The sequence below is a fragment of the Actinocorallia sp. B10E7 genome, from assembly GCF_039871655.1.
Lineage (GTDB): Bacteria > Actinomycetota > Actinomycetes > Streptosporangiales > Streptosporangiaceae > Actinocorallia.
The window spans coordinates 55994-109395 of the sequence record NZ_JBDPLZ010000007.1 but is presented as its reverse complement, the minus strand read 5'-3'; the positions used below and the strand labels follow the sequence as shown (position 1 = coordinate 109395).

At 70.7% G+C, this 53402-nt stretch carries 64 protein-coding genes, 1 tRNA gene and 1 riboswitch (2 of these 66 running past the window's edge); of the genes, 36 read left to right on the top strand and 29 right to left on the bottom strand.

All coding sequences use genetic code 11. From position 1 onward, the window contains the following. Positions 1 to 18 carry the end of a cob(I)yrinic acid a,c-diamide adenosyltransferase gene (locus tag ABGB12_RS24345; protein WP_347681722.1) on the top strand. 564 nt of this gene lie to the left of the window's left edge, so 18 of the gene's 582 nt are visible here — the last part of the coding sequence; its start codon lies off the left edge, out of view; it ends in the stop codon at positions 16 to 18. Between the two features lie 27 nt (positions 19 to 45). Here the strand turns inward: ABGB12_RS24345 and ABGB12_RS24340 are convergent, their stop codons facing one another. Both ABGB12_RS24340 and ABGB12_RS24335 read right to left on the bottom strand, forming a co-directional pair. Then, positions 46 to 531 (bottom strand): GNAT family N-acetyltransferase, encoded by a 486-nt coding sequence (locus tag ABGB12_RS24340; RefSeq protein ID WP_347681720.1) that lies wholly within the window; start codon positions 529 to 531, stop codon positions 46 to 48. Continuing rightward, complete coding sequence (locus ABGB12_RS24335) at positions 524 to 1471, bottom strand: sulfotransferase (RefSeq protein ID WP_347681719.1); 948 nt, start codon at positions 1469 to 1471, stop codon at positions 524 to 526. The genes ABGB12_RS24340 and ABGB12_RS24335 overlap by 8 nt, the downstream gene beginning before the upstream one ends. Before the next feature lie 204 nt (positions 1472 to 1675). On the opposite strand from ABGB12_RS24335, the gene nucS reads away from it, so the two are divergent. Continuing rightward, positions 1676 to 2356 carry an endonuclease NucS gene (nucS, locus tag ABGB12_RS24330; protein WP_347681717.1) on the top strand — a complete coding sequence of 227 codons (681 nt, stop codon included), beginning with the start codon at positions 1676 to 1678 and terminating at the stop codon, positions 2354 to 2356. A gap of 91 nt (positions 2357 to 2447) precedes the next feature. Here nucS and ABGB12_RS24325 read toward each other — a convergent pair whose 3' ends face one another. From ABGB12_RS24325 to ABGB12_RS24305, 5 genes are all read right to left on the bottom strand, one after another. Continuing rightward, positions 2448 to 2786, bottom strand: a complete 339-nt coding sequence (locus tag ABGB12_RS24325) for a hypothetical protein (protein ID WP_347681715.1) — start codon at positions 2784 to 2786, stop codon at positions 2448 to 2450. 257 nt (positions 2787 to 3043) lie between these two features. Beyond that, positions 3044 to 3325: a hypothetical protein gene (locus ABGB12_RS24320; protein ID WP_347681713.1), complete on the bottom strand. Its 282-nt coding sequence runs from the start codon at positions 3323 to 3325 to the stop codon at positions 3044 to 3046. Between the two features lie 232 nt (positions 3326 to 3557). Beyond that, complete coding sequence (locus ABGB12_RS24315) at positions 3558 to 4112, bottom strand: hypothetical protein (protein WP_347681711.1); 555 nt, start codon at positions 4110 to 4112, stop codon at positions 3558 to 3560. A gap of 213 nt (positions 4113 to 4325) precedes the next feature. Beyond that, the gene (locus ABGB12_RS24310) at positions 4326 to 4775 is read right to left on the bottom strand and encodes a hypothetical protein (RefSeq protein WP_347681709.1); all 450 of its coding nucleotides are present in this window, start codon (positions 4773 to 4775) and stop codon (positions 4326 to 4328) included. Positions 4776 to 4978: 203 nt separating this feature from the next. After that, on the bottom strand, positions 4979 to 5869 hold the full coding sequence (locus ABGB12_RS24305) for an oxygenase MpaB family protein (RefSeq protein WP_347681708.1): 891 nt from the start codon (positions 5867 to 5869) through the stop codon (positions 4979 to 4981). Positions 5870 to 5933: 64 nt separating this feature from the next. Between ABGB12_RS24305 and ABGB12_RS24300 the strand changes: the two genes are divergently transcribed. The 4 genes from ABGB12_RS24300 (at position 5934) to ABGB12_RS24285 (ending at position 9432) form a co-directional block, all read left to right on the top strand. Then, positions 5934 to 6530: a TetR/AcrR family transcriptional regulator gene (locus ABGB12_RS24300; RefSeq protein ID WP_347681706.1), complete on the top strand. Its 597-nt coding sequence runs from the start codon at positions 5934 to 5936 to the stop codon at positions 6528 to 6530. A 36-nt stretch (positions 6531 to 6566) separates the two neighbouring features. Continuing rightward, positions 6567 to 7349 (top strand): site-2 protease family protein, encoded by a 783-nt coding sequence (locus ABGB12_RS24295; protein WP_347681704.1) that lies wholly within the window; start codon positions 6567 to 6569, stop codon positions 7347 to 7349. A 73-nt stretch (positions 7350 to 7422) separates the two neighbouring features. Continuing rightward, on the top strand, positions 7423 to 8922 hold the full coding sequence (locus tag ABGB12_RS24290; protein WP_347681702.1) for an aldehyde dehydrogenase family protein: 1500 nt from the start codon (positions 7423 to 7425) through the stop codon (positions 8920 to 8922). Positions 8923 to 9039: 117 nt separating this feature from the next. Continuing rightward, positions 9040 to 9432: an SCO5389 family protein gene (locus ABGB12_RS24285; protein ID WP_347681700.1), complete on the top strand. Its 393-nt coding sequence runs from the start codon at positions 9040 to 9042 to the stop codon at positions 9430 to 9432. Here the strand turns inward: ABGB12_RS24285 and ABGB12_RS24280 are convergent. Then, positions 9401 to 10432, bottom strand: a complete 1032-nt coding sequence (locus ABGB12_RS24280; protein ID WP_347681698.1) for an LLM class flavin-dependent oxidoreductase — start codon at positions 10430 to 10432, stop codon at positions 9401 to 9403. The two genes, ABGB12_RS24285 and ABGB12_RS24280, sit on opposite strands and share 32 nt — an antisense overlap. A gap of 65 nt (positions 10433 to 10497) precedes the next feature. Between ABGB12_RS24280 and ABGB12_RS24275 the strand changes: the two genes are divergently transcribed. The 4 genes from ABGB12_RS24275 to ABGB12_RS24260 all read left to right on the top strand — a co-directional run bounded on the left by ABGB12_RS24275 (position 10498) and on the right by ABGB12_RS24260 (position 13481). Further along, entirely contained in the window at positions 10498 to 11568 is a 1071-nt protein-coding gene (locus tag ABGB12_RS24275; protein WP_347681696.1) for a 3-hydroxyacyl-CoA dehydrogenase family protein, read from the top strand. 79 nt (positions 11569 to 11647) lie between these two features. Next, entirely contained in the window at positions 11648 to 11869 is a 222-nt protein-coding gene (locus ABGB12_RS24270) for a hypothetical protein (protein ID WP_347681961.1), read from the top strand. Further along, on the top strand, positions 11866 to 12579 hold the full coding sequence (locus ABGB12_RS24265; RefSeq protein WP_347681695.1) for an alpha/beta fold hydrolase: 714 nt from the start codon (positions 11866 to 11868) through the stop codon (positions 12577 to 12579). The genes ABGB12_RS24270 and ABGB12_RS24265 overlap by 4 nt, the downstream gene beginning before the upstream one ends. A 116-nt stretch (positions 12580 to 12695) precedes the next feature. Further along, positions 12696 to 13481 (top strand): alpha/beta hydrolase, encoded by a 786-nt coding sequence (locus ABGB12_RS24260; RefSeq protein WP_347681693.1) that lies wholly within the window; start codon positions 12696 to 12698, stop codon positions 13479 to 13481. A gap of 10 nt (positions 13482 to 13491) precedes the next feature. On the opposite strand, the gene ABGB12_RS24255 is transcribed toward ABGB12_RS24260, so the two are convergent. The 3 genes from ABGB12_RS24255 to mce all read right to left on the bottom strand — a co-directional run bounded on the left by ABGB12_RS24255 (position 13492) and on the right by mce (position 16895). Beyond that, positions 13492 to 14730, bottom strand: a complete 1239-nt coding sequence (locus ABGB12_RS24255) for an AI-2E family transporter (protein WP_347681691.1) — start codon at positions 14728 to 14730, stop codon at positions 13492 to 13494. A 103-nt stretch (positions 14731 to 14833) separates the two neighbouring features. Further along, on the bottom strand, positions 14834 to 16144 hold the full coding sequence (locus ABGB12_RS24250) for a DivIVA domain-containing protein (RefSeq protein WP_347681689.1): 1311 nt from the start codon (positions 16142 to 16144) through the stop codon (positions 14834 to 14836). Between the two features lie 316 nt (positions 16145 to 16460). After that, positions 16461 to 16895, bottom strand: a complete 435-nt coding sequence (gene mce / locus ABGB12_RS24245) for a methylmalonyl-CoA epimerase (RefSeq protein WP_347681687.1) — start codon at positions 16893 to 16895, stop codon at positions 16461 to 16463. An 85-nt stretch (positions 16896 to 16980) separates the two neighbouring features. Between mce and ABGB12_RS24240 the strand changes: the two genes are divergently transcribed. Continuing rightward, complete coding sequence (locus tag ABGB12_RS24240; protein WP_347681685.1) at positions 16981 to 18156, top strand: acetyl-CoA C-acetyltransferase; 1176 nt, start codon at positions 16981 to 16983, stop codon at positions 18154 to 18156. Between the two features lie 44 nt (positions 18157 to 18200). On the opposite strand, the gene ABGB12_RS24235 is transcribed toward ABGB12_RS24240, so the two are convergent. The 3 genes from ABGB12_RS24235 to ABGB12_RS24225 form a co-directional block, all read right to left on the bottom strand. Further along, a complete protein-coding gene (locus ABGB12_RS24235; protein WP_347681684.1) occupies positions 18201 to 18854 on the bottom strand; it encodes a DUF4230 domain-containing protein in 654 nt (217 codons plus the stop codon). Positions 18855 to 18922: 68 nt separating this feature from the next. Then, positions 18923 to 20179, bottom strand: coding sequence for a hypothetical protein (locus tag ABGB12_RS24230; RefSeq protein ID WP_347681682.1), 1257 nt, complete (start codon positions 20177 to 20179; stop codon positions 18923 to 18925). Between the two features lie 70 nt (positions 20180 to 20249). Beyond that, positions 20250 to 21002: an ATP-binding cassette domain-containing protein gene (locus tag ABGB12_RS24225; RefSeq protein WP_347681680.1), complete on the bottom strand. Its 753-nt coding sequence runs from the start codon at positions 21000 to 21002 to the stop codon at positions 20250 to 20252. Positions 21003 to 21293: 291 nt separating this feature from the next. Between ABGB12_RS24225 and ABGB12_RS24220 the strand changes: the two genes are divergently transcribed. Further along, positions 21294 to 22190, top strand: a complete 897-nt coding sequence (locus tag ABGB12_RS24220) for a tetratricopeptide repeat protein (protein WP_347681678.1) — start codon at positions 21294 to 21296, stop codon at positions 22188 to 22190. 184 nt (positions 22191 to 22374) lie between these two features. Continuing rightward, complete coding sequence (locus tag ABGB12_RS24215; RefSeq protein WP_347681676.1) at positions 22375 to 23781, top strand: NAD-dependent malic enzyme; 1407 nt, start codon at positions 22375 to 22377, stop codon at positions 23779 to 23781. Between the two features lie 7 nt (positions 23782 to 23788). Here ABGB12_RS24215 and ABGB12_RS24210 read toward each other — a convergent pair whose 3' ends face one another. The 4 genes from ABGB12_RS24210 to ABGB12_RS24195 form a co-directional block, all read right to left on the bottom strand. Beyond that, complete coding sequence (locus ABGB12_RS24210; RefSeq protein ID WP_347681674.1) at positions 23789 to 24730, bottom strand: zinc metalloprotease; 942 nt, start codon at positions 24728 to 24730, stop codon at positions 23789 to 23791. Positions 24731 to 24834: 104 nt separating this feature from the next. Next, positions 24835 to 25116, bottom strand: coding sequence for a DUF3039 domain-containing protein (locus tag ABGB12_RS24205; RefSeq protein WP_347681672.1), 282 nt, complete (start codon positions 25114 to 25116; stop codon positions 24835 to 24837). 4 nt (positions 25117 to 25120) lie between these two features. Next, the gene (locus ABGB12_RS24200; RefSeq protein WP_347681670.1) at positions 25121 to 25705 is read right to left on the bottom strand and encodes a YqgE/AlgH family protein; all 585 of its coding nucleotides are present in this window, start codon (positions 25703 to 25705) and stop codon (positions 25121 to 25123) included. Positions 25706 to 25818: 113 nt separating this feature from the next. Next, on the bottom strand, positions 25819 to 26220 hold the full coding sequence (locus ABGB12_RS24195) for a hypothetical protein (RefSeq protein WP_347681669.1): 402 nt from the start codon (positions 26218 to 26220) through the stop codon (positions 25819 to 25821). On the opposite strand from ABGB12_RS24195, the gene ABGB12_RS24190 reads away from it, so the two are divergent. From ABGB12_RS24190 to ABGB12_RS24180, 3 genes are all read left to right on the top strand, one after another. Then, positions 26210 to 26614 (top strand): hypothetical protein, encoded by a 405-nt coding sequence (locus ABGB12_RS24190; RefSeq protein ID WP_347681667.1) that lies wholly within the window; start codon positions 26210 to 26212, stop codon positions 26612 to 26614. The two genes, ABGB12_RS24195 and ABGB12_RS24190, sit on opposite strands and share 11 nt — an antisense overlap. Before the next feature lie 44 nt (positions 26615 to 26658). Beyond that, complete coding sequence (locus ABGB12_RS24185) at positions 26659 to 27378, top strand: hypothetical protein (RefSeq protein ID WP_347681665.1); 720 nt, start codon at positions 26659 to 26661, stop codon at positions 27376 to 27378. Between the two features lie 83 nt (positions 27379 to 27461). Continuing rightward, entirely contained in the window at positions 27462 to 29192 is a 1731-nt protein-coding gene (locus tag ABGB12_RS24180; RefSeq protein ID WP_347681960.1) for a DEAD/DEAH box helicase, read from the top strand. 65 nt (positions 29193 to 29257) lie between these two features. Here the strand turns inward: ABGB12_RS24180 and ABGB12_RS24175 are convergent, their stop codons facing one another. Both ABGB12_RS24175 and ABGB12_RS24170 read right to left on the bottom strand, forming a co-directional pair. After that, positions 29258 to 29836, bottom strand: coding sequence for an isochorismatase family protein (locus tag ABGB12_RS24175; RefSeq protein ID WP_347681663.1), 579 nt, complete (start codon positions 29834 to 29836; stop codon positions 29258 to 29260). A gap of 100 nt (positions 29837 to 29936) precedes the next feature. Further along, positions 29937 to 31250: a nicotinate phosphoribosyltransferase gene (locus ABGB12_RS24170; protein WP_347681959.1), complete on the bottom strand. Its 1314-nt coding sequence runs from the start codon at positions 31248 to 31250 to the stop codon at positions 29937 to 29939. 87 nt (positions 31251 to 31337) lie between these two features. On the opposite strand from ABGB12_RS24170, the gene clpS reads away from it, so the two are divergent. From clpS to ABGB12_RS24145, 5 genes are all read left to right on the top strand, one after another. Continuing rightward, entirely contained in the window at positions 31338 to 31628 is a 291-nt protein-coding gene (gene clpS, locus ABGB12_RS24165; protein WP_347681661.1) for an ATP-dependent Clp protease adapter ClpS, read from the top strand. Next, entirely contained in the window at positions 31629 to 32162 is a 534-nt protein-coding gene (locus tag ABGB12_RS24160; RefSeq protein ID WP_347681659.1) for a DUF2017 domain-containing protein, read from the top strand. 44 nt (positions 32163 to 32206) lie between these two features. Next, positions 32207 to 32629 (top strand): M67 family metallopeptidase, encoded by a 423-nt coding sequence (locus tag ABGB12_RS24155; RefSeq protein ID WP_347681657.1) that lies wholly within the window; start codon positions 32207 to 32209, stop codon positions 32627 to 32629. A 131-nt stretch (positions 32630 to 32760) separates the two neighbouring features. After that, positions 32761 to 33033, top strand: coding sequence for a MoaD/ThiS family protein (locus ABGB12_RS24150; RefSeq protein WP_347681958.1), 273 nt, complete (start codon positions 32761 to 32763; stop codon positions 33031 to 33033). 3 nt (positions 33034 to 33036) lie between these two features. Then, entirely contained in the window at positions 33037 to 33984 is a 948-nt protein-coding gene (locus tag ABGB12_RS24145) for a cysteine synthase (RefSeq protein WP_347681655.1), read from the top strand. Positions 33985 to 34058: 74 nt separating this feature from the next. Here the strand turns inward: ABGB12_RS24145 and ABGB12_RS24140 are convergent, their stop codons facing one another. After that, complete coding sequence (locus ABGB12_RS24140; RefSeq protein WP_347681653.1) at positions 34059 to 34394, bottom strand: ribosomal protein L7/L12; 336 nt, start codon at positions 34392 to 34394, stop codon at positions 34059 to 34061. 132 nt (positions 34395 to 34526) lie between these two features. Here ABGB12_RS24140 and ABGB12_RS24135 point away from each other — a divergent pair, with 132 nt between their 5' ends. From ABGB12_RS24135 to rdgB, 5 genes are read left to right on the top strand one after another with little or no spacing between them, the layout of a single operon-like run. After that, positions 34527 to 35339, top strand: coding sequence for a thioesterase family protein (locus tag ABGB12_RS24135; protein ID WP_347681651.1), 813 nt, complete (start codon positions 34527 to 34529; stop codon positions 35337 to 35339). A gap of 60 nt (positions 35340 to 35399) precedes the next feature. Beyond that, the gene (gene murI / locus ABGB12_RS24130; protein ID WP_347681649.1) at positions 35400 to 36221 is read left to right on the top strand and encodes a glutamate racemase; all 822 of its coding nucleotides are present in this window, start codon (positions 35400 to 35402) and stop codon (positions 36219 to 36221) included. A gap of 25 nt (positions 36222 to 36246) precedes the next feature. After that, positions 36247 to 36993: an MBL fold metallo-hydrolase gene (locus ABGB12_RS24125; protein ID WP_347681647.1), complete on the top strand. Its 747-nt coding sequence runs from the start codon at positions 36247 to 36249 to the stop codon at positions 36991 to 36993. A 21-nt stretch (positions 36994 to 37014) separates the two neighbouring features. Beyond that, positions 37015 to 37734, top strand: a complete 720-nt coding sequence (rph, locus tag ABGB12_RS24120; protein WP_347681645.1) for a ribonuclease PH — start codon at positions 37015 to 37017, stop codon at positions 37732 to 37734. Next, the gene (gene rdgB, locus ABGB12_RS24115) at positions 37731 to 38342 is read left to right on the top strand and encodes an RdgB/HAM1 family non-canonical purine NTP pyrophosphatase (RefSeq protein ID WP_347681643.1); all 612 of its coding nucleotides are present in this window, start codon (positions 37731 to 37733) and stop codon (positions 38340 to 38342) included. Before rph ends, rdgB begins: the two co-directional genes overlap by 4 nt. Here the strand turns inward: rdgB and ABGB12_RS24110 are convergent. The 6 genes from ABGB12_RS24110 to bcp form a co-directional block, all read right to left on the bottom strand. After that, entirely contained in the window at positions 38339 to 39289 is a 951-nt protein-coding gene (locus ABGB12_RS24110) for a sensor histidine kinase (protein ID WP_347681642.1), read from the bottom strand. The two genes, rdgB and ABGB12_RS24110, sit on opposite strands and share 4 nt — an antisense overlap. Further along, a complete protein-coding gene (locus tag ABGB12_RS24105) occupies positions 39286 to 40173 on the bottom strand; it encodes an MEDS domain-containing protein (protein ID WP_347681641.1) in 888 nt (295 codons plus the stop codon). The genes ABGB12_RS24110 and ABGB12_RS24105 overlap by 4 nt, the downstream gene beginning before the upstream one ends. A gap of 134 nt (positions 40174 to 40307) precedes the next feature. After that, positions 40308 to 41228, bottom strand: a complete 921-nt coding sequence (locus ABGB12_RS24100; protein ID WP_347681639.1) for a sensor histidine kinase — start codon at positions 41226 to 41228, stop codon at positions 40308 to 40310. Continuing rightward, positions 41228 to 42082 carry an MEDS domain-containing protein gene (locus ABGB12_RS24095; RefSeq protein ID WP_347681637.1) on the bottom strand — a complete coding sequence of 285 codons (855 nt, stop codon included), beginning with the start codon at positions 42080 to 42082 and terminating at the stop codon, positions 41228 to 41230. The genes ABGB12_RS24100 and ABGB12_RS24095 overlap by 1 nt, the downstream gene beginning before the upstream one ends. A gap of 158 nt (positions 42083 to 42240) precedes the next feature. Next, a tRNA-Leu gene (locus ABGB12_RS24090) sits at positions 42241 to 42315 on the bottom strand. A gap of 25 nt (positions 42316 to 42340) precedes the next feature. Beyond that, positions 42341 to 42808 (bottom strand): thioredoxin-dependent thiol peroxidase, encoded by a 468-nt coding sequence (gene bcp, locus ABGB12_RS24085; protein WP_347681635.1) that lies wholly within the window; start codon positions 42806 to 42808, stop codon positions 42341 to 42343. A gap of 115 nt (positions 42809 to 42923) precedes the next feature. On the opposite strand from bcp, the gene ABGB12_RS24080 reads away from it, so the two are divergent. Then, complete coding sequence (locus ABGB12_RS24080; protein WP_347681633.1) at positions 42924 to 43232, top strand: DUF3618 domain-containing protein; 309 nt, start codon at positions 42924 to 42926, stop codon at positions 43230 to 43232. A gap of 59 nt (positions 43233 to 43291) precedes the next feature. Here ABGB12_RS24080 and ABGB12_RS24075 read toward each other — a convergent pair whose 3' ends face one another. After that, the gene (locus ABGB12_RS24075) at positions 43292 to 44470 is read right to left on the bottom strand and encodes an amino acid deaminase/aldolase (protein ID WP_347681632.1); all 1179 of its coding nucleotides are present in this window, start codon (positions 44468 to 44470) and stop codon (positions 43292 to 43294) included. Positions 44471 to 44526: 56 nt separating this feature from the next. Next, positions 44527 to 45426, bottom strand: a complete 900-nt coding sequence (locus tag ABGB12_RS24070) for a PHB depolymerase family esterase (RefSeq protein ID WP_347681630.1) — start codon at positions 45424 to 45426, stop codon at positions 44527 to 44529. Positions 45427 to 45564: 138 nt separating this feature from the next. On the opposite strand from ABGB12_RS24070, the gene purU reads away from it, so the two are divergent. The 9 genes from purU to ABGB12_RS24025 form a co-directional block, all read left to right on the top strand. Beyond that, the gene (gene purU / locus ABGB12_RS24065; protein WP_347681628.1) at positions 45565 to 46401 is read left to right on the top strand and encodes a formyltetrahydrofolate deformylase; all 837 of its coding nucleotides are present in this window, start codon (positions 45565 to 45567) and stop codon (positions 46399 to 46401) included. Between the two features lie 39 nt (positions 46402 to 46440). Beyond that, on the top strand, positions 46441 to 47013 hold the full coding sequence (locus ABGB12_RS24060) for a YdeI/OmpD-associated family protein (RefSeq protein WP_347681626.1): 573 nt from the start codon (positions 46441 to 46443) through the stop codon (positions 47011 to 47013). A gap of 74 nt (positions 47014 to 47087) precedes the next feature. Continuing rightward, positions 47088 to 47690 carry a DUF6286 domain-containing protein gene (locus ABGB12_RS24055; RefSeq protein ID WP_347681624.1) on the top strand — a complete coding sequence of 201 codons (603 nt, stop codon included), beginning with the start codon at positions 47088 to 47090 and terminating at the stop codon, positions 47688 to 47690. Beyond that, positions 47690 to 48214 (top strand): hypothetical protein, encoded by a 525-nt coding sequence (locus tag ABGB12_RS24050; RefSeq protein WP_347681622.1) that lies wholly within the window; start codon positions 47690 to 47692, stop codon positions 48212 to 48214. The genes ABGB12_RS24055 and ABGB12_RS24050 overlap by 1 nt, the downstream gene beginning before the upstream one ends. Before the next feature lie 261 nt (positions 48215 to 48475). After that, complete coding sequence (locus ABGB12_RS24045) at positions 48476 to 49264, top strand: sulfite exporter TauE/SafE family protein (RefSeq protein WP_347681620.1); 789 nt, start codon at positions 48476 to 48478, stop codon at positions 49262 to 49264. Positions 49265 to 49281: 17 nt separating this feature from the next. Beyond that, positions 49282 to 49381: riboswitch (glycine riboswitch) on the top strand. A 113-nt stretch (positions 49382 to 49494) separates the two neighbouring features. Continuing rightward, positions 49495 to 50631, top strand: coding sequence for a glycine cleavage system aminomethyltransferase GcvT (gcvT, locus tag ABGB12_RS24040; RefSeq protein WP_347681618.1), 1137 nt, complete (start codon positions 49495 to 49497; stop codon positions 50629 to 50631). Continuing rightward, positions 50628 to 51014, top strand: a complete 387-nt coding sequence (gene gcvH, locus ABGB12_RS24035; RefSeq protein WP_347681616.1) for a glycine cleavage system protein GcvH — start codon at positions 50628 to 50630, stop codon at positions 51012 to 51014. The genes gcvT and gcvH overlap by 4 nt, the downstream gene beginning before the upstream one ends. Then, on the top strand, positions 51011 to 52270 hold the full coding sequence (glyA, locus tag ABGB12_RS24030; protein ID WP_347681614.1) for a serine hydroxymethyltransferase: 1260 nt from the start codon (positions 51011 to 51013) through the stop codon (positions 52268 to 52270). Before gcvH ends, glyA begins: the two co-directional genes overlap by 4 nt. A 150-nt stretch (positions 52271 to 52420) precedes the next feature. Then, positions 52421 to 53402 carry the 5' portion of an FAD-dependent oxidoreductase gene (locus ABGB12_RS24025; RefSeq protein WP_347681612.1) on the top strand. The gene runs 422 nt beyond the window's last position, so the window shows 982 of its 1404 coding nt (coding positions 1-982); it begins with the start codon at positions 52421 to 52423; the stop codon falls past the right edge of the window.

Below are 53402 nucleotides of genomic sequence, written 5' to 3'. Positions count from 1 at the left end.
TGGAAGCCGGGCGGCTGAGCCGCCGGACCGCGTCGCGGAGAAGGCTCACAGGAACCTGGCCATGAGGACGTCGTCGACGGGGAGCCCCTCGATCAGGAACTCCTCGCGCAGCACCCCTTCGACGGCGAAGCCCAGCTGTTCGTAGAGCCGCCGGGCGGGAGTGTTGCCGGCCAGGACACGCAGGGTCAGCTTCCGCGCGCCCTGGCGTCCGGCCTCGGCCACGGCGGCCTCCAGCAGCAGCCGGCCGATGCCCAGGCCCCGCGCCCCGGGGTCGACGCCCAGCCCCTGGATCTGCCGGACGTGCGCGCCGCTGGGCTGCAGCACGGGCTGCACCAGCCGCAGGTAGCCGACCACCCGGTCGTCGAGTTCGGCGAGCAGGAAGTGCTCGGGCAGGTGGAAGCGGTCGTAGGAGGGGCCGCCGCGGGCAGGCCGGGGAATGACGGAGTTGTCGGGGGCCCAGGTCAGCCAGGCCAGTTCAGAGACAGCCCTCTCGTCACGGGGCAGCGCCCGGCGGATCCTCACCTCACCCATCGGCCCAGTCTGTCATCCGTTTCCCTCCCGCACCGGGAAAGCCCCGAACGGCTTCGGCCGGCGCCGTCGGGAGGACTCCCCGCTCGAGCTGCTCGCGGCGGCCCCGTTCCCACACCCGGCCCCAGCGCCGGTCGAGGAAGCGGTCCAGCGCGAAGGCCCGCGGAGTGGGGTGGGGCGGGAAGGAGTGGGAGGCGCGGAACTCCTCGGCCAGCCGTCGGGCGTCCAGCAGGTGGCCGGCCCAGGCCGCGGCCCGCAGGGGGTCGCGGACCAGCTCGTCGTAGTCGAGGAAGGCGACCCGCTCGACGGGCAGGCGCGCGGTGCGGCGGAGCATCCCCAGTACCCGCAGGCGCAGGTTCCACCGGCCGAACACGCTCAGGAACGCGGCTCCGGCCTTCGTCCGCTGGATCCTGATGACGGCCCGGACGGTCCGGCTGTCGCCGGTCAGGGCCATGCCGTACACGGTGTTCTCGGCGCCGCGGGCCAGGGCCCGGTCGGTGCTGGCGTAGATGCCCGTCAGCGCCCTGCGGGTGACGATCACCCGGGCCTCGGGGAAGGCGCGCAGGAGCAGGTCCTCGCGTCCGGTGTCGGAGGGGTTCTTCAGTACCGCGACCCCGGACCGGGCGATGATGTCTTCGGCCACGCGCCGCAGCAGCGGTGTCGCCTCGGGCTGGAAGCGGCTCGACAGGCGGGCGGTGCTGCCCCGGTCGACCAGGAGCCAGCCGTACTCCTCGGGGGTCGAGGAGGTGACCTTCCGGGCGTCCACTCCCCGGTCCACAGGCTCGTCGGCCTCGATCAGCGCGCGCAGTCTCGCCGCCAGCCCGGGTGAGCCGTACCGGATCAGGTCTCCGACGGTGAACGGCTCCCCGTCCGTCGCCGCGGCCACCGCCTCCAGCAACACGGTGGTTCCGCTCCGGTTGAAACCGCTGACGAAGAGGATCACGCTGCTCCTCCGCTCTGACGACAGACGAACACGGGTGGGCCGATGGTGCTGTCATGGAATCTGGAAAAATGCGGTTTCACTATGAATGTTTCTGATAAATCCCTGGCAGGACTGGTGTTGGACATCTGACACTCCGTGAGTTGTGTCAAGCCGACCGCGCCGAATCCGGGACGGCCGGGTGCCCGGGAGTGGGAGACTGGGCCGGTGCGTCTTGTCATAGCCCGTTGCAGTGTCGACTACGTGGGACGGCTCACCGCCCACCTTCCGCAGGCCACCCGGCTCATCCTGATGAAGGCCGACGGCAGCGTGTCCATTCACGCCGACGACCGGGCCTTCAAGCCGTTGAACTGGATGAACCCTCCCTGCACCGTGCGGGAGGAGGCCTACACCGAGCACGGGGCCGTCGCCCGGTGGACGGTCACGCACGGCAAGTCGGGGGAGCAGCTCATCCTCACCGTCTTCGAGGTGCTGCACGATCACCGGCACGAGCTGGGGGTGGACCCCGGCCTGCAGAAGGACGGGGTGGAGGCCCATCTCCAAGAGCTGCTCGCCGAGCACATCACCACGCTGGGGGAGGGCTACCGGCTGATCCGGCGGGAGTACCCGACGGCGATCGGGCCGGTGGACATCCTGTGCAAGGACCCCTCCGGAGGGACGGTCGCGGTGGAGATCAAGCGCCGGGGGGAGATCGACGGGGTGGAGCAGCTCACCCGCTACCTGGAGCTGCTCAACCGGGACCCGCTGCTGGCGCCGGTCAAGGGGGTCTTCGCGGCCCAGGAGATCAAACCCCAGGCCCGGGTCCTCGCCCACGACCGGGGGATCGAGACCGTCACGCTGGACTACGACGCCCTGCGGGGGATCGAGCGGGAGGGCATGCTCTTCTGAGCCGGCCGGGCGCTTCTTGCCTCGTCACACGGAACGGCCTCAGCGGGCGGAAGCCCGCTGAGGCCGTTCTCATCCGAGGAATTCTCCGCCGTCAGCGGCGGTAGCTCCGGTAGTTCCGGTCTCGCTTGGACTTGTAGTTGTAGATGTAGACGTTCTGGTGCTGCTGCTGCTGCAGCTTCTGCTGGCGGTTCCGCAGCGACCAGTCGTTCCTGTTGTTGTGGTGGTGCCGGTTGCGCCAGCGGTGGCGGCCCTCGCCGCAACCCCAGCTGAAGATCCACTCCTCTTCCCAGCAGTCGAAATCCCCGTAGTCGTCCGCGTATCTCGCGGACGGGGCGGTGGTGGTCTGCGCCGGGGTCGCCGCGGTCGCGACGGCCGGCGTGCCGAGCAGTCCCGCGCCCAGGACGACGGCTCCGATGGTTTCCTTGATCATGTCTACCTCCAGTGATGAAGTGCGACTAAACGGCATCTGTCCAGCATCGAGTATTGGGAAATGTCCAACTCGATCTTCGATCGGTCAAAACCGGTAATGAGCCGGTTCTGGCGTCTGAAATGCACTATTTGTCATAGGGGTCGCGGGGGAAGAGGGCTCGGGGTATCCGGAAAAACGAAAAGCCCCTCGGAAACATTCGGTTTCCGAGGGGCCCTTTCAGGCCGTTGGTGTCTCGGCCTTAGTGACGGCTCTCAGCGTCAGATACGGAAGTTGATGCCGCCGTACTGGTTGCCGCTGTAGTTGCCGCTGTAGTAGTTGCTGCCCCAGCCGTTGCCCCAGTCCCAGCGGTGGCCCCAGCCGTGGTGGTGGTGCCGGTGGTGGCGGTACCCGTACCCGTAATCGCCGCACCAGTCGTAGCAGGACGAGGAGGCCACGGCGGCCGTGGTTCCGGTGGTCGCGGCCTCGGCCGCGGTGGCCACCGCGGGGGCCCCGAAGAGGGCGACACCGAGAACGGCGGTACCGATGGTTTCCTTGATCATGTCTACCTCCAGAGTGAAGATGTGACTAAACGGCATCTGTCCGCCATTTGGTATTGGGAAATGTCCGTGCTGTTCTACTGTTGGTCAAAACATGATGCCTGACCGCTCTGTCTTCTGGGGTATCACCGGACATATGGGGCATAACGCGAAAAGAGCGAATCCCCCGGAAATCATAAGATTTCCGGGGGATTCGCCAATCAGTTCTTCTGATGGACGCCGCTCGCGGTCGGCCTCACCGGCGGCGGTCGCCGGTCAGGTCTCTGCCGTTGTCGTGGTCGCGTCCGTTGTCGTGGTCGCGTCCGTTGTCGTGGTCGCGTCCGTTGTCACGGTTCCAGTCCCCGCCGTGGTGCCACCGGTCGCGGATGTGGAACCAGTCGCTGCGGTAGGGGTAGTACCGCCAGGTCCCCCTGATGTGGATCCGGTAGGAGCGGTGCCGGTCCGCGCGGACGTACCAGTCGGCCTCCCCCCGCCAGTCGGTGAACTCGCAGCCGAGGTGGTGCCAGCGGCCGCCCCAGCGCCTCGTCTGCAGGCAGGCGCGGACCCCCCGCACCCGCTCGCGGCTGTCGGCCTCGCGGACCTGGATCTCGATGTGGCCCCGCCAGCGCCGCAGGCGCTCGGTGTCGATGCGGACGGTGAGCGCCTCCCGCCTGGCCGTGGCCGCGGTCGCGGCCGTGGCGGAGGAGGCGGTGGACGTGACCCCGGGATCCTGGGCGGAGGCCGTCGCGGCCCCCGGCACACTCGCCAGCGTCACTCCGAGCACCGCGGCTCCGAGCGTCTCTTTGAACATGTCAGCCTCCAGATATGAAGTGTGACTCGGTACAGCATCTGTCCAGCATCGGGTATGGGGAAATTCTCGAGATCGTCTCCAATTGGTCAAGATCGAAAAGTAATTAACGGATTTATCCGTAATTCCGCTGCCGGAACTGCTCGTGTCGAGAGAAAAGAAGTCCCCGGAGGCCGGTCGGTCTCCGGGGCGGGGCCGATCACGCGGCCCCCGGGTTCACCGGCGCCGCATGTCGCTGTCCTCGTCGGCGTCGAACGGCTTGCTGTAGTACTTCTTGTACTCCGAGGTGGTCGGAATGTAGATCCGGTAGATCCTGTCGGGCTTGGCCAGCCAGTAGACCCGGCCCTTGCTGTTGGTGTCCGAGCAGTCCACGACGGAGAAGCCCTTCTTCTTGCGCACCAGCAGGCAGACCCTGAGGTCCTCCACCGGATCGTCGTCCTCGTCCTTGACGGTGACCCGGATCCGGCTCAGGTTCCCGACCGCGTTGTCCCTGACCCTGATCCGGACGGAGAGGTCCTCCTTCTTGACCGCGGCGGCCGTCTGGACGACCTGAGCGGCCTGGGCCGCGGCGCCCGGAGTCGACGTCGTCGCCGCGGTGGCGGGGACGCCGAGCAGGCCCGCACCGAGAGCGGCGGCACCGAGGATCCCCAGCGTTTCCTTGTACATTTCTGCCTCCAGTCGCGAAGTGTGACTGATGCGATTCCTTTCCGGCGTTCGGTATTGAGAAATGTCTTGTTTGTAGTTGGATCGGTCAACTAGTTATGGAATTACAAGACACGGTGTGATTGTGTGTGAAAACAAAGTCCAGTGTCGGGACCGGCAAGAAAAAGGCCCCGCCGGGAAGGCGGGGCCGGGGACGCGGGAGGCGGTCACAGGGAGCCGGGCGGGACGTAGGCCGCGCCCGCCCGTCGGTGGGCCTGCTCGACGTAGCGCTGGTGGACGCCGTAGCGGAGGGTCTTGGTGATGGCGTGGCCGGCGGCGCGGGCGGCCAGGGGGGCGATGGGGGTGGTGGGGTGCAGGCCCAGGAGGCGTTTGGCCCAGGCGGGGAGGAGGTCGGTGGCGACGCGGCTGACGATCTGCGTGGCGGTCTGGGTGACCTTGTCCTCTCCGTAGGGGCCGCGCAGGAAGCCGATGGCCTCCAGGGTCTCCTCGCTGACGGTGAGGCGGGGGCGCATCATGGCGAAGTAGTCCTCGACGTCGGCGCGGGACTTCGGCACATCGGTCGCGCCGAGCTTCTCGGAGATGACGGCGTACTGGGAGAAGTACTCGTCGATGCCTTTGCCGTCCAGGGGCTTGGGGTGGTACCGGAGGTGAGCGCGGGCGGCCTGGTAGGCCTGGGTGGTCCCGGTCCAGATGATGTCGTCGGAGCTGGTCGCCGAGTAGGGGCGGCCGTCGGGCATGGTGCCGTGTACCCGCTTGTGCATGTTCCGGACGATCCCGGCCAGCTTCTCGGCGACCGGGGTGGAGGCGAAGGACATGCCGCGGATGAAGCTGCTGGTGAAGCCGAGCCGCCTCATCGGGTCCTCCAGGTAGCTGGAGTGCTGGTTCGTGCCGTGGGTGACGGGTTCGTTCAGAGTGCCCAGCAGCAGGCCCGAGACGCCGCCGAGGACCCCGGTGACATCGGTGTGGACGTACCACAGGGCGGATCCGGGCCCGAAGAGACCGGGGTCGCCCACCGGTTCGGTGTACTGCTCCCCGGGCAGGTGCGCGGCGGCGAGCATGGACCAGTAGGAGTCGTCGATCGTCTTGCGGAGGTTCATAAGTCCATACTTACGCAGCCGTGAGACAAAATACAAGTTGTGTCTCACCACTAGGCTGTGAGCCATGTCGCCTCAGGAGAAGATCATCGATGCCGCGGAGGAATGCTTCGCCAGATTCGGAGTGGCCAAGACGACCGTCGAGGACGTCGCGCACGCGGCGGGCATGTCGCGGGCCACGCTCTACCGCAACTTCTCCGGGGGCAGGGACGAGCTGATCCTGGCCGTCTTCCTGCGTGACGTCGGGCGCTTCCTCGACCGCATGGGGGAGCGGCTGCCGCAGGAGTTCACCCCCGCTGAGGCCGTCGTGGCCGGAGTCATGGACGCCGTCGGGTTCGTCCAGGGAGAGCCGCGTTTCGCGGCGCTGTTCGTGCCGGAGGCGGTGGGGCACACCCACCAGGTGGTCAGCCAGGCCTCGCAGCGGGCGCTGGACCTGTGCGCGCAGCGGGTCGAGCCCTACTTCCGCGCCGCGCAGGAGGCCGGCCTGCTCCGCCCCGAGCTGGACGTCGCCGGCACCGTGGAGTTCCTGTTCCGGATGATCGCCTCGCTCAGCCTGGCCCCCCTGGTCCGCGACGACGAGGAGACCCGGAGGTTCCTGCGCCTGTACGTGGTGCCCGCCCTGGTCCCCAACGGGCAGGAGCCTTTGAAGGGCGCTGTCCCTTGATTCCCGCCACATGCCGCAAGGGGTAGCGTTCGCGGCGTGAGAGCAGAATCGGTGGAGCACCGTTCCTCCCGTGGGATCAGCCCCGTCTTCCTGGGGATCCTGGCGTTCACCGTCGCGTGCGGGGTGGCCGCCTGGAAGTACGGAAGCCAGGCGGAGCAGCCCGCCCGGCTGGCGGTGTTCGGGTTCGTGGTGGGCGGCTGGATCGTGTCGTTGTGTCTGCACGAGTTCGGGCACGCCTTCCTGGCGCACCGTTTCGGCGACCGGCTCATCGCGGCGCGGGGCTACCTCACCCTCAACCCGCTGAAGTACACGGACATGACGCTCAGTGTCGTCCTGCCGGTGCTGTTCCTGCTGCTCGGCGGCATCGGCCTGCCCGGCGGCGCGGTCTGGGTCGACCGGGGCGCGATCCGGGGAAGGCTGCGGCACAGCCTGGTGTCGCTGGCCGGCCCGATGGCCAACATCGTGTTCGCGTTGGCCATCGGTGTGGTCCTGCAGCGGTTCCTCGAAGCCGGGCACCTGGTGTTCTGGAGCGCGCTGGCCTATCTGGGCTTCCTGCAGGTCACGGCGGCGGTGCTGAACCTGTTGCCGGTGCCGGGCCTGGACGGCTTCGGGGTCTGGGAGCCCTACCTGCCGCGTTCGTTCGTGCAGAAGGTAGCGCCCTGGGGCGGGTACCTGTTCCTCGGGCTCATCGCGTTGTTGTGGATCCCGGCCCTCAACGGCTGGTTCTTCGACCTCGTCTACCGGATCACCGGCTGGTTCGGCGTCGAGGACCGCCTGGCTCGGGACGGGCACTGGCTTTTCCTCTTCTGGCAGGGCTGAATCTTCCGGGTTGACGTAAGTGATGATTTACTGAGTTGGAAAAGCCGTCTCTGTCTCCTTGGGAGGTCCCGTTATGTCGGTCACGACCGAAACGGGCAGCACGACCTTCACGTCCCTCAACCCGGCGACCGGCGCCGTCGTCGGCGAGTACCCCGTCCACGACGAGAAGGCGGTGTTCGCAGCGGTCGAGCGGGCCAAGGCCGCCGCGGAGTGGTGGGCCGGGCTCGGCTGGAAGGGGCGGCGCGTCCGGCTGCTCAACTTCAAGAGCGCCATCGCCCGCAACCTCAACGAGGTGGCGCGGGTGATCCACGAGGAGACCGGCAAGCCCGTCGGCGACGCGGTCTTCGAGACCGTCGGCGCGATCAACCTGCTCGACTGGGCCGCCAGGAACGCCGGCAAGGTGCTCGGACCGCGCAGCGTCTTCCCCGGTCTGCTCGCCATCAACCAGAAGGCCGTCCTGGAGTACCACCCGCTGGGCGTCGTCGGCGTCATCGGGCCGTGGAACTACCCGATCTACACCCCGATGGGATCGATCGCCTTCTCGCTCGCGGCCGGCAACACCGTGGTGTTCAAGCCGTCGGAGTACACCCCGGGCGTCGGCGTCCTGCTCGGCGAGCTGATGGCCGAGGTGGTCCCCGAGCACCCCGTCTTCCAGGTCCTCACCGGTTACGGCGAGACGGGCGGCGCGCTGTGCCGCGCGGGCGTGAACAAGGTGGCCTTCACCGGCTCCGGTCCGACCGCCAAGAAGGTCATGGCCGCCTGCGCCGAGACCCTCACTCCGATCGTCGCCGAGTGCGGCGGCAAGGACGCCTTCATCGTGGCCGCCGACGCCGACCTCGAGGCCGCCGCGGCGTCCGCGCTGTGGGGCGCGATGTCCAACGCGGGCCAGACGTGCACCGGCGTCGAGCGCATCTACGTGGTGGAGAGCGTCTACGACGAGTTCCTCGGCAAGCTGACCGAGCGCGCGCGCAAGCTCAAGGCCGGCTACGAGGAGGAGGGCGCCTCCTTCGGGCCCATCACCATGCCCCGGCAGCTCGACATCATCGAGCGGCACATCAACGACGCGCTGGCCAGTGGCGGACGGGCCGTGGTCGGCGGGCCCGAGTCGGTGCGCCGCCCGTTCGTCGACCCGGTCGTGCTGGTGGACGTGCCGGAGACCTCCTCCGCGATCTGCGAGGAGACCTTCGGGCCGACCGTCACCGTCTCCAAGGTCAAGAGCGTGGACGAAGCGGTCGAACGGGCCAACGCCACCGAGTACGGTCTGGCCGCGACGGTCTTCTCGCGCAGCAGGTCGGCCATCGAGGTGGCGCGGAAGCTGCGCAGCGGCATGACCTCGATCAACGCGGCCATCGCGTTCGCGCTGATCCCCGGCCTGCCCTTCGGCGGGACGGGCGAGTCGGGCTTCGGCCGCATCCACGGCGCGGACGGCCTGCGCGAGTTCGCCAGGGCCAAGGCGATCACCCGCCAGCGCTTCAAGACGCCGCTCGACACCACGACCTTCACCCGCACGGAGAAGGAGGTGGAGCAGATCGTCAACCTGATGAAGAAGCTCCACGGGAAGACCTACCGGTAAGGGAGCCCTTTCGGTGAGGTAAGAGAACGGTGTCCTTCCGCCGGGCCGACCCTCTGGACGCGGTCCGCAAAGGTGATTAGCGTCGCGAGTGGACAACTCGGCGGAAGGAATTCACGCATGTCTCTCGACGTCTCCCCCCAGTTGCTCGACCAGGCCAGGCAGGGAGAGATCGACGACGCCACGTTCGTCGAATGCATCCGCGGTTCCCTGCCCTACGCCTGGGACCTCATCAGCGGACTGGTCGCCGACCTCGAGGTCGCCGGCGGCGAATTCACCGACAACCAGACACCGCCCCCGGACGAGGCGGCGCGCGGGCAGCTTCTGCGCCTCCTGGCCAGCGACGCGATGCGCGGCAGCATCGAGCGCTACTTCGGGGTCAAACTCGCCTTCCAGAACTGCCACAGGGTCGCGGTCTTCTCGGGCAGGGCCGCGGGCTCGGAGACCTACCGCCGGTTCGTGACCGCGCGCGAGCAGATCCTCAACCAGTCGCCGGAGTTGCGCGACTGCTGAGCTGTGCCCGCAGCCTCGGCAGCACCTCGCTGCCGAGGCGTTTCACGTTCTCGGCCACCCGGCCCGCGTCCTGCGAGCACTCCACCAGCAGGCTCACCTGCCCGACGCCGGGCACCGCGCAGGTCCGCGCCAGCGCCTCCACGCAGTCCTCCACCGTTCCGACCGCGTGCAGCCCGCACAGCCTCCGGGCGTAGGCGGCCACGTCCGTCACCGGCCTCACCCGGTCGTCCACGGGGACGTAACCGGCCAGCCCCGGTCCCAGCCACCGCGGTAGTTCCGTCCGCACCGTCGCGTGCGCCTCCCGCCGGGAATCGGCCACCCAGGCGACACCGGTCGAGACATGCCGCACCGCCTCCGGACCGCCCGAGGCCCGGTACCGGACGACGGCCTCGGCCTTCTCCTCATCGCCCACGTGCATGCCCAGCAGCATCGGCAGCCCGTGCGCGGCGGCCAGCGCCTCCGTGGCCGGGCTCGTGCAGGCGACGTACACCTCCGGCGGCGTCTCGGGCACGGGCACCACCGGCACCTCGCGGAACCGGAAGAACTCGCCGTCCGCGCCGACACGGTCTCCCGGAGCGGCGCGCAGCCAGGACAACATCAGCTCCAGCGCCTCGGGAAAACCGCGCTCCCGGCGTTCCAGCCCGGTGCCGAAGACCTCCAGCTCCCGCCACGGGCCGCCCCTGCCGACCCCCAGCCGGAACCGGCCGGGCGCCACCGAGGCCAGCAGCGAGGACTCCTCCGCGAGCGCCACCGGATGCCTCGCCGACAGCACCGCCACCGAGGTCCCCACCCCGATCCTGCTGGTCGCTCCCAGCAGATGGCCGGCGAGGACGACCGGGGACGGGCAGACCCCGTAGCCCATGAAGTGGTGCTCGGCCAGCCACACGTCGTCGAAACCGCACTCCTCGGCCAGCCGGGCCAGCGCGACGGTCCGGGTCAGCGCCTCGCCGGGGGACTGGCCCGGCCACTGCCCCGAGGGGAGGAAGAGAGCAAAGCGCATGCTCCCTGACATGCCCCGCGGAGGCGTCTGCGAGACTTCACCCAGGACCGTTGGAGGAGAGAGACATGGGTTTCCGCAAGGTGGGTGTGGTCGGGCTGGGCACCATGGGTGCCGGGATCGCCGAGGTACTGGCCCGAGGGGGCGTCGAGACCGTCGGCATCGAGATCAACGACGCGGCGCTGGAGCGGGGCCGGGACAACATCGAGTCCTCGACCGGGCGCGCGGTCAAGCGCGGCCGGCTCAGCGAGGAGGCGCAGGCGCAGATCCTCGGCCGGATCGTCTTCTCCACCGACTTCGCCGCGCTCTCCGACTGCGACCTGGTGATCGAGGCGGTGCCCGAGCGCATCGACCTCAAGGAGAAGGTCTTCGCGGAGCTGGACAAGGTCTGCGGCCCGGACGCGGTGCTGGCCACCAACACCTCGTCCCTCTCGGTCACCGAGATCGCGGCCGCGACCACCCGTCCGGACTCGATAGTCGGCGTGCACTTCTTCAACCCGGCCCCCGTGATGAAGCTGGTGGAGGTCATCAGCACCGAGCGGTCGCGGCCGGAGTTCGTCGCCGCCGTCACCGAGCTGGTGCGCGACCTGGGCAAGACCCCCGTCACCATCGGCGACCGCGCCGGGTTCGTCGCCAACCGGCTGCTCTTCGGCTACCTCGGCCCCGCCGCTCAGCTGCTGGAGTCCGGGGAGGCGGGCAAGGAGGACATCGACGCCTCCATGACGGCGATCGGACTGCCCATGGGTCCGCTCACCCTGATGGACCTCATCGGTCTCGACACCTGCCTGGAAGTGCTGGAGGCCATCCACCGCGACTCCGGCGAGGCCCGGCACGAGCCCGCGCCTCTGCTGCGCTCCCTGGTCGCCGAGGGCGCGCTCGGCCGCAAGACCGGCCGCGGCTTCTACACCTACGAGAAGGCCGGTTCCGGGAGTGTCGCCGGGAGCACGGAGGCCGTCGAGGGCAAGGCCTCCAGCGAGATCTCCGACCGGCTCTACGGCCCGTACCTGCAGGACGCCGCCGAGATGGTCCGGAGCGGCTACTGCGACGCCGACGCGGCCGACGCGGCGATGACCCTCGGCTGCGGCTTCCCCGTCGGGCCGATCACCGAACTGCGCAACCGAGGACAGTGGGCGCAATAGCCTAGAAAGCGTGTGTGCGCGTAAGAACAGGCGGGACGATCGTGCGGGCCGCGGCCTGGGAGGCCCCTGGTCCTACGGGATCCAGGAGACCCTGCGTGAGCCGGACGGCGAATGGCACGTCCGCACGATCCTCGCCTCAGCCGCGGTGAAGGCCTACCGTTGCCCCGGCTGCGACCAGGTGATCCCGCCGGGAGTGGCGCATCTGGTCGCCTGGCCCGCCGACCGCGGCGGGCCGGAGGACCGCAGGCACTGGCACCGGCCCTGCTGGCGGGCGCGGTCGCGGAGAGGACCCAGGAAGTGAGTACCGAGATCAGGGCGAGCACGGTGCTGCCCGCGCACCGCGAGGACATCACCCTGCACACCGCCGACGGGCTGGAACTGGTCGGCGAGCTGGCCCGGCCCGCGGACGGGGACCCGGTGGCCACCCTGGTCTGCCTGCATCCGCTGCCCACCCACGGCGGCATGATGGACAGCCACGTGCTGCGCAAGGCCGCCAACCGCCTCCCCGCACTGGCCGGCCTGGCGGTGCTGCGCTTCAACACCCGGGGCACCGCCTCCGAGCGCGGCACCTCGCAGGGCGCGTTCGACGGCGGAGAGGGCGAACGGTACGACGTGGCCGCGGCCCTGGAGTTCGCCGAGTACCACGACCTGCCGCGGCCCTGGCTGGTCGGCTGGTCCTTCGGCACCGAACTGGCCCTCCGGTGGGGGCTGGACCCGCTGGTGCGGGGGGCGATCCTGCTCTCGCCTCCGCTGCACCGGGCCACCGACCGGGACCTGGACGCCTGGGCCGCCGACGGCCGCCCGCTGGTGGCGCTGGTGCCGGAACTGGACGACTACCTGCGGCCCGCCGAGGCGGCCGCCCGCTTCGCCCGGGTCCCGCAGGCCGAGGTCATCGGGGTCCCCGGCGCCAAGCACCTGTGGGTGGGGGAGCCGTCCGTCCGGGTGGTGCTCAACGAGATCGTCAGGCATACGGCGCCGGACGCCTGGCCGCTGCCGACCGAATTCGCCTGAGGCGGTCCCGGGGACCGGGAAACGTCCGATCGCGGCCACGGACAGATGAGCGACCTTCCGTGCGGGTACTGAAACCCGAGTCGGATCGCGTTCAAGGTGACTGGGAGACCGCTCTGATGCAGTTGTACGCACGGGACGTCGGGCAAGGCACTCCGCTCGTACTGCTGCACGCGTTCCCGCTGTCGTCGGCCATGTGGCTGGCGCAGCGCGAACGCCTCGGGTCCCGCTTCCGCGTCATCACCCCCGACCTGCGCGGATTCGGCGGATCTGTGCTCGGAGACGCGGAACCGTCCGTCGAGGTGATGGCCGACGACGTCGCCGCGCTGCTGAAGTCCAAGAACATCGGCCGCGCCGTCATCGGCGGGGTCTCCATGGGAGGCTACGTGGCGATGGCCCTGTGCCGCCGCCACCCCGACCGGGTCCGCGGGCTCGTGCTCGCCGACACCAAGGCCACCGCCGACCCCGGCACCGCACGGGAGAACCGGCTGCGGATGGCCGAGCGGCTCCTCGCCGAGAACCGGGCGGACGTGCTGGTCGAAGAGGTGCTGCCCAAGCTGCTCGGGCCGACCACGATGCACAGCCGAGCCCTCGTCTACGGGCGGGTGCGCGGGCTGGTGCAGTCGGCTCCGCCCGGGGCCGCGGCCTGGGCGCAGCGGGCGATGGCGGCCCGGCCCGACTCGATGGACACGTTGCGCGGCGTCAAGGTGCCCGCGCTGGTCATCGTGGGCGCGGAGGACCGGCTGTCCACCGAGGACGACGCCCGCGCGATGACCGAGGCCCTGCCGAACGCCGAGCTGACCGTCATCCCGCGGGCCGGCCACCTCACCCCGGTCGAGCAGCCCGACCTGTTCGACCAGGCGGTCGCGGAGTTCGTCACGGCGGTGGCCCGCTCCACCCCCTGACGGGCGCCGGTTACCGGGCGTCCTGGCGGGGCAGCACCACCTCGCGGATGATGAGGGAGATGGCGGCCGCGGTCGGGATGGCCAGCAGTGCGCCGATGACCCCCATCAGGGCGCCGCCGATGAGCGCGGCGACGATCGTCACGGCGGGCTGCACGTCCACCGAGCGCTCCATGATGCGCGGGGAGATGAAATAGTTCTCCACCTGCTGGTAGAGGACGAAGAAGACGGCGCAGGCGATGCCCTCGGGCACCCCGGTGAGGAAGCCGACGATGGTCACCAGGACGCCGCCGATCGTCGCGCCGACCATGGGGATCAGGCCGGTCAGCGACACGATCAGCGCGAGCGCCGCGGCGTAGGGCACGCCGGTGATGGACAGGAAGATGTAGGCGCTGATCCCGGAGATGGCCGCGACGGTGAAGGCGCCGCCGACGTAGTTGCCGATCTGGTCGAGGATCTCGTCGCCCAGCAGCGCGACCCGGGCCCGGCGCGAACGCGGGGTGAACCGGTAGAAGAACATCTTGATCTGCGGCAGGCCCGCCAGGAAGTACAGCGTCAGGATCAGCACCGTGAAGGTGTTGAAGATGGCCGACAGCGTGCCCTTGCCGACGCTGAGCGCCCAGTCGGCGACGTTCTTCTGGAAGTCGGACTCGCTGAGTTTCTCCTGCGCCTTCTCCAGCAGCTTGTACTTGGCGTCCCACTCGGCGATCTTGCGGTTCTCCTGCAGCTGGGCGATGTAGACGGGGACCTGTTCGGCGAAGTGCGAGATCTCCGCGACGATGGGCGGAACCAGCGCCGAGCCGAAGGCGGTGAAGAGCAGCAGCACCGCGAGGAACACCACGCCGACGGACTTGCCGCGGGACAGCCCCACCCGCACCAGCCGCTCCACCGCGGGGTTCAGCCCCACCGCGAGGAACAGCGAGACCAGGATGAGCAGCAGCACGTGCTTGGCGCTCTGGAGCGCCTCGAGCAGCAGCAGGGCGACGATGACGCCGAGCGCGCCGGTGAAGCCGATGGAGAACGGGTGGAAGCGGCCCAGCGGGCGGCCGAGCAGGCCGAAGGGGAACTGGTCGCTGACCCCCGCCTCGAGTCGGCGCTGCTCCAGATCGGTGATGGGGTCGGGATGGTGCCCGGGGCCCGGGGCGCCGGCCGGGCCGGGTTCCCGGCCGGGTGGGGGTACGACCTCCACCTGCCCCTGCCCGGCGGCGGGCTCGACGGGCTCGGCGTCGGGCCGGGGGCTCTTGTCCTGCACTCGGTCTCTCCTCGCACGGTGTGTCCACAGCTGTAGACGAAAGAGAGCCTAAGGTCGTTCTGTGACCTCAGGCTCTCTTTCTACACCGTGCTGGTGCCGGCTACTACTCCTGCCACCAGTCGTCGTCGTCCGACTGCGCGGCCTTCTTCGAGGACGCTGCGGACGCTGCGGACGCTGAGGCGGGCTTGGCGGCCGGCTTGGGCTCGGGCGCGGCGACGGCCGGAGCGGGCTCGGGCGCGGCGACCGCCTCCGGGGCGCTCATGACCGGGGAGACCCCGCCGATGAGCTGGCGCAGCTGGTTGAGGTGGCTGGTGATGGAGTCCCGCTGGCGGGTGAGCTCGTCCACCTGGCGCTGCGCGGCGGTGCGGATGCGCTCGGCCTCGGCCTTGGTCTCGGCGAGCAGCTGCTCGGCCTGCGACTTGGCCTCGGCGATCACGTTGTCGGAGTTCTTGCGCGCGTTGGCCATCAGCTGCTTGGCGTGCTGGTCGGCCTCGCGACGGGTCTGCTCGGCCTGCTGGGTGGCCTTGGCGGCACGCTGCTCGGCGGAGGAGGCGCGCTGCTCGGCCTCGGCGACCAGCTTCTGGGTGGCGGCCTGGGCGGCGGCGTGGCGATCGGCGTCCTGGCGGTCGGCCTCCTCGCGGCGAGCGGCGAGCTGGATCTCGAACTCGGCCTCGGCCTGGGCGCGCTGGGCCTCGGACTCCTCCAGGATGCGCTGCGCCTGCGCGCGCATCTCGTCGGCCTGGCGCTTGGCGGTGGTGAGGATCTCGTCGCGCTCGCGCTTGGTGGAGGCGCGCAGCTGGGCGACCTCGCGCTCGGTGGTCGTGCGCAGCTTGGCGATCTCGCGCTCGGCGGTGGCCCGCTTCTCGGCGACCTCGTGGTCGGCGGTGGCGCGCAGCTTGGCGACCTCGCGCTCGGTGGTGGAGGTCAGCTCGTCGGCCTCGCGGCGGGCGGCGGTGCGCACCTCCTCGGCCTCGCGCTCGGCCGTGTTGCGCATGTCGTCGCCTTCGCGCTGGGCGGTGGCGCGCAGTTCGGCGGCGTCGTTCTCGGCGGTGGCGCGCAGTTCGGCGGCGTCGACCTTGGCCGCGGCCTTGATCTCGTTGGCCTCGGAGCGGGCGGCGCCGACGAGTTCGGTGGCCTGCTCCTCCGCCAGTCGCAGCAGCTGCTCGATGCGGGCGCCGAGACCGGAGTAGGTCGGGCGCTCCTGCTCCTGCAGCTGGCGGTGGGCGTCCTTCAGCTCCCGCTGGAGGGCCTCGGACTTCTCGTGCTGCTGGCGCACCTTGTTGTCGAGCGACTTGATGTGCTCGTCGACCTGGTGCCGGTCATAGCCCCTGAGCACCACGTCGAATTCTTTGGACTCAGAAGACTTGGGGTCTTCGAAGAAGTTGCTGAGCTGGGCGTCGATGTCGGACTGCATGGAGGCTCAATCCTGGTGTGACGAGTGCGGCCGGGGTTCTGGTGTGTTCTCACAGACCGGTTGATCGCCTGGCTGCTGGCCCAGGACCTTCTTCCGGCGAGAGCAGCGTACTCCGGCTGCTGCCGTGTTGGGGGCTCATCTGAACGCACTGCGTGGATTGTCCTGTTTGTTACGTTCTTCAGAGCCCCCGCATGGTGTGCTTCAAGGCTTCCCTACGGCCGAGTAAATCAGACAAATAGGGATAAACATCAACGGAAAACCCGCTGCGTGACCATGTGGTTTCGATCACGTCACGAAACAGGCACTCCTGGATGACTCAGGCTTCGGGGGCCTTCTGTACCAGTTCGGTGAGCACGCCGTGACAGTCCTTGGGGTGCAGGAAGGTGATACGCGAGCCCATCGAGCCGCGGCGGGGGGCGTCGTACAGGACCCGGACGCCCTTGGCGGCGATCCCGTCGGCCTCCTCCTGGACGTCCGAGCCGTCCGTGCCGAAGGCGATGTGGTGCACGCCCTCGCCGTTCTTCTCCAGCCACTTGGCCACCGTCGAGTCCGGCCGGGTCGGGGTGATGAGCTGGATGTAGGACGCGGCGCCGTCGCCGGTGGAGTTGATCTTGAGCATGCACTCGCGCACGCCCTGCTCCTCGTTCACCTCGAAGTGGGCGTCGGTGAACCCGTAGGTCTTCTTGTAGAACTCGACGGTCGCGTCGAGGTCGTGGCAGGCGATGCCGATGTGGTCGATACGGCTCAGCATGGGTCAGCCCCCTCCAGAAAGGTCCGATGCACTCCATGGGTATCGTGGCAAACGCCAGAATCGATGTCCCGGGAGGCCCCCTCTTATGTCGTCTGTGATCGTCGCCGGTGCCCGCACGCCCATCGGGCGGCTGCAGGGCTCCCTCAAGGACTTCAGCGCCACCGACCTGGGCGGTCTGGCCATCAAGGGGGCGCTGGAGCGGGCCGGCGTCTCCGGCTCCGACGTCCAGTACGTGATCATGGGCCAGGTGCTGCAGGCCGGAGCGGGCCAGATCCCCTCCAGGCAGGCCGCCGTCAAGGCCGGCATCCCCATGAACGTGCCCTCCATCACGATCAACAAGGTCTGCCTGTCGGGCATCGACGCGATCGCGCTGGCCGACCAGCTCATCCGCGCCGGCGAGTTCGACATCGTGGTGGCCGGCGGCATGGAGTCGATGACCAACGCCCCGCACCTGCTGCCCAAGTCGCGCGCGGGCTACAAGTACGGCTCCATCGAGGTGCTCGACCACATGGCCTACGACGGCCTGACCGACGCCTTCGAGCACTGCGCGATGGGCGAGTCGACCGAGCGCTTCAACGGGAAGCTGGGCATCACCCGCGAGGCGCAGGACGAGTTCTCCGCCCGGTCCCACCAGCGCGCCGCCGCCGCGATCAAGAACGGCCTGCTGGCCGAGGAGATCGTCCCGGTGGAGATCCCCTCCCGCAAGGGCGACCCGGTGGTCTTCAAGGACGACGAGGGCGTGCGCCCCGACACCACCGCGGAGTCGCTGGCCAGGCTGCGGCCCGCCTTCGACAAGGGCGGCACGATCACCGCGGGCTCGTCCTCGCAGATCTCCGACGGCGCCTGCGCGGTCGTGGTGATGTCCAAGGCCAAGGCCGAGGAGCTGGGCCTGACCTGGCTGGCCGAGATCGTCTCCCACGGCAACGTGGCGGGTCCCGACAACTCGCTGCACTCCCAGCCGTCCAACGCGATCGCCCACGCCCTGGGCAAGGCCGGGCTGGCCGCGTCCGACCTCGACCTGGTCGAGATCAACGAGGCGTTCGCCGCGGTCGGCCTGCAGTCCATGGCCGACCTCGGCCTCTCGCCCGACATCGTCAACGTCAACGGCGGCGGCATCGCCCTGGGCCACCCGATCGGCATGTCCGGCGCCCGGATCGTGCTGACCCTCGCCCACGAGCTCAAGCGCCGCGGCGGCGGCACCGGCGCGGCCGCCCTGTGCGGCGGCGGCGGACAGGGCGACGCCCTGGTCATCAAGGTCTGACCGGCGCGGGCCGGGGACGCGCCTCACGCGTCCCCGGCGTCCGCTCACTGCGCCGCGGGGGCCTGGACGACCGTCACCTTCTGGAAGCCCAGCGCCTTCAGCAGGTTCTCCAGCATCAGCTTCGTGTTGGCGTCCGCGCGCTGCCGCAGCCCGCTCTCGCCCGCGGCCTCCTGGATCTTCTGCGACGCCAGCTGGTACATCTTCTGCTGGTCGTTGGGGTTGCCGGAGAAGAAGTCTCCGAGCCGGTCGAAGATGCCCCGCTGGGTGGCGAACACCCGGGACTCCTCGGTGTCCAGCGCCGTCTCCTCCAGTTGGGCCGGCGGCAGCGTGATGGTCGCCTCGGTGCGGTCGGGGTCGATCTTCACCGCGCCGTCGGCGAGCTTGGAGAAGTCCACGTACGCGTCCACGGTGCCGACCCCGACGAACAGCGTCCGCTCGCCCCGGATCGCGGCGGGCAGGAACTTCGCGTCCTTCTCCAGGTCCACCACCACCTGGAACTGCCCCGTCGCCGCCTCGTACCGCGACAGGTCCCGGATCGACTGCAGGACCACCGGGCCCGACCGGTCCTTCGTCCGCTCCCCGAACGGGTTCGTCCATCCGGGCAGCCAGCTCATGCTCTGCGCCACCGCGTACAGCACGGCCAACGTCATGATGACCACGCCGGTCTTCACGAACAGCGCAGTTTTCGAGGGCTTCATGCCGAACGTATTCCCTCGGACTATCCGCACCATTCCGTCGGGTTGGACACCTTTGGGTGACGATGGCACTAGAAGAAGTACGACGAGGCGAGGGTGCAGGACTGGAAGTCGGGATAGCGGAAGGCGAACCAGGCGCGGCGCTGCCGCTCCGTCCAGCGGGAGAAGGGCGTGTCGGGGCGGCGGGGGACGGGGTCGTCCCGGAGCCAGGCGCTGACCTGGGCCTGCAGTCCGGTGGGGGCGGAGGGGCAGCGGGTGAGGGCGGACTCGATCTCGTGGACGGCGCGGCGCTCGTACCCGGGAGAGAGGTCCGGGAGATGGAAGCCGACGGTCCCGCCGTCGAAGGAGGCCGGTTCGCGGCCGGAGCGCTGCTCGATCCGGACGATGGCGTCGGGAGTGCCCGACAGGCGGGCGGCCAGCGGCGCGAAGGCGGCGCTGAGCGCGGGCAGGGCCTCGGCCAGCGAGGGATGGACGCACACGCTCACCGGCCAGTGGCGGCAGGCGTACTCCACCTCCTCCGCCTCGGAGGGGCGGCTGACCGCACCGTCCGCGGAGTGGATGCGGGCCGTGCAGAAGGCGGTCACGGTCAGGGAGAGGACCACTCCGGCGAGCAGGACGCCGCGCCGGGTGATCCAGGCCAGGTAGCCCAGCACGAGGGCCGCGGCCAACCCCGCGGCCCAGCACAGCTGCGCGGCCAGCACACCCGCGCGCAGGACGTCGAAGAGGTCGATCGGGCCGGTCCGGGAGGGCGGCAACAGCACCGTCCAGGACTCCTCCGGCCGGAGGACGACCCAGCCGGCGGCCGCGGCCGTCGTCAGGACCACGGCCAGCGGATGGGACCAGGACAGGCCCGCCAGGTAGCCGGCCACCGTGAACAGGGCGAGGCCCCCGACTCCGGCGAGGACGCCCAGCAGGTGCACGTCGTGGAAACCGCCGTCGGCCAGGACGGGGGCCGCCACCACCAGCGCGCCCGCCAGGTAGCCCGACTGCGCCACCGCGCTCAGCAGCGTCAGGTCGTGCAGGGGCGCGGTGGCGGGGGACCGGGCGGTGAGCGCCCGCAGGTAGTCCAGGCGGCGGCCGCTCATGCCGGTCCAGGCGGCCAGGCCCGCCGCGATCGGGCCGCTCCAGCGCACCGACGCCTCCGCCGCGCCCACCACGCTGTCCCAGTCGCGGAACCCCTGCGGCAGTTCGCGCCAGCCCGCCACCGCGCCGAGCAGCGCCAGCAGCGGCACGGCGGTCAGCAGCGAGCCCCGCCGGGCGTCCACCCGCACCACGCGGGCCACCCGCGCGATCCGTGCGGGCCGTACGGCCCGTGCCAGATCAGGCATCGCTCACCTCCAAGTCGCCACGCGTCCGCTCCGCCGCCCGCCGGTCATGCCCCGCTCCGCGGGGAGGTGGTCAGGGCCCGGGCACCGCCGCCCGGCGGATCATGCGTTGCGGCCGTCGGACGAGATGCCAGTGGCCGTGGTGCGGCTCCGGTTCGGGGCGCTCCCGCGCCGCGGGCGCGGACACCTCCTCCACCGGGACGAGCCGGCCCCGCTCCAGCAGATGGACGCGCTCGCACCAGGGACTCAGCCATCCGGGCTCGGGGGCGGTGACGACGACGGTGGGGGCGAGGGCGCTCAGCAGCGGGACGAGGTCGGCGCGCGCGGCATCGCCCAGGAGGTCGAGCGGCTCCTCCAGGAAGGCGATCAGCGGCCGGTGCACGCAGGCCGCGGCCAGCCCGGCGCGCACCCGCAGGTCCGGCGGCAGGTCGCCGAACGGCCAGGCGGCGACGTCGGACAGTTCCAGCGAGGTCAGGACGTCCCGGACGGATGAGGGCGGGCGGCGCTGGTAGTAGGCGGCGTAGGAGACCAGGTCGTGCACCGTGAACCCGGCGGCCCAGCGGGTCCGGGCGGGCAGGAAGCCGATCCGGGTGCGCAGTCGGCGCAGGGCCGAGCGGGCCCGGGCGTCGAGGCCGAGCACCTCGAGCCGGCCGGTGTGCGGGCGGCGCAGCGTGGCGAGCGTGGCGAGCAGGTCGGACCGGTCGGACGGGTCCGGGCCGGCGATGCCGACCATCCCCTCCGGTAGGCCGAAGGAGGACGGGCGCAGCACCCATCGTCCGCCGCGCCGGACCCCCAGCCCCCTCGCCACGATCGCGGAAGTCTCCACGATCACTCTGTAAATCCCCCTAAATCATCGCGATGCGGCGCGTCCCCCGCGGGCTCGTTCCAGCGCACGCCAACCCCCCGCGCAGCCTGCCCTTTTGCCCGCGCATCACGCATCGACAGCGGAACTATAGCGACGCTTGGCCATCGCTGTCAGCGTTCTTTTGGTCACTCTCGGCGATGTCGCGCCGGGCGCCGGAGCCGCCTCGGACGGGGAGGGGTAAAGCGGACGGCGGAGGAGGCGCGCGGGGCGGGGGCGTACGAGGGGCCCCGCGGATACGGCAGGATGGGTCGTATGCAGAAGCGTGATTTCTCCCTGCACGGCGCCGTCGACCTCGCCGCTCGCGCGGCGGCAGCCAAGAAGCAGCAGGAGCGCGCCGCGCAGGCCGGGGCGGGCGGGCAGGGCGGGCAGTACTCCTTCGAGGCGACCGACGCGACGTTCAGCGCCGAGGTGGTGGAGCGCTCCCTTCGGACGCCGGTGATGGTCGCGTTCGTGGTGGAGAACGAGCCGTCCTGCGACGCGCTCGTGGCGGACCTGGAGAAGCTGGTCGCCGAGGGCGGCGGCTCCTGGTACCTGGCCAGGATCGACATCGAGATCAACCAGCAGCTGCAGGGCTACCTCCAGCAGATGCGGGTGCAGCGGCTGCCGTTCGTGGGCGTGGTCGTCCAGGGCCAGATGATGCCGTTCCTCAACAGCGTCCCGCCGGAGGCGGAGCTGCGGGCGGCGACGGGCGAGCTGTTCGCCGCGCTCAAGGAGCAGGGCCTGATGGGCGACGTGCCCCAGGGCGCCGAGGCTCCGCAGGAGGAGGTCGACCCGGCGCACGCCGCGGCGGAGGACGCGCTGGCACGCGGTGACTTCGAGGCCGCGGCCGAGGCGTTCCGCGGCGTCCTGGCGGCCGACCCGAGGGACGAGGTGGCCAAACGCAGGCTGGCGCTCACCGAGCTGACCCTGCGGGTCAAGGACTACGACCAGGCGCAGGTGGAGGCCGATCCGCTGAAGGCCGCGGACGTCCGGCTGCTGCAGGGCGACCCGGAGGGCGCGTTCGAGCTGCTGCTGTCGGTGGTGCGCTCCAGCGCGGGCGAGGAGCGGAACGCCGCCAGGGTGCACCTGCTGAGCCTGTTCGAGACGCTGCCGGGCGACGACCAGCGGGTGGCCAAGGCGCGGAGGGCCCTGCAGGCCGCTCTGTTCTGAGTCGGCGCCGTTCTGAGTCGGCGCGGTTCTGAACGGGCTCTGCTCTGAGCCGTTCGGAAATTTCGGCGTTTCTTTCGCGGCCGCGGCCCGCGGCCGCGGCGTTCGGGCGTATCCTCAAAAGCACCCCCTGCGTGTCAGAAGACATGTCAGGGCGCTCGTCTTTCTCGAGTTGAGGAGCTTCCCCGTGGCCACCGCGCCCAGCGTGTCGTATTCGATCACCGTCCGCCTGGAGGTCCCCGCGGGCGGCAGGGCCGTCAGCGGGATCACCCACCACGTGGAGCACGCGGGCGGCGTGGTGACCGCGCTCGACGTGAACACGGCGGCCGCGGACACGCTGCGCATCGACGTCACCATCGCCACCCGGGACACCGAGCACGCGGAGGCGATCGTCGGGGTGCTGGAGGCGATCGACGGGGTGAAGGTGCACAAGGTCTCCGACCGCACCTTCCTCATGCACATCGGCGGCAAGATCGAGATGAAGTCCAAGGTGCCGCTGCGCAACCGCGAGGAACTCTCGATGGCCTACACCCCGGGTGTGGCCCGGGTCTCGCTGGCGATCGCCCGCAACAAGGAGGACGCCCGCCGGCTGACGATCAAGCGCAACAGCGTCGCGGTGGTCACCGACGGCTCGGCCGTGCTGGGCCTGGGCAACATCGGCCCGGAGGCCGCCATGCCGGTCATGGAGGGCAAGGCCGCGCTGTTCAAGCGCTTCGCCGGGATCGACGCCTGGCCGATCTGCCTGGACACCCAGGACACCGACGAGATCGTGCGCATCGTCCAGTGCATCGCCCCGGGCTTCGGCGGCATCAACCTGGAGGACATCTCCGCGCCGCGCTGCTTCGAGATCGAGGCCAGGCTGCGGGAGCTGCTGGACATCCCGGTCTTCCACGACGACCAGCACGGCACCGCGATCTGCGTGCTGGCGGCGCTCACCAACGCGCTGAGGGTCGTCCGCAAGGACCTGGGCGAGGTCCGGATCACGATGGCGGGAGCGGGCGCGGCGGGCAGCGCCATCCTCAGGCTGCTGCTGCACGCCGGAGCGAAGAACGTGATCGTCTGCGACATGCACGGCGCCGTCCACTCCGGCCGCGACGGCATGGACGAGTCGCTGCGCTGGATCGCCGAGCACACCAACGCCGAGGGCTACGACGGCGACCTCAAGGGCGCGGTCAAGGGCGCGGACGTCTTCGTCGGCGTCTCGGCGCCCGGCATCCTCACCGGCGACGACGTCGCGGGCATGGCCCCGGACGCGATCGTGTTCGCGCTGGCCAACCCCGAGCCGGAGGTCAGCCCGGACGACGCGCGGGAGCACGCCGCCGTGGTCGCCACCGGCCGCAGCGACTACCCGAACCAGATCAACAACGTGCTGGCCTTCCCCGGGGTCTTCCGCGGGCTGCTGGACGCCCAGGCCGACGCGATCAACCTGGACATGCTGGTGGCCGCCGCCCAGGCGCTGGCCGGGGTGGTCACCGACGCCGAGCTGGGCCCCAACTACATCGTCCCCAGCGTCTTCCACCCCGACGTCACCACCGCCGTCGCGGCGGCCGTGCGGGAGGCGGCGGGCGGCCGGAAGACCTACGACGACGAGTGACGGGCCGTCAGGCGGCGGGAGTCGCGGGTGTGGGGGAGACCCGGCCGAGGGGCGACCTGCGGGCGAGCTTCGCCGCCGCGTCGGAGGTCGGGGTCCTGCGGTAGGCCTGCCAGCTGCGCTGGATCCGGGACGCCTGGCCGGGGGTGAACTCGCTCATGCAGTCGTCCCAGGAGTAGTTCATGAAGTTGTGCACCGGGTCGAGGCCGGCGGCCGTGCAGGTGTCCTTGCCCTTGGGGCAGCCCTCAGTGGGGGTGGCCTCGTCGGGGGTGTCGTCGACGCCGTCTCCGGGTGAGCTGCAGCCGTTCTCGAAGGTGTGGAACAGGCCGAGCCAGTGGCCGACCTCGTGGACCGCGGTGTAGCCGAGGCTGAAGCGCGGGAACGGGCCGCCCGGCAGGCTGCGGTGGTCGATGATCACGCCGTCCAGGATGGGCGCGCCCTTGTGCGCCTCCGGGAAGGTGGAGTGCCCGAGCACTTCCGTGCCGACGGCGGCGCTGTAGAGGTTCAGGGTCTCCGGGCCGCCCTTGCGCAGCAGGATCTTGTAGTCGCGCTCGTGCTTGTGGGGCCGCTTGAACCAGGTGTCGTTCCCCAGCGTGTCGATGGACAGGAGCCGGAATCGCACCCCGGTGTCGGAGCCGCCCTTCCTGCCGCCGTAGGCGTCGTTGAGCGTGGCGATCTGGCGGTTGATGCGGTCCAGGCCGGGATGTCCCCTGCCGGAGGCGTCGGTGATCACGTGGAAGGCCACCGGGACGGTGAAGGCGGCGGGTCCCCGGCCCGGGACGCGCCGGTCCAGCGCGGCGATGCTCTTGGAGACGAAGAACGGGTCCTCCGCCGGGCTGTCGCCCCCGAACCGGATGTGCCGGGCGGTGCTCGTGGGAGCGCAGCCGGTCTCGGGAGCACGGGCCCGGGAGGCGGTGGTGGCGAAGGCCGACACCGTCGTGACCGTGAGCATGACCGCAACGCCTCGCCGCATCCGTCCCCCGACCTGCCGTGCGCTGAAGCTGAATCCGCAGGCAGGCTACATGATCACGAATGCGGCGGGGCGGAGTGAAACGCTTATTCCTCGGGACCGCCGGGGGTCAGGCCCTCATAGATCTCCTTGCATTCCGGGCAGACCGGGAACTTCTTCGGGTCCCGGTTGGGCACCCAGACCTTGCCGCACAGCGCGATCACCGGGGTTCCGGTCAGCGCGCTTTCGGTGATCTTGGCCTTCTTCACGTAGTGCGCGAAGCGCTCGTGGTCGCCGTCGCCGTGGGACAGGTCGGGGCGGACATCGGTGTCCGGCTTGATCATCGTTCCCGTGCCGCCCTGGCCGGGGTCGTAGGTCGGATCGCTCATCCGCTCAGTTTAGTGACGGATCCTCGGGATAGGTCGCGACGAAGGCCAGGTCGCCGCCCTGCCTGCGCAGAACCGACTGCCAGAGCCCCTCGGGCGCCCCGGCGAAGACGTCCTCCGGTTCGGCGGTGAGCACATACCAGCTGCCCTGCTCGATCTCTGACCGGAGCTGGCCAGGCCCCCATCCCGCGTACCCGGCGAAGACCCGGAAGCCGTCGATGCCGCCGGCCAGCAGCGCCGGAGGCCCGTCCAGGTCGACCAGCCCGATGCGGGCCACCGCCGGGACGCCGTCCAGGGCCCGCCAGCCGAGCGGCTCGTCCGTGCCGGGCAGGCGGGCCAGCGCCAGCGCGCTGTCCAGCCCCACCGGACCGCCCTGGAACACCACGTCGGGACCGCTGGCGAGCTCGGCCCAGGGCGCGAGGATCTGCCCCACCGCGACCTCGGTGGGCCGGTTCAGCACCACGCCCAGGGTGCCCTCCTCGGGCCCGTGGTCGACCACGAGGACCACGCTGCGCCGGAAGTTGGGATCCTCCAGGATCGGCGTGGCCACCAAGAGACGGCCGGGCCGGATGTCGTCCTCCTGTTCCTGCATGGCCTCCATCATCGCCTGTCCTGAGGGGCCTCGACACGCCGTCGGTGAAGGGGAGACGGCATTGCGCCCACCGAACCGGGGCGTAACCGTCACAATGGAGGGTAAAGAAACGATCAAGCGATGCTCTCGGGAGGCGCGGGGATGCAGCCGGTCAGGGTGATCATTGCAGCGATCTTCTTCGTGATCGGGGCGTTGATCGTCATTCCCGCCTTCACGGGCGGGAACAGCACTTCGGACGCCTCCTCCACGACGGAGCCCTCGGCGACCCCGACGGGGACCGCCGAGCCCTCCTCGCCGGCGGCCACCGAGAAGCCGAAGCCGACGGCCACGAAGACGACTCCGGCCCCCGCGAAGACGACGCCGACTCCCGTGAAGACGACGCCGACCCCTAAGCCCACCGCGACGGCGAGCACGCCGCCCCCGGCCCCGACGACCTCCGCGCCCGCCGTGCCCCCGTTGACCGTCTCCTTCGGGAAGATCGACTGCCCGAGCGACAAGGTGACGGTGAAGGTCACCAACGACACCGGGGCGAGCCAGGGGTACGCCATCACCCGGAACGGCTCGATCGTGCTGGCCGACCGGCTCGGGCCGAACGCCTCGCGGTCGTCCTCGGTGAAGCTCGCCGAGGACGAGAAGGTCGTCGTGCGGGTCACCCGGGACGGCAGGCCGCAGGCCACCCGCACCTACCGGCTCAACTGCCTCAAGGCCGGGGCGGGCGACACCGAGAAGCCCGGCGAGCGGCCGGGCGCCGACGAGCGCCTGCCGCACACCGGGGCCGACGAGGCCGTGATGGCGGCCAGGATCGCCACCGGCGTCGCCTCGATGATCACCGGAGTGATCATCCTGTGGTGGGGCGGGCTGTGGCCGCGCCGCCGGGAGAACATGTTCGGGCGGGCCGATCGGGGGTAGTCCACCGAGTGTGATCAAGTGATCACGCTTCGGGAGGGGGATCGGTGTTCGGGGAGCTGCTGGCCGCCGTCCTGCCCGTCGAGCTGGACGTCACGTTCAGCGAGGTGAGCTGCCCCTCCCGGATCGTGGCGGTCGTCATCGCCAACACCGGGACCGCCGACGAGCGGTACGCCCTGCGCGTCGACGGCGAGGTCCGGCGCACCGAGCTCGTACCGGCGGGCACCACCGTGATCAGCCGGGTCCGCCTGGTCGAGGACCGGCCCGCCACCCTCGCCGTCCACACCGCGGGGGAGTCCGTGGGCTCAGCCCGCCGCACCGCGGACTGCGCCTCCGCGTCCCCGCCGCCCGCCAAGGGCGGCACCCCCGCGCCCGAAGGCGGCGTCTCGGAGCGGAGGCGGAGCACGTCACCCTCGCCTTCCGCGTCCGCGGGGACGACTCCGTCCGTTCCCGGGGGAGGCGTCCCGGTTCCCCCGGCGGGAGCCCCGGACGTCGAGGCGACGTCCAAGGCCGCCGAGGAGAGGCCGAAGCACAAGAAGAAGCGCGAGAAGAAGGCCGATAAGAGAAAGAAGAGAGGGAACGTCCTGGCCGGAGCCACGCGGAAGGGCATGCGGGAACGAAGACTTCCGATGACCGGGATGTCCCCGGCGCTGGCGTTCACGGCGGCGGCCACGGCGGCCACGGGAGGGATCCTGACCTGGTACGGCCTGCTGTGGCCGCGGCGCAGGCACCCCGCGTTCCCCTCCCGGGAACGTTCACGATCGTGACGGCGCCCACCGCGTCCTGGGCGTGCACTGTCGGCGGGCATGGGTAGCCTTTCAGGATCGTGAGTACCTTTGCCGCCCCCGACATGCCCCCCGCCTACCCCGAGCGGGCCGCCTGGGGAACCGCCGGATCGCTGCGCGCCTGGCAGCAGCAGGCACTGGAGCTCTACTTCCAGGAGCCGCGGCGGGACTTCCTGACGGTCGCCACGCCCGGCGCGGGCAAGACGACCTTCGCGCTGCGACTGGCCCGCGAACTGCTCGACCGCAGGGCGGTCCAGGGCATCACCGTGGTCTGCCCGACCGAGCACCTCAAACGCCAGTGGGCCGAGTCGGCCGCCCGAGTCGGGATCAAGATAGATCCGGAGTTCACCAACGCGCAGGGCAAGACCGCCAAGGACTTCCACGGCGTCGCGGTCACCTACGCCACCGTCGCCGCGCGGCCCGCGCTGCACCGCAACCGCACCGAGGCGCGCAAGACGCTCATCATCATGGACGAGGTCCACCACGCCGGTGACGGCCTGTCCTGGGGCGACGCGGTGCGCGAGGCGTTCGAGCCGGCCACGCGCAGGCTCTGCCTGTCGGGCACGCCGTTCCGCACCGACATCAACCCGATCCCCTTCGTCGACTACGAGGAAGGCCCCGACGGCATCCGCCGCAGCCGCGCCGACTACATCTACGGATACGGGCCGGCGCTGGCCGACGGCGTCGTCCGCCCGGTCATGTTCATGGCGTACGCGGGGGAGATGCGCTGGCGCACCCGTGCGGGCGACGAGCTGACCGCCACGCTCGGCCAGCCGCTCACCCAGGACCAGACGTCCCAGGCGTGGCGGGCCGCGCTCGACCCCAAGGGCGACTGGATCCGCCAGGTCATCCATGCCGCCGACAAGCGCCTCACCGAGATCCGCAAGGCGATGCCGGACGCCGGGGCGATGGTCATCGCCACCGACCACGAGGCGGCGCGCGCCTACGCCAAGATGATCCGCGGCATCACCGGCCAGGGCGCCACCATCGTCCTGTCCGACGACCCGGGCGCCAGCAAGAAGATCAAGCAGTTCGCCGAGTCGGAGGACCGCTGGCTGTGCGCGGTCCGCATGGTCTCCGAAGGCGTCGACATCCCGCGCCTGGCCGTCGGCGTCTACGCCACCTCCACGGCCACGCCGCTGTTCTTCGCTCAGGCCATCGGGCGTTTCGTGCGCGCCCGCAAGCGCGGCGAGACGGCCTCGGTCTTCCTGCCCAGCGTCCCCACCCTCATGGGCCACGCGGCCGAGCTGGAACGCGAACGCGACCACGTCCTGGACCGCAAGCAGCGAGAGCAGGACGGCCTGGACGACGAGGCGCTGGAGCAGGCGAACCGCAAGAACGACGGCGCCGACCTGTCGGAGGAGATCCCCTTCGAGACGATGGAGGCCAGCGCCACCTTCGACCGGGTGCTGTTCGACGGCGGCGAGTTCGGGCTGCAGGCCGAGATCGGCTCAGCCGAGGAGGAGGACTTCCTGGGCATCCCCGGTCTGCTGGAGCCCGAGCAGGTGGCCCAGCTGCTGCGCCAGCGCCAGGCCAGCCAGCTGGCGGCCCAGCGCAGACGCGTGGCCGGCGAAGAGCAGAAGAAGTCCACCACCGCCGCCGAGGACCTGCACGCACTGCGCACCGAGCTCAACAGCCTCGTCGGCGCCTGGAGCCACCGGACCGGCAAACCCCACGGCGTCGTCCACACCGAACTGCGCCAGGCCTGCGGCGGTCCCGCCGTCCCGCAGGCCACCGCCGAGGAGGTCAAGCGCCGCATCGACAAGATCCGCGAGTGGGCGACGAGACGGACCTGAGACTTCCCCGAGGCCCCGGCCTCCGCGCGAGTCCCCGTGCGGGGTCTCCTCGCGGGGGCGCGGGGTCAGGCGGGGAGGAGGGGTTCGCCTTCGAGGGCGACTCCGGCGGCGCGCAGTTCCTCCAGGGCGCGTTCGACGGTGGGGGAGGCGACGCCCGCGGTGAGGCCGAGCAGGACGGTGGTGCGCAGGCCGGCCTCCGCGGCGTGCAGGGCGGTGGCGCGGACGCAGTGGTCGGTGGCGATGCCGACGACGTCGACCTCGGTGACGCCGCGGGACTTCAGCCACTCCTCCAGCGGGACGCCGTCGTCGGTGGCGCCCTCGAAGCCGCTGTAGGCGGCGGTCTCCCTGCCCTTGCTGAACACGGCCTCGATCGGGCCGAGCGCCAGCGCCGGGTGGAAGTCGGCGCCGGCGGTGCCGATGACGCAGTGCGGGGGCCAGGAGTCGACGTAGTCGGGTTCCTCGGCGAAGTGGTCGCCGGGATCGAGGTGGCAGTCCCGGGTGGCCACCACGTGGTCGTACTCGCCCCGGTGCGCCGCCACGTGCTCGGAGACGGCGGACGCGACTCGCGTGCCTCCCTCGACCGGGAGGGAGCCTCCCTCGCAGAAGTCGTTCTGCACGTCCACGATGATCAAAGCACGGCTCATGCCTGGCTCCTGTTCGCTCGTTTCGCCGCGGTCGCGGCCGCTCGTCTCTGCCGGATGTCGGAGGCCTCTCGTGAGGCCGCTGCGGGTGTTCGTCCCGGCCTCAGCGCTCCTCGGAGAGGGTGGGGAGAGCCGGATCGCCCTTGGTGAGGTGGAGGGCGGCCGGGGGGAGTTCGGCGAGGGCCCGGACGTGGCGGGCGCGGGCCGTCTCCAAGGGTTCGCGGCCGATGACGCGGCCGGAGGCGACCAGGGGGACCTGGAGGGGGCGGTCCTCGGTGCCGGGTTCGGGAGCGGGGGGAGCCGCGGAGACGAGCTCGGCCTGCGCCACGCCGTCCTGGAAACGGCGGTGGGCGTGTTTGCGGCCGCCCGCACCGGATTTGCCGGGGGAGGCCTTGGCGACCGGGAGGAGGGCGCCTGAGGAGTCCTCCCGCGCCACCAGCTTGTAGACGAGGGAGGCGGTGGGGGCGCCGGAACCGGTGACCAGAGAGGTGCCCACGCCGTAGCCGTCGCAGGGCGCGGCGGCCAGGGCGGCGATGGCGTACTCGTCGAGGTCTCCGGTGACGACGACGCGGGTGCCGCGGGCGCCGAGGCCGTCGAGCTGCTCGCGCACCTCCTCGGCGACGACGCGCAGGTCGCCGCTGTCGATGCGCACGGCGCCCAGCCGGGGTCCCGCCAGCTCGACGGCGGTGCGAACGGCCGCCGCCACGTCGTAGGTGTCGACGAGGAGGGTCGTGTCCTGGCCGGCGGAGGCGAGCTGGGACCGGAAGGCCTGCCGCTCGTCGTCGTGCAGGAGCGTGAAGGCGTGCGCGGAGGTCCCGGCGGTGGGCACGCCGTGGACGCGCCCGGCCTCCAGGTTCGAGGTCGAGGCGAAGCCGCAGAGGTAGGCGACACGCGCGGCGGCCACCGCCGCGTTCTCGTGGGTGCGGCGCGACCCCATCTCGATCAGGGGACGGCCGGCGGAGGCCTGGACCATGCGGGAGGCCGCGGCCGCCACCGCGCAGTCGTGGTTGAAGATCGACAACACCAGGGTCTCCAGCAGCACCGTCTCGGCGAACGGGCCCTCCACCCGGAGAATGGGCGAGCCCGGGAAATAGCAGTCGCCCTCGGCGTAACCCCAGATGTCGCCGCTGAAACGGAAGTCGCGCAACCAGGCGGCGGTGTCGTCATCGACGACGCCGCGGGAGGTGAGGAACCCCAGCTCGGAGTCGCCGAACCGGAACCGTTCCAGTGCGTCCAGGAACCTGCCCGTGCCGGCCGTCACCCCGTACCGGCGGCCTTGGGGCAGGCGCCGGGCGAACACCTCGAAGACCGAGTGCCGCGCCGCGGTGCCGTCGCGCAGGGCGGCCTGGAGCATGGTGAGTTCATAATGATCAGTGAGCAGCGCGGTGCTCGCGCCCGGTCTTGCGGCGGTGTCCATCTCTTGCGGGTCCACTCTCCGCAGACTACGGGTAGGGATGCTTCCGGCCGCGCCCGGTAGGTTCGAGAACGAGGGAGGGAGAATCCGATGACCAGCGCGCCCGCCACCGTCAGGAGGCCCGATGCGGAGGAGGAGATCCGTCCTGATCTGCCGTGGCTGACCATCGTCTGGAACGACCCCATCAATCTGATGTCGTACGTCACCTACGTCTTCCAGACCGTGTTCGGGTTCGCCAGGGAGAAGGCCGAGAAACTGATGCTGGATGTGCACCACAAGGGCAGGGCCGTCGTCGACTCCGGTACCAGGGAGGAGATGGAACGCAATGTCGAGGTGCTCCACTCCTACGGGCTGTGGGCGACAGTGAAGCGGGACGACTAGATGGGCAGCGGTTTCAGGAGGGGCTCCACGGGCGTGCGGATGTCGCTGGACCGGGTGGAGAAGGCGGTGCTGGCCAACCTCATCGGCCAGCTGCGGCAGCTGCTGGGCGAGCTGCCCAAGGGCGATCCCGGGCTGGCGGAGCTGGGCATCTCCGAGAGCACCGAGGCGCCCGGCGACCCGGTGCTGGCCAGGCTGTTCCCCGACGGCTACCGCGAGGACGGGGCCGCTTCCGGGGAGTTCCGCCGCTACACCGAGGCGTCCCTGCGCGAGGGCAAGGAGCGCGACTCCGAGCTCGCCCTGCGGACCCTCGGCGAGGGGTCCGACGTGCGGCTGGACGCCGAGCAGGCGCAGGCCTGGCTGCGGGTGCTCAACGATCTGCGGCTGGCCCTGGGCACCCGGCTGGAGCTGTCGGAGGACGATCACGACAGGTTCCGCGATCTGGACGAGGACGACCCGGAGTACACCATGATCGTCACCTACGACTGGCTGACCCAGCTCCAGGACGGTCTGGTCCACTGCCTGTGGGGCGAGTGAGACGGGCGTCGCCCGGCATGTTCCTCCTGGGTAATATGCGGCTCATGCTGACCATCACCCAGGAGATCGTCGACCAGATCACGGCGCACGCGCGCGCCGACCACCCCGACGAGGCCTGCGGCGTGGTGGCCGGGCCGATCGGCAGCGACCGGCCCGAGCGTTTCGTCTCCATGGAGAACGCCGAGCGTTCCCCGACCTTCTACCGCTTCGACTCGCTCGAGCAGCTCAAGGTCTGGCGGGAGATGGACGACCGGGACGAGGAGCCGGTGGTCATCTACCACTCGCACACCGCGACCGAGGCCTACCCCTCCCGGACCGACGTGTCCTACGCCGCGGAGCCGAACGCCCACTACGTCCTGGTCTCCACCCGGGAAGAGAATGAGACGGAATTTCGTTCGTACCGGATCGTGGACGGCGTCGTCACCGAGGAAGAGGTGAGGATCGTGGAGGCCTACGAATCCGCGTGACCCGGACCCGGGTAAACTCGGAGTCATGGTCCAGAGCTTCCTCTTCGCCCACTCGCGTGCCGAGGTCGTGTACGACTGTCGGTGACGCCCGTCCCCGAGCCGTAACGACTTTTTGAATGGAGATCACCGAGATGGCGATCGAGGTCCGGATCCCCACGATCCTGCGCAACCTCACCGACGGAGCCAAGGCCGTCGAAGGCAAGGGCGGAAGCCTGGACGAGCTGTTCAGCGACCTGGACGCCCGCCACCCCGGCCTGCGGGACCGGCTGGTCGACGAGAAGGGCCTGCGCCGTTTCGTCAACGTCTACCTGAACGACGAGGACGTGCGTTTCCTGGGGGGCCTGGACACCCAGGTCGCCGACGGCGACACCGTCACGGTCCTCCCGGCCGTCGCCGGCGGCTGAGCCGTGCGCTACGAATCCCTGCTGGACTCGGTGGGGCACACCCCGCTGGTGGGGCTGCCCCGCCTGTCCCCGTCCCCCGAGGTCCGGCTGTGGGCCAAGCTGGAGGACCGCAACCCGACCGGCTCGATCAAGGACCGGCCCGCGTTGTGGATGGTCCAGAAGGCCGAGAAGGACGGTCTGCTCACCCCCGGCTGCACCATCCTGGAGCCCACCTCGGGCAACACCGGGATCTCGCTGGCCATGGCGGCCAAGCTCAAGGGCTACCGCATCATCTGCGTGATGCCGGAGAACACCTCCGAGGAGCGCCGCCAGCTGCTGCGGATGTGGGGCGCGGAGATCATCTCCTCGCCCGCCGCGGGCGGCTCCAACGAGGCGGTCCGGGTGGCCAAGGGCCTGGCCGCCGAGCATCCCGACTGGGTCATGCTCTACCAGTACGGCAACGAGGCCAACGCGCTCGCCCATTATGAGTCGACCGGCCCCGAGCTGCTGGAGGACCTGCCGACGATCACGCACTTCGTGGCGGGCCTGGGCACCACCGGCACCCTGATGGGCACCGGGCGGTTCCTGCGCGAGCACGTCCCCGGCATCAAGATCGTCGCAGCCGAGCCCCGGTACGGCGACCTGGTCTACGGGCTGCGCAACATCGACGAGGGCTTCGTGCCGGAGCTGTACGACCCGAGCGTCCTGACCACCCGCTTCTCCGTCACCTCCGGCGACGCGCTGCGCCGCACCCGCCAGCTGCTGGAGGAGGAGGGCATCTTCGCCGGCATCTCCACCGGCGCGTCGCTGCACGCCGCCCTGGGCATGGCCGCCAAGGCGGTCAAGGCCGGGGAGCGCGCCGACATCGCCTTCCCGGTCGCGGACGGCGGCTGGAAGTACCTGTCCACGGGCGCCTACCACGGCACCCTGGACGAGGCAGAGGCCGCGCTCGAAGGCCAGCTCTGGGCCTGACGCCGCACGAGCCGGGGGCGGCCGCCGCCCCCGGCCTCCGGCGTCGGCGTCCCGGCGGGCGGAAGGGGCCGGGTTCAGCCGAGCACGCTGACGAACCGTTCGGCCTCGCTCCTGTCCATCCCGGTCTCCGCCTGGACCATCGCGACGGCCGAGGCGTGGTCCCCGGCGTCGCGCAGCGCCCGCACCCGCTCTGACAGCGGAGCCCGCGACCGCATGGGCGGCTCGTACCCGCGCTCGATCGCGTCCACCATGTCCTTGGCCTCTTTGAGGCCGAGCCCGGTGTGGTCGCGCAGCAGCTTGATCGCGTAGATCTTCTTCCTCTGACCGAGCAGGGCCCTGAGCTCCGAGAGCAGCTCCGGCGTCAGGAGGAGGGAGAAGGGGACGGGATCGGGGCGCTTCTTGAAGATCAATTCCTTGTCCGTTCCTCGGGCCGGGGGGCGAGCGGGAGGGCGTGTTCAGGCTAACCGATCTCCCCCTTCCGGGAAGGGGTCGGTAGGCTGGCCAGCCGAACGCAGTTCGGTCTGGATTCGGCGGGGTGTGGCATGACGATTTTCAGCGAGGGGACGGCGGTCTCCCCCCTGGGGGAGGGCCGTTACCGGGCCCGGCTGACCGAGGCCTTCGGCTTCGAGACGAAGCCGGGCGGACCCGTCGTGCTGAACGGCGGATACCTCATGGCCGTCCTGATGCGGGCCGCCGTCGCCGAGTCCGCGCACGCCCACCCGATCTCCACCGCGGTGAGCTTCCTGCGTCCGGGGCTGCCGGGCCCGGCCGAGGTCGTCGTCGAGTCGCGCAAGGAGGGCAGGACCGCCTCCATGGCCCGCGCCTCCCTCATGCAGAACGGCGAGGCGCTGCTGGACGCGCTGGTGACGACCGGCACGCTCGACCCCGACGCGAAGCCCGCCTACCTGGGCGAGCCCCCCGCGCCGATGCCCGCGCCCGAGGACTGCCCCCCGCGCGGGAGGGAGCGTGCGAAGAAGGGCTTCCCCGCCCACGTGGACATGCGGTTCGACCCGGCGGCGATGGGCTGGCTGGACGGAAGCCCGACGGGCCGGCCGGAGATGCGGGCCCACGTGCGACTGGAGGACGGGGACGAACCCGACCCCTACGTTCTGGCGCTGGCCATCGACGCGCTGATCCCCGTGGTGGCGAACGCCGGTTTCCCGGGCTGGTCGCCCACGGTCGAGCTGACCTGGCACCTGCGGGCGCTGCCCGCACCCGGCTGGCTCACCGTGCACGGGACGGGGCGCATGGTGAGCGAGGGGTGGTGTGACGAGGACGTGGAGGTCTGGGACGCCGCCGGAAATCTGGTCGCACAGAGCAGGCAGCTCGCACGCGCCGCACGTACTCGTGGGTAAGTGTCGATGTATCGAGCGTCACACAATGTGTGAGGACGTCTTCGCATAGCCTAGGGCGTCATGTCAGACGCGCCCATCGGTATCTTCGACAGCGGCTTCGGCGGACTCACGGTAGCCCGAGCCGTCCTGGACCAATTGCCCGGAGAGCCGATCCTCTATCTGGGCGACTCGGCGCGCCAGCCCTACGGGCCCCGGCCGATCGCCGAGGTCCGCGGATACGCCCTCGAGATGCTCGACCAGCTGGTCAAAGAGGGCGTGAAGATGCTCGTGATCGCCTGCAACAGCGCCAGCTCGGCGATGCTGCGCGACGCCAGGGAACGCTACGACGTCCCCGTCGTCGAGGTGATCTTCCCCGCCGCGCGGCGGGCCGTCTCCGCCACCCGCAACGGCAGGGTCGGGCTGATCGCGACCCGGGCCACGGTGACCAGCCGCGCCTACGACGACGCCTTCGCCATCGCCCCGCACATCGAGCTCACCAGCGCGGCCTGCCCGCGGTTCGTGGAGTTCGTGGAGAGCGGTGTCACGATGAGCGAGGAACTGCTCGACGTGGCGCGCGAGTACCTGAGGCCGATCATCGAAGCCGAATGCGACACGCTGATCCTCGGCTGCACGCACTATCCGCTGCTGACCGGGGTGATCTCCTATGTCGTCGGCGACGGCGTGACCCTCGTCTCCAGCGCGGACGAGACCGCCAAGGACGTCTACCGACTGCTGCACGACAGGGGGCTGGCCCGCGCGGAGGCCGCCGCCCCACCCGTCCACCGGTTCCGCGCGACCGGTGATCCCGAGGTGTTCCGCACGATCGGGCGCCGTTTCCTGGGGCCGGTACTCGGCTACGTCGAGTCCCCCTCGGACACGAGCGTGTTCCGTCTCACCCCATGAACCACAGTAAGTAGAGGAGCTCCCCGTGCGGGTGACTGTGATCGGCTGCTCCGGCAGCTTCCCGGGGCCTGACAGCCCCGCCTCCTGCTATCTGCTCGAGGAGGACGGCTACTCCCTCCTCCTCGACTTCGGCAACGGCGCGCTGGGAGCCCTCCAGCGCCATCACGACCTGTACGACATCGACGCGATCGCGATCTCCCATCTGCACGCCGACCACTGCATGGACCTGTGCGGCTACTACGTGGCGCGCAAGTACTGCCCGCACGGTGAGAAGCCGAAGATCCCGGTCTTCGGGCCGGAGCACTCGGCGAGGCGGATGGCCGAGGCCTACGACCTCGCCCCCGATCCCGGCATGACGGACACATTCGATTTCACCGCGCTGACCCGCAAGTTCGAGGCCGGCCCGTTCGAGATCGTCTGCGAGCCCGTCAACCACGTCATCGAGTCGTACGGGTTCCGGATCACCTCGGCGCAGGGAGGCTCGCTCGCCTACTCCGGCGACACGGGGCCGACCGACACCCTGGTGGACCTGGCCGAAGGCGTCGACCTGTTCCTGTGCGAGGCCTCCTTCCTGGAGGGGGACAACCCGCCCAACCTCCACCTGACCGCGAAGGAGGCGGCCGAGTACGCCGAACGCGCGCAGGTGGGGCGGCTGGTGCTGACCCACCTCGTCCCGTGGAACGACGAGGAGAAATCGCTCGTGGAGGCGAAGACCGCCGCCTACGGAGGGCCGATCGACCTGGCCCGAAGCGGGACCGTCTATCGGCTTTAGCGGCACCGGTAGGCTGGCCCCATGGCTCGCCCCGACGGTCGCGTGAACGACCAGCTCCGACATGTCCGTATCCAGCGCGGCTGGCTCGACCACGCGGAGGGCTCCGTGCTGGTCGAGTTCGGCGGAACCCGGGTCCTGTGCGCGGCCTCGGTGCAGGACACGGTTCCGCGCTGGCGGCGCGACAGCGGACTGGGCTGGCTGACCGCCGAGTACGCGATGCTGCCGCGCGCCACCAACACCCGCAACGACCGGGAGTCGGTGCGCGGCAAGCTCGGCGGCCGCACCCAGGAGATCTCCCGCCTGATCGGCCGCTCCCTGCGGGCCTGCGTGGACTTCAAGGCCTTCGCGGGCAGCACCGTCACCATCGACTGCGACGTCCTGCAGGCCGACGGCGGCACCCGCACCGCCGCCATCACGGGCGCCTACGTGGCGCTCGCGGACGCCGTCACCTGGATGCGCGACCGGAGGCTGACCAAGGGCGACCCGCTCATCGGCTCGGTGTGCGCGGTCAGCGTCGGCGTCGTGGCGGGCGAGCCCCGGCTCGACCTGTGCTACGAGGAGGACGTCGTCGCCGACACCGACATGAACGTCGTGTGCACCGGGGACGGCAGGCTCATCGAGGTGCAGGGCACCGCCGAGGGCGCCCCGTTCTCCCGCGAGCAGCTGAACGAGCTGCTCGACCTGGCCCAGCTCGGCTGCACCGACCTGACCATGATGCAGAAGGAGGCGCTGGCCCGATGAGCGACGGCCTGGTCCTGGCCACCCGCAACCCCGGAAAGATCATCGAGCTGCGGGACCTGCTCACCTCCTACACCGTGGTGGGCCTGGAGTCCTATCCCGACGCCCCCGACGTGCCGGAGACCGAGCTCACCTTCGCGGGCAACGCGCTGCTCAAGGCCAGGGCCATCGCCGAGCACACCGGGCTGCCTGCGGTCTCCGACGACTCGGGGCTGTGCGTGGACGCGCTGAACGGCATGCCGGGGGTGCTGTCGGCCCGCTGGTCGGGCCGGTTCGGCGGGGAGCACCCGGGGGGCCGCGACAGGGCCAACCTCGAACTCGTCCTCGACCAGCTGTCCGACGTCCCCGACGCCGAGCGCGGCGCGCACTTCGTCTGCGCGGCGGCGGTCGTGCACCCGGACGGGCGCGAGCACGTGGTGGAGGGCCGCATGGACGGCCGGATCATCCGGGAGCCGCGCGGCACCGGCGGTTTCGGCTACGACCCCATCTTCGAGCTCGCCGAACTGGGCAGGACCACGGCGGAGCTGACCGCGGAGGAGAAGACGCGGGTCAGCCACCGCGGCCGCGCCTTCCGCGCCCTGGCCGCCTACCTGGACGGGCTCGGCGGTTAGGCGGAGGCCGGGCAGTCCATCCGCAGCCGCACCCGGGTGCCGTGGTGGCCGGCCCGGATCTCCAGCAGGTCGACCAGCAGCCGGGCGCTCCACAGCCCGAACCCGCTCTCGACGGCGGACTCCGGAGGCAGGAATCCCGCCAGCGGATCGGGGTGCCACAGGCCGATGTCGGCGACCTCGCAGTACAGGGCCTCGTCCTGGCGCCAGATCCGGAACTCGATCGGCGGGGTGCCGTGCGCCACCGCGTTGGTGGCGATCTCGTTGACCGCCATGCAGAGCGGCCCGAGCCTGTCCTCCGGCAGGCCCATCCGCAGCGCCCGTTCGGTGAGAAAGGAACGCATCGGGGCGAGGTCCAGCGAGGTGAGGGGCAGCCGGTCGGCGTCGGCGGGCATCTCGGGCAGGGGGAGGCGGTCGCGGCCGGCGTCGTAGCGCTCGGGCCGGGTGTACCTGTCGTTGTAGGCCGGGTGGAACCCGCCCTCGAAGAGCTCCGGATGGGTGCGCCGGGCCTGCTCGACGACCGGGGGAGGCACCAGGGAGCGGTCATAGGAGCAGATGACCTGCGCGTTGGAGCCGTTGAAGACCGCGTTCACCAGCGCCTCGTAGCGGTACCACTCGCGCCGCTCCCACTCCTGGAGCCGGCCGCTCCAGTTCAGTTCGGCCAGCGCGCGCAGCCTGCGGGGCGCGGTCTGGCGCAGCACGTCGTGGTAGGCGGCGATGGTGCGGACCGGGTGCCGGTAGAACTCGCTCGAGTCGAGGAACCCGATCCCGGAACCGTCCTTGCCGAGGACGTCCCGCAGCGCCTCCCCGCGGGTGCGCGGGAGCACGGCGAGGATGTGGTCGCCGGCGGCGAAGCCCTCGCGCAGGAAGGGCACGGCGGCGTCGAGGAATTCCTCCGTGCCGCCGTGCAGGAGGGCCTGGTGCAGGAGTGAGGGCGCGGCCGTGCTCATGAGGCCGACCTCCAGCCCCGTCCCTTGACGATGCCGGGCAGCCGGTGGAAACCCACCATCTCGATCACGGTCTCCAGTTCCGGTGAGGGGTTGTCCAGGACGAGCCGGCCGCCCCGGGTGAGGTGCCGAGCGTGGGTGCCCAGGAGGTTGAGGGCGGCCAGGTCGATGAATCTCAGGTTCGCCAGTTCGAGGTGGATCTCGTTGCGGGGATCGCTCACCGCGGTGAGGGTCCGGGTGAAGGCGTGGTGCCGCGCCCCGTCGATCTCCCCCTCCAGACGCAGGCCGTAGGGGGCGTACGTCCGGGTCATGCGGAGTACGCCGTCGTCGTATTCGGGATTCACTTCGACGAATACCTCGTGGTGGTTCTGAAGTGTGAAGAGCGCCTCGGGGGTGCAGCGGTCGCGGTCCACCTGGCAGATCGCGGTGGTCAGCGTGCTGGGTCCGACCAGGGCCTCGACCGCGCGGTCGCAGTCGAACATGAACCGGTCCCCTCCGGGGACGCCCACCGCCCAGGTCATGTCCGCGGTGATGCGGACGCGGCGGAACCGCTGGTCCAGAGCGCGTGAGATCTCCTGTTCCAGGGTCCGGGACAGGGCCGAGGGGCGGCCGTGCCCGTTGTGGACGCAGGCCAGCTCCCAGGGGATCACCGACAGGTGTCCGGCCTCGGCGAAGGGCGTGGCGTCGATGCGGTGCAGGGACAACAGCCCGGGCAGGTCGCGCGGGGTGGTGTCGGCCACACAGATGACCTTCTCGCCCGCGGCGAGGCCCTCGTAGACGAAGTCGCCCAGCACGCGTCGCTGTTCGTCGGGGTGGGAGTACGCCAGCCACGCGTGGTCGCCCGGCCGCAGTTCGCCGACCGATCGTTGCGTGAACCAGGTGACCATGCTCCATCCTGAGTGATTTGCACGGAAAAGCGTTTCTTGCGGGTGGCATCAAGCGTACGCCGGGCCGGGGCGATTGGCTGAGACTCTCCTCAGGTAGTAGGGAAATGTCATGGCCACTGCATCTGCACGTGAATTCATCCGTTCAGGGGAGTGCGAATACGGACCCGTGTCCCTTCTCGTCCGGTTCTTACCTGGACCAGGCCGCACAACATCCGCACCGCCCACAACCCCAGCCGCGGGGAGTCGGAGGTCCGCGGCGGCAGCCAGCCGGGTCCCGGCCGTTCCGACGGACGCCAGTGCCCCCGGTCGTCCACCTCGCACAGCAGCGCGTCCTCCTCCTGCCACACCCGCAACAGGACGGGCGGAGCCCCGTGGTCGAGCGCGTTGGTCGCCACCTCGGTGACCGCGACCAGCAGTTGGTGCAGCGAAGGCCCGGTCAGCCCGAGCCGACGCGCGTGCGCCGTGACCAGGGCGCGCAGGTCCCGCAGATCACGGGAGCGGACGGGCAGTTCGGCCGCGTGCGAGGGCGAGGGCGTCAGCGGAAGGTCGCACATCGCGCTGAAGGCCGCGGGGTCCAGGTAGGACGGGTTGTCCCGGGAGTGCCCGCCCTGCGCCAGCTGCGGATGGGTGCGCCGCGCGCCGTCCAGGACCGGCTCGGGCAGGCCCCGGTGGTAGGGGCACATGACGGAGCCGGCCGTGCGGGCCAGCGCCACGTTGACCAGGGCCTCCAGCCGCAGCCACTCCATCGTCTCCCACGCCGTGCGGCCCGACCACTCGGGCTCGCACAGCAGCCGCACCCGCCGCCCGTGCTCGGCAGCCGTCTCCATCTGGTGCAGGACCCGGGAGACGACCCGTGCCGGATGCTCGTAGAAGGAGGCCCTGTCCACATAGCGCACTTGCGCGCCGAACCTCTCGCGCAGCAGCGACGTCTTGTGCTCGCAGGTGACGGCCAGGACCGTGTCGTCCGCCTCCAGCCCGTCGTTCAGGAAGGGGAACGCGGACTCCAGGAACTCCTCGTCGTCCTCGTAGGCAAGCGCCACATGGGTCAGTGCCATCAGTCCTCGTCCAGTCGGATGCCCGGCAGCCGGCGCATCCCGACCACCTCCAGCGTGGAGCGCACCTCGGGCGGAACCCGGTGCAGCACCACGGCACTGCGCGACCCGCGTCTCCGCGTGTACTCGACCATTGTCCTCAACGCGCCGAGACTGAGAAAGTCCAATTCGGAGAGATCGAGGTGAACTTCCTCCTCGCGGGGGGAGATCGAGTTCAGCGCCTCGACGAAGTGCGTGTGCCGGGCGGTGTCGAGCTCCCCGCGCAGCCGCAGGCCGGGCGGCGAGTAGGTGCGGGTGATGCTGAGCACCGGGTCGTCGAAGTCGGGGTCGGGCACCACCCGCACCTCGTGGCGCCCCGCCAGCAGGTCGAACTGGGCGGGCGAGCAGCGGCGCAGATCCGTCTGGCAGATCGCGGTGACGGTCACGCTCGGCGCGACGCGGTCGTCGATCTCCCGCTCGCACAGGTCGACGCGGGCGTCGCCGAACGGCTGGGCCAGCGCCCACGACATCTCGGCGGTGAACCGGACGCCGCGGACCTCCTGCTCCTGGGCCTTGGCGAGTTCGTCGGAGAGGGTCTGGAGCATCTTCTCCGGGTCGAACATCCCGCCGGTGAGGCAGGCCTCGCCCACCGGGATCAGGGTCAGCAGCCCCACCCGGATCGCGGGCCGCAGGTCGTGCCCGTACAGGCCGGGCAGCTCCCAGTGCTCGGCGTCGGTCAGGTAGATGACCCTCTCGCGGGCGCGCAGGCCCTGCTCGATCCATGCCCCGACGATGTGGGCCTGCTCGTCGGGGCTGCCGAACGGGAGCCAGGCATGGTCGCCCGGAAGAAGGTCCCTGACCGATCTCCGGACGAACATGACGCCTCAGACCCCTCCCGGCTGCCGCGGATCCGTCCAATGTACGTCGGCGGCACCTGGCCGGAAGGGCATTTTTTTCATATATCGTCTCCGGCGGCTCTCAGGGCCGGCGACGGAGACGGAAAAGGGACAGCCGGGCGGCTGTCCCTTTCCTCAGGTAGGGCCGGTGGGACTCGAACCCACAACACGACGGACCTAAACCGCCGGCCTCTGCCGAATTGGGCTACGGCCCCGCGCGGTACGACCTTACCAGCGCGCCTACGACCCCAGTTCCCTGCGAAGACGGGCCACGTGCCCGGTGGCCTTCACGTTGTAGTAGGCCTTCTCGATCTTCCCCTCCTCGTCGATGAGGAAGGTGGAGCGGATGACGCCCACCGTGATCTTGCCGTAGAGCTTCTTCTCCCCGTGGGCGCCGTAGGCCTTCAGTACCGTCTTGTCCTGGTCCGACAGCAGCGGGAACGTCAGGCCGTCGCGTTCACGGAACCTGGTGAGCTTGGCGGGGGCGTCGGGGGAGACCCCGACCACCTCGATCCCGGCCTCGGCCAGGGCGGGCAGGGACTCCTCGAAGTCCACGGACTCCTTCGTGCACCCGGGGGTCATGGCCGCGGGGTAGAAGTAGAGGAACACCTTCCGCCCGCGCAGCGAGGACAGGGAGAAGGGCTCGCCGTCGGCGTCGGGGAGCGTGAAGTCGGGAGCCTCGTCGCCTGGCTCGAGACGATCTGTCACTGGCATCCTTTCGCGGAGGGTGGTGAGAGGGACAAACTTACCCGCAGCCGGGTCGGAGACGACGGGTTCGACCTGCAAGACTGATCACCCACCGGAACGAGACGAAGGACGCGGGATGGCCGACAGAGATCCGGACCGGATCGAGCAGGAGATCGAGGGCGAACTCGAGGCCCTCGCCCGGAACATCGACGCGATCGCGGACCGGGTCAGTCCGGGCAATGTCGTACAACGGACCGGGGACCGGGTCCGCGAGGAGCTGCATCAGGTGGCGGCGACGGTCGGCTCGATCGTGACGCCGGGTGACCGGGAGGGCGCTCCGCTGACCGACGAGCAGCGCAAGCGCGCGCTCATCATCGGCGGCGCGGTCCTGGTGGGGGTCACCCTCCTGGTGCTGCGCGCGCGGCGGAGCGGGAAGAGGAAGTAGAAGCGGAAGACGGCGCGGCCCGCCTCCTTCGAAGGAGCCGGGCCGCGCCGTCGTATCCGCTATAGGAAGGTCTGTCCTTCGCCCCGGTAGGTGGGGACGGTGCGGACGAGGCGTTCGCCGCGCACCAGGTGCACCGCGTCGAACCGTTCGCACAGCTCGCCGGCCTTGGTGTGCCGGAACCAGACCCGGTCGCCGACCTCCAGCCCGGCGGTGCCCGGCCCGACGAGCGGGGTCTGCACCTCGCCGGCGCCCTCGGTGTCGGTGTACTTCAGTCCGGACGGCAGGTAGGGCTGGGGCAGCCGCAGCGCGTCGGCGGGTCCGGAGGCGAGGTATCCGCCGCCCAGGCAGGTGACGGTGCCGGGCGCCGGCCGCCGGACGACGGGCAGCGCGAACAGGGCGGCGGGGGTGGCCTTGAACATGCTGTAGTGGTCGAACAGGTGCGGCTGGAACAGGCCGGACCCGGCGGCGACCTCGGTGACCGCCTTCTCCGCCGCGGTCCACTCCAGGCTGCCGGTGCCGCCGCCGTTGACGAACTCCAGGTCGGCGACCTCGCGGACCGCCCGTACGATCTCGCCGCGCCGCCGGGCGAGCTCCACCCGGGAACGGGACCGCATCGCCCTGACGGCCAGGCCGTAGACGGGCCGTCCGGCGGGCGCGTCGCCGACCCCGGCGATCTGGGACTCGTACCCCATCAGGCCGACCAGCCGCAGGTGCGGCCGTTTGACGACCTCCTCGGCGAAGGCGGCGGCCTGCTCGGCGGTGGACAGGGGGGAGCGGCGCGCGCCGATCCTGACCCGTCCGCCCAGGACCGGGTAGGCGGCGTCCATGTCGAGGCACACCCGGACGGGGTGGCCGTCGGACGGGATGAGGTCGAGGTGCTCGGTGCAGTCGACCATGAGCGTGGTGACCCGGGCGGCGTGCTCGTCCTCGGTGAGGCGCCGGAGCGCCGCCCGGTCGGTCGTGGGGTAGGCGACGAGGATGTCGTCGCTGGTGCGGTGCCCGGCCAGCCAGAGCGCCTCGGGCAGGGTGAAGGCCATGACGCCCGTGAAGCCGTCCATGGCCAGGACCTCTTCGAGCAGTGCGCGGACCCGCACGGACTTGCTGGCGACCCGGATGGGCTTGCCCTGCGCCCGGCGCGCCAGCGCCTCGGCGTTGGCCTGGAAGGCGGCGAGGTCGACGATCGCGAACGGGGGGTCGAGCTCCGCGGTCGCGAAGTCGTAGCGCGCCTTGAGATCCATGTCTTCACTTTCCCATAAAAAGTGAAACATGAAAAGTATTCGCGTCTGATGGATCGTCAGACCGAGGAGAAGAACGCCCAGAGCCGGGCGGCGGTTCCCCCGGGCCAGACATGGCCGCCCGGGTGCGGGCAGAACCGCACCACGGCCTCGCCCCGGCCGGTACGGCAGGATCCGTCCCCGCGCAGGGAGCCCGCGCCGGCGGCCTTCCGCCAGAAGCCCACCGCGTGGGAGACCGGGGTGAAGGGGCGCTTGTCGTTGAAGTCCCGCTGCCCGCCTCCCCGGTACGGGACGGATCTGTCGGCCTTCCCATGGACGATCATCACGGACACGGGCCGGTCGGGATCGCAGCCGATGACCAGCGCGGCCGAGACGACCCCGATGGCCCTGACCCGCCCCGGGCCCTCGCAGGCCATCCGGTAGGCCATGCCGCCGCCGTTGGAGAAACCCGAGACGTAGACCCGCTCCGGATCGGCGACCCCGGCCTGGACCAGCCGGTCGATCAGCTTCTCCAGGAACCCGACGTCGTCGACGCGGGCCAGCTTGGCCGGGCCGCAGCACGGGCCGGCGTTCCAGCTGAAGGCGAAGCCCTCGGGGTAGGCGACGAGGAATCCCTTCTCGTCGGCGACCTCGTCGAAGCCGCTGAGCGCCTCGAACTTCTCGGCGTTGGAGGCCCCGCCGTGCACGGCCAGCACCAGCGGCAGAGGACGGGGGGACTCGCGCAGCCGCGGCGGGACGCGCAGCCGGTACTCGCGGTGCCCGGGCGTCCCGACCTCGAGTTCGAGCCTGTGGGTGCCCGCCGCGGTGGGGATGCCGTCCTGCTCGGCGGGGCGCTGGGGCCCGTTCGGCGCCTTCTCCCCGGATCGAGACGGGCCGGGCCTCCCGCCCTCCTCGGACCCGGTGCTGCTACACGCGCAGAGAACTACGAAGGTAAGCAGAATAGCCAGAAGCCGACGCATGCCCTTGACTGTAGGCGCGTGCTCCGCCGCCCCAGCGCGGCGCCTCCGCGCAGCGCATAAAATTCAGATCTCCGCGCCCCGGACGTCCTGCTCAGAGGCGGTGGCGTATCCGTCCAGGCCCACCCCGAAGGTGAAGAGTTGAGTTACATCCTCACACTGTCCTGTCCCGACCGTCCGGGCATCGTCGCGGCGGTCTCCGGCCTTCTGGCCTCCCGGCAGTGCAACATCCTGGAGAGCCAGCAGTACGGCGACCAGGACGCCGGGCGGTTCTTCCTGCGCGTGCAGTTCACCGCGCAGGAGAGCCTGGAGGAGCTCCAGGGCCTGTTCGCGCCGATGGCGCGGGAGTTCGCCTTCGACTGGCACCTGAGCGACGCCGCCACCCGCATGAAGGTGCTGATCATGGTGTCCAAGGAGGGGCACTGCCTGAACGACCTGCTCTTCCGGGTGCGTTCGGGTCTGCTGGACATCGACGTGGTCGCGGTCGTCTCCAACCACCCCGACCTGCGCCCGCTCACCCAGTCGTTCGGGATCGACTACCACCACCTGCCGATGTCGATGGGCAAGCCCGCGCAGGAGGCCGAGATCCTCACCCTGGTCCAGCACTACGACGCCGACCTGGTGGTGCTCGCCCGGTACATGCAGATCCTCACCGACGACCTGTGCGCCAAGCTGCAGGGCAAGGTGATCAACATCCACCACTCGTTCCTGCCGTCCTTCAAGGGCGCCAAGCCCTACCACCAGGCCTACAAGCGCGGGGTGAAGCTGATCGGCGCGACCGCCCACTACGTGACGCCCGACCTGGACGAGGGGCCGATCATCGAGCAGGAGGTCTCGCGCGTCGACCACACCCACACCCCCGAGGACCTGCGCCGGGTCGGCCGCGACATGGAGTGCCTGGCCCTGGCCCGGGCCGTGCGCTGGCACGCCGAGCACCGGATCCTGCTGAACGGCGAGAAGACGATCGTCTTCCGTTGATCCCGGGAAATGTCGGCGGCGCCCGGTAGCGTCGCCGGCATGAGCGATCTTCCGATGTGCGCCTTCCCGTCCCCGGCCGCTTTCGAGGAGTGGCTGGAAGCCGAGCACGCGGTGTCCCGGGGGCTGTGGCTCAAGTTCGCCAAGAAGGGCTCCGGCGTGGAGTCCATCACCTATCCCGAGGCGCGGGACGCGGCGCTGTGCTTCGGCTGGATCGATGGGCAGAAGGCCCCCCTGGACGAGACGTACTGGTTGCTGCGCTTCACGCCCCGCACGCCCCGCAGCAAGTGGTCGCAGATCAACCGCGAGCGCGTCGCCGAACTGACCGCCGAGGGCCGGATGCGCCCGGCGGGGCTGGCCGAGGTCGAGCGGGCCAAAGCGGACGGGCGGTGGGAGCGCGCCTACGCCTCGCCGCGGAACGCGACGGTCCCGGAGGACCTCCAGGAGGCGCTGGACGCCGATCCGGCGGCGGCGGAGGCCTTCGCCGCCCTCGACGGCCGCAACCGCTACGCCATCCTCTACCGGATCGGCGAGGCGAAGCGGCCCCAGACCCGCGCCGCCCGGATCGAGAAGTTCGTTGGGATGCTGCGGCAGGGCGAGAAGCTCCATCCCTGACCGTCGGGTGCCCGGCTCGCACGACTCGGCCCCTGGAAGATCACTGAGGGTGTCGGCTCCGTTACTGTTCCCCTATGGGGGAGACGCTGGTCACTGAGCTGTTCGGGGATTCGGCGCGACGCCGGGAGGCGCGCAGGCGGACGGCCAGGGAGTTCCGGAAGGAGCGGACGGCCGCCGAGCTGACCGTCGCCCTGACGATGGCGGCGTGCGGCGGGGTCGGCGCCGCCGAGTCGCTGGCACGGCGGTACGGCCACTACTTCGTACCGCACGAGTGGACGGAGCGGCTGAACGCCGGGCTGCGGTCGCTGCTGTGGGGGGATCCGGCGGTGGAACTGGCCGGATACCTCCTGTGGATCGCGGGCATGGCCCTCCTGCTGCTGGCGGTGCTGCCGGGCTACGCGCGTCTGGAGCTGCTCAGGGGCGCCGACCCGGCGGTCTCGGCCGCGCTGACCAGGGAGGGGCTGCGGCGCGCCCTCGTGGACGCGGCCCTGGGGGTGCCGGGGATCGAGGGGGTGCGGGTGCGGGTCGGCCGGAAGATCAGGGTCAGGGGGTACGCGCGGCGCGGCACGCCTCCCGAGGCGTGCGAGCCGCTGCGGCGGGCGGTGCGCGTCCGGTTGGGGGAGATCTGCCCGCAGCGCCGCCGCCGGGTCGTCGTCCGGCTGAGCCGGCGCGGCTGATGGCGCGCCGGGGGCTGGCGCTGGCGGGGCTGGCGCTGTGCGGGACGAGCGGAGTGCTCCTGGCGCTGAACCGGTTCCTGGGGGACCGGGCGGTGCTGGGCGAGGGCACCTCCGACTTCATCGCCGGGCATGTGTGGTTCTGGCCGGTGGTGACGGCCCTGCTGGCCGCGACGGCGGTGCTCGGGACGTGCTGGCTGCTGGCCCAGGGGCGGGCCGTGGCGCTGCGGCGGTTCACTCTGCTGGGCGGGCGCAGGAAGGCTTTGACGAACGAGGCGGTGGCCGCGCTCACCCGGGAGGTGATGGGGCTGCCGGGAGTGCACGACGTGCGCGTCCGGTTCACCGGCACCAGGTCCAGGCCGCGGGTGATGCTGCAGATCCTCTGCCATGAGAGCGCCGACCTGGGGCTGCTGCTCACCCGGATAGGCGAGGAGTCGCTGGTGCGCTTCCGCGAGGTGATCGAGATGCCGGATCTGCATGCCGTCCTGCGGTTCCGGCTGGTCTATCAGGAGACACGTATCGCTTAAAGAGTGCTCTACCAGCATTTATCGGTTCCAAGGACGCATGACGTGGCCGTGCTTCGTACAGTTCTAAGCAAGTCGCTCCTAGTCCTTACGTAGGAGGTATCGATTAGCAGTGACAGCGGCATCCTGTCCCGTATCCCGGTCAGTGAAGGGGGTCTGCGCCCGATTGAGAAAACAGAGCTAGACCTTCTGCTCGAGACCGGCGACGCGTGACCGCGTCGCCGGTCTCATGCCTGGACGGAAGTTTTATGTGATCCTGGTCGGGTGAGTGGGGAATTCTGGCAGACCGGCCTGCTCGGCCTCTGCGCCGGACTGCTGATCTCGGTGGTGACCGCGCCCGTGGGAGTGTCCGGGGCGGTGTTCCTGCTCCCCGTCCAGTTGAGCGTGCTCGGCGTGCCCAGCCCGGCCGTCACCCCCACCAACCTGCTGTTCAACGTGGTGGCGGGCCCCGGAGCGCTGATCAGGTTCCGCAGGACGGGGCAGCTGGCCGGACCCCTGGCCCGGCTGCTGGTGGCCGGGACCGTGCCGGGCGTCGTCGTGGGAGCGGTGATCCGGGTGTTCGTCCTGCCCGGGCCCCAGGTGTTCAAGCTGCTGGTCGCGGCCTTCCTGCTGCCGCTGGGGGTGTGGCTGTGCCTGCGGACGGTGCGCCCCTCCCGACGGCCTTCCGCGACCGTCCCGTCCCGTTTCTCGGTATCACTGCTGGCCCTGGGAGTCGGGATCATCGGCGGGATCTACGGGGTCGGCGGCGGCTCCCTGCTCGGCCCGATCCTGGTGGGCCGGGGCCTGCCCGTCGCGGTGGTGGCCCCCGCCGCGCTGGCCTCCACCTTCGTCACCTCGATCGTGGGAGCCGCCGTATCCCTGCTCACCCCCGGTGACATAGCCCCCCAGTGGACCCTGGGCGTCCTGTGCGGGCTCGGCGGCCTGCTGGGCGGGTACCTGGGCGCCCGCCTCCAGCCCCGGCTCCCGGAGAAGGCGCTGAGGCTGCTGCTGGGCGGGCTCGCCGTCGCCGTCGCCCTCCTCTACCTGGCCGGATCCCCGCGCGGAGCCCTATAGTTGGGGGCGACGCCGAATGATCCCCTGCGGGAGAGTGTCCGGGCCCTGCGGGTCCGGGCCGCCGAAGGAGCAATTCCTCCCCGGAACCTCTCAGGTACCCAGGACCGCAAGGGTGGGCGGCCTCTGGAAAGAGAAGGTCCGGGAGCCTTCCGCCGAAGGTGAAAGCCCTCACGGGTGAAGCTCTCAGGCAACGCAGACAGAGGGGGAGGGCCCAGTCCGCAGGTGTACGGATGGGACGATGGGAAACGTTCTCGCCGTGTGCCGGTCACAAGGAGCCCACCCAGGTGTCTGCAAAGATCACGCCGCTGTACGAGCTGCACAAGGAACTCGGCGGCAACCTCGTCGACTTCGCCGGTTACCTCATGCCCCTGCGCTACGGGTCGGAGACGGCCGAGCACCACGCCGTGCGCACCAGCGCCGGGATCTTCGACATCTCGCACATGGGTGAGATCTTCGTTACAGGCGCGCAGGCCGCCGAGGCGCTCGACCACGCGCTGGTGGGCCTGGCCTCGGCGCTGGAGGCGGGCAGGGCCCGCTACACGATGATCGTCAACTCCGAGGGCGGGGTGCTGGACGACCTGATCGTCTACCGGCTCAGCCGGCACGGGTTCATGGTCGTGGCCAACGCCGCCAACGCCGGGGTCGTCGCCGAGGAGTTGAAGAAGCGGGCCGAGGGGTTCGAGGCCGCGGTGGACGACCAGTCCGAGAACTACGCGCTGATCGCCGTCCAGGGGCCCAGGGCGCAGGCCGTCCTGGAGCGGCTGACCGACGCCGACCTGGCCGGGCTGAAGTACTACACGCTGATCAGCGGCACGGTGGGGGGCGTGGTGTCCTTCATCGCGCGCACCGGATATACCGGAGAGGACGGGTTCGAACTCTTCATCCACTCCGAGGACGCGGTCACGCTCTGGAAGAAGATCACCGAGGCGGGGGACGGGGAACTCACCCCGTGCGGGCTGTCGGCGCGCGACACGCTCCGGCTCGAGGCGGGCATGCCGCTGTACGGGCATGAGCTGACGGCCGACCTGACCCCGTACGATGCTGGTCTCGGCCGGGTCGTACGGCTGGAGAAGGACTTCGTCGGACGCGACGCCCTCGCGGCCGTCGCCGAGAGCGGGCCGTCCCGCAGGCTCGTCGGGCTCGTCGCGCGGGGGCGGCGGGTCCCGCGCGCGGGATACGCGGTCATCGGCGACGACGGCTCGCCGTGCGGCGTCGTGACCAGCGGAGCACCGTCCCCGACCCTGGGCAAGCCCATAGCCATGGCCTACGTCGGGATCGGCAGCACGCCGGTCGCCGTCGACATCCGCGGAAAGCAAGAACCGGTCGACGTGGTCGACCTGCCCTTCTACAGGAGAACAGACAAGTGAGCGTTCCTGAGCAGCTCCGTTACACCGAGGAGCACGAATGGGTCTCGGGCCTGGACGGTGAGGACGGCATCGTGACCGTCGGGATCACCGACTACGCCGCCGACGCCCTCGGCGACATCGTGTACGTCTCGCTGCCCGAGGAGGGGCAGACGGTGACCGCCGGCGAGCCCTGCGGCGAGGCCGAGTCCACCAAGTCGGTCTCCGACATCTACTCGCCGCTCTCCGGCGAGGTCGTGGCCGTCAACCAGGCCGTCACCGAGGACCCCGGCACGATCAACGCCGACCCGTACGGAGAGGGCTGGCTGTACCGCATCCGGATCGACGACGACAACCCGGACCTGCTCGACGCCGAGGCCTACTCAAAGATCATCGAGGAAGCATGAGCACCCTTTTCCAGCACCTGTCCGACGTCGACCCCGAGGTCCACGAGGCGGTCAGGGCCGAACTGGGCCGCCAGCAGCACACCCTGGAGATGATCGCCTCGGAGAACTTCGCTCCGGTGGCGGTGCTCGAGGCGCAGGGGTCGGTCCTCACCAACAAGTATGCCGAGGGCTACCCGGGCCGCCGCTACTACGGCGGCTGCGAGTACGTCGACGTCACCGAGCAGCTGGCCATCGACCGGGCCAAGGCGCTGTTCGGGGCCGAGCACGCCAACGTCCAGCCGCACTCGGGGGCGCAGGCCAACACGGCCGTGTACTTCGCGCTGCTCGACCACGGCGACACCATCCTCGGCCTCGACCTGGCGCACGGCGGGCACCTGACCCACGGCATGCGGCTGAACTACTCGGGCAAGTTCCTGAACGTGGTGCCCTACCACGTCCGGGAGTCCGACGGCCTGGTCGACATGGACGAGGTCGCGGCGCTGGCCGCCGAGCACCGGCCCAAGATGATCGTCGCCGGCTGGTCGGCCTACCCGCGCCAGTTGGACTTCGCCCGGTTCCGCGAGATCGCCGACTCCGTCGGCGCGCTGCTGTTCGTCGACATGGCGCACTTCGCCGGCCTGGTGGCGGCGGGGCTGCACCCGTCCCCGGTGCCGTACGCCGACATCGTCACGACCACCACGCACAAGACCCTGGGCGGTCCTCGCGGCGGCCTGATCCTGGCCAGGGAGGAGCTCGGCAAGAAGATCAACTCCGCGGTCTTCCCGGGCATGCAGGGCGGTCCGCTGGAGCACGTGATCGCGGCCAAGGCCGTCGCGCTCAAGATCGCGGCGTCCGAGGAGTTCAAGGACCGCCAGCGGCGCACCCTGGAGGGAGCCCAGGTCATCGCCGCCCGGCTGCTCCAGGAGGACGCGGCCAAGGCCGGGGTGAAGGTGCTGACCGGCGGCACGGACGTGCACCTGGTCCTGGTCGACCTGGTGGACTCCGAGCTGACCGGGCGGGACGCCGAGGACCGGCTGCACGAGATCGGCATCACGGTCAACCGCAACGCCGTCCCGAACGATCCGCGTCCGCCGATGGTGACCTCCGGGCTGCGGATCGGCACCCCGGCGCTGGCCACCCGCGGTTTCGGCAGGGAGGACTTCGAGGAGGTCGCCGACATCCTCGCGCTGGCCCTGCAGCCGGAGTTCGACGCCTCGGCGCTGAGCGCCCGGGTCAAGGCGCTGGCCGACCGGCACCCGCTCTACCCGGACCTGTGAGCCTTCCCGGACCACCGGATCCGTGAGCGAGGCCCCGCCCGACCGTCGTGTCGGGCGGGGCCTCGTCCCGTTACCGGCCCCGTTGTTGACCGGGCGGCTCCCCAAAGGAAACACTGTATCCACTGAAGGAACATGCGGGTGGGAGGCGCGATGCCGGCGGAAATGATCGTGGTCGGAGCGGGGCCCGGCGGGCTGGCGTGCGCGATCGCCGCGGCGGAGGCGGGCGGCTCCGTCCTGGTCCTGGAGAAGGCGGACCGGATCGGGGGAGCGCTGCCCTACTCCGGAGGGCACCTGTCGGCCGGCGGGTTCTCCGCGCAGCGCGAGCGCGGCATCGAGGACGACGTCGAGGCGCACTGGGAGGACGTCCGGCGGATCAGCCGGGGGACCGGACGGCAGGACCTCACCCGCCTCTCCCTGGCCGAACAGCCCGCGGTGCTGGAATGGCTGCTGGACGCCGGCTACACCATCGACCCGGCCACGCCCCGGATCGTGCACGGGCACGAGCAGTACCGGACGCCCCGGACGGTGCACGCGTCCGAGACGCCGGGCGGACCGGAGATCCTCCGGGTGCTGGGCGTGCTGCTGGAACCGCACCTGGCGTCGGGGAAGGTGGAGGTCCGCTGCGGGACGGGGGTCGCCGGGCTGCTGACCGAGGGAGAGGCCGTCGTCGGCGTCGTGACCACCGGCGGGCAGGAGTTCCGCGCCCCCTCGGTGGTGCTGGCCACCGGCGGCTTCGGCTACGCGCCCGAGCTGTTCGCCGAGCTGGAGGGCGCCCCGCTGACGACGTCCGCCGCCCCCACGTCCACCGGAGACGGAGTGATCATGGGCCGGGAGGCCGGCGCCGCGATCCAGGGCCTCGGCAAGTACATCCCGACCTTCGGCGGGCTGCCGCCCGAAGGCGGGGACCTGCGGGTCGACTGGCTGCACCGGCCGCAGCTGACGGCGCCCGAGCGTCCGCCGTGGGAGATCTACGTGGACCGGCACGGGCGGCGGTGGGTCGCCGAGGACGACCCGAGCATCGACCACAAGGAACGGAAGCTGACCGGCATCGACCGGATGACCTTCTGGATGGTCTTCGACTCCCGCGCGCTGCGGGAGTCCCGGCCGATGGTGCACGGCTGGACCCCCGAGG

Coding starts and splice junctions, on each gene's coding strand:
- ABGB12_RS24260 (WP_347681693.1), top strand. CDS start 12,696: ATGCAGTTGTACGCACGGGACGTCGGGCAAGGCACTCCGCTCGTACTG.
- glyA (WP_347681614.1), top strand. CDS start 51,011: ATGAGCACCCTTTTCCAGCACCTGTCCGACGTCGACCCCGAGGTCCAC.
- ABGB12_RS24060 (WP_347681626.1), top strand. CDS start 46,441: ATGAGCGATCTTCCGATGTGCGCCTTCCCGTCCCCGGCCGCTTTCGAG.
- ABGB12_RS24175 (WP_347681663.1), bottom strand. CDS start 29,836: ATGAGCCGTGCTTTGATCATCGTGGACGTGCAGAACGACTTCTGCGAG.
- ABGB12_RS24205 (WP_347681672.1), bottom strand. CDS start 25,116: ATGAGCGATCCGACCTACGACCCCGGCCAGGGCGGCACGGGAACGATG.
- mce (WP_347681687.1), bottom strand. CDS start 16,895: ATGCTGAGCCGTATCGACCACATCGGCATCGCCTGCCACGACCTCGAC.
- ABGB12_RS24105 (WP_347681641.1), bottom strand. CDS start 40,173: ATGGTCACCTGGTTCACGCAACGATCGGTCGGCGAACTGCGGCCGGGC.
- ABGB12_RS24110 (WP_347681642.1), bottom strand. CDS start 39,289: ATGAGCACGGCCGCGCCCTCACTCCTGCACCAGGCCCTCCTGCACGGC.
- ABGB12_RS24325 (WP_347681715.1), bottom strand. CDS start 2,786: ATGATCAAGGAAACCATCGGAGCCGTCGTCCTGGGCGCGGGACTGCTC.
- ABGB12_RS24220 (WP_347681678.1), top strand. CDS start 21,294: ATGCAGAAGCGTGATTTCTCCCTGCACGGCGCCGTCGACCTCGCCGCT.
- rph (WP_347681645.1), top strand. CDS start 37,015: ATGGCTCGCCCCGACGGTCGCGTGAACGACCAGCTCCGACATGTCCGT.
- ABGB12_RS24135 (WP_347681651.1), top strand. CDS start 34,527: ATGACGATTTTCAGCGAGGGGACGGCGGTCTCCCCCCTGGGGGAGGGC.
- ABGB12_RS24280 (WP_347681698.1), bottom strand. CDS start 10,432: ATGCGCTTTGCTCTCTTCCTCCCCTCGGGGCAGTGGCCGGGCCAGTCC.
- ABGB12_RS24055 (WP_347681624.1), top strand. CDS start 47,088: ATGGGGGAGACGCTGGTCACTGAGCTGTTCGGGGATTCGGCGCGACGC.
- ABGB12_RS24070 (WP_347681630.1), bottom strand. CDS start 45,426: ATGCGTCGGCTTCTGGCTATTCTGCTTACCTTCGTAGTTCTCTGCGCG.
- ABGB12_RS24235 (WP_347681684.1), bottom strand. CDS start 18,854: ATGAAGCCCTCGAAAACTGCGCTGTTCGTGAAGACCGGCGTGGTCATC.
- ABGB12_RS24050 (WP_347681622.1), top strand. CDS start 47,690: ATGGCGCGCCGGGGGCTGGCGCTGGCGGGGCTGGCGCTGTGCGGGACG.
- ABGB12_RS24315 (WP_347681711.1), bottom strand. CDS start 4,112: ATGTTCAAAGAGACGCTCGGAGCCGCGGTGCTCGGAGTGACGCTGGCG.
- ABGB12_RS24305 (WP_347681708.1), bottom strand. CDS start 5,869: ATGAACCTCCGCAAGACGATCGACGACTCCTACTGGTCCATGCTCGCC.
- ABGB12_RS24230 (WP_347681682.1), bottom strand. CDS start 20,179: ATGCCTGATCTGGCACGGGCCGTACGGCCCGCACGGATCGCGCGGGTG.
- ABGB12_RS24275 (WP_347681696.1), top strand. CDS start 10,498: ATGGGTTTCCGCAAGGTGGGTGTGGTCGGGCTGGGCACCATGGGTGCC.
- ABGB12_RS24290 (WP_347681702.1), top strand. CDS start 7,423: ATGTCGGTCACGACCGAAACGGGCAGCACGACCTTCACGTCCCTCAAC.
- ABGB12_RS24300 (WP_347681706.1), top strand. CDS start 5,934: ATGTCGCCTCAGGAGAAGATCATCGATGCCGCGGAGGAATGCTTCGCC.
- rdgB (WP_347681643.1), top strand. CDS start 37,731: ATGAGCGACGGCCTGGTCCTGGCCACCCGCAACCCCGGAAAGATCATC.
- ABGB12_RS24150 (WP_347681958.1), top strand. CDS start 32,761: ATGGCGATCGAGGTCCGGATCCCCACGATCCTGCGCAACCTCACCGAC.
- ABGB12_RS24080 (WP_347681633.1), top strand. CDS start 42,924: ATGGCCGACAGAGATCCGGACCGGATCGAGCAGGAGATCGAGGGCGAA.
- ABGB12_RS24340 (WP_347681720.1), bottom strand. CDS start 531: ATGGGTGAGGTGAGGATCCGCCGGGCGCTGCCCCGTGACGAGAGGGCT.
- ABGB12_RS24285 (WP_347681700.1), top strand. CDS start 9,040: ATGTCTCTCGACGTCTCCCCCCAGTTGCTCGACCAGGCCAGGCAGGGA.
- ABGB12_RS24160 (WP_347681659.1), top strand. CDS start 31,629: ATGGGCAGCGGTTTCAGGAGGGGCTCCACGGGCGTGCGGATGTCGCTG.
- ABGB12_RS24250 (WP_347681689.1), bottom strand. CDS start 16,144: ATGCAGTCCGACATCGACGCCCAGCTCAGCAACTTCTTCGAAGACCCC.
- ABGB12_RS24320 (WP_347681713.1), bottom strand. CDS start 3,325: ATGATCAAGGAAACCATCGGTACCGCCGTTCTCGGTGTCGCCCTCTTC.
- ABGB12_RS24310 (WP_347681709.1), bottom strand. CDS start 4,775: ATGTACAAGGAAACGCTGGGGATCCTCGGTGCCGCCGCTCTCGGTGCG.
- ABGB12_RS24180 (WP_347681960.1), top strand. CDS start 27,462: ATGCCCCCCGCCTACCCCGAGCGGGCCGCCTGGGGAACCGCCGGATCG.
- ABGB12_RS24155 (WP_347681657.1), top strand. CDS start 32,207: ATGCTGACCATCACCCAGGAGATCGTCGACCAGATCACGGCGCACGCG.
- ABGB12_RS24100 (WP_347681639.1), bottom strand. CDS start 41,228: ATGGCACTGACCCATGTGGCGCTTGCCTACGAGGACGACGAGGAGTTC.
- ABGB12_RS24075 (WP_347681632.1), bottom strand. CDS start 44,470: ATGGATCTCAAGGCGCGCTACGACTTCGCGACCGCGGAGCTCGACCCC.
- clpS (WP_347681661.1), top strand. CDS start 31,338: ATGACCAGCGCGCCCGCCACCGTCAGGAGGCCCGATGCGGAGGAGGAG.
- ABGB12_RS24200 (WP_347681670.1), bottom strand. CDS start 25,705: ATGCAGGAACAGGAGGACGACATCCGGCCCGGCCGTCTCTTGGTGGCC.
- ABGB12_RS24170 (WP_347681959.1), bottom strand. CDS start 31,250: ATGGACACCGCCGCAAGACCGGGCGCGAGCACCGCGCTGCTCACTGAT.
- ABGB12_RS24240 (WP_347681685.1), top strand. CDS start 16,981: ATGTCGTCTGTGATCGTCGCCGGTGCCCGCACGCCCATCGGGCGGCTG.
- murI (WP_347681649.1), top strand. CDS start 35,400: ATGTCAGACGCGCCCATCGGTATCTTCGACAGCGGCTTCGGCGGACTC.
- ABGB12_RS24095 (WP_347681637.1), bottom strand. CDS start 42,082: ATGTTCGTCCGGAGATCGGTCAGGGACCTTCTTCCGGGCGACCATGCC.
- gcvT (WP_347681618.1), top strand. CDS start 49,495: ATGGGACGATGGGAAACGTTCTCGCCGTGTGCCGGTCACAAGGAGCCC.
- ABGB12_RS24210 (WP_347681674.1), bottom strand. CDS start 24,730: ATGCTCACGGTCACGACGGTGTCGGCCTTCGCCACCACCGCCTCCCGG.